Genomic DNA, 55,455 nt, shown 5'->3' on the forward strand with positions numbered 1-55,455 from the left:
AATCGCTGTACGGCCGGTGGGGTCTGGACGACGTTGATGACTGCGCGGCGGTGGCGGTTCACCTGCTGTCGACGGGGCGGGCGGTGCCGGGGCAGGTATTCATCCGGGGTGCCAGCGCCGGCGGATACACCGCGTTGCACGCGATGGCACAGGATGGCCCGTTCGCCGCTGCCACCGCCGTGTCGGCGATCGTCGATCCTGACCGGTGGGCGAAGACGGTGCCGCGGTTCCAACGGGCGCACGCGATGCGGCTGCGAGGTGGTGCCGGCCGGGTCCGTGCCGCCGCTGTCCAACGGCCGGTGCTGCTCATTCATGGCACCGCCGACGAGGTGGCCGTGGTCGAGGATGTCCGCGAACTCGCCGACGAGTTGACGTCTCTCGGCATGGCGCCCGAGGTGTTGCTCCTTCCTGATGTCGGTCACTATGTGGCGACGTCTCGTCGAGCGGGCGCGGCGCTGGAGGCGGAGCTGGCTCATTACCGCGCAGTGATGGCGGATGCGGCCAACGGTCACGGCGGTTCCACGGCCGCCAGCGGTAGTCGGTGACGCACGTACTCGCCGAACTCGCGGACCTCCGGTTCACTCCGGTAGGGCTCGAGGTCGGCCTGTACCTCGACGATGCGCTGCAGGCAGCGGTGTGAAGTCGTTCGTGCGGCGTGGTCAACTGCCTGGCGTGCGGTGGCACAGGCTTCGTCGATGCGGCCGGCAGCGGCCAGCGACGAGGCCAGCAGCGCGATGTCGATGGCGAGTCGCCGGACATGTGTGGGACTCAGCGCGGTGAGGGCGTCGCCCAAGTGCCGCTGGGTTTGCTGCGGTCGGCCCAGGTCGTGGAAGCAGTGAGCGATCTCGTCGGCGAGGTACGCCGCGTCGAAGTACCGAATCCACGCCGGCTCGTCCTCGGGCTTGCTACGGGCCAGTTCCCTCTCCGCAACGCCGAGGTGGGTCAAGCAATCGCCTTCGCGTCCAAGGCGGGCGTGCGTGCGCGCCACCACCGCGTGCAGCGCGGCTGCCACAGCCGGCGTCGCCTGGGTCTCGCTTCCTCTCACCGCCGTCAGCGCCATGCGCCGTGCCGGCTCGGAATGGCCAGTGTGCAGCGCGAGGTGGCCAATGTTCACCGCGAGTAGGTAGCTGCCGTACAGACGGTCGTCGGCGGCTTCCGTCAGACGTAGAGCGCGAAGGTAGCGGCGCTGGGCGAGGCCATGGGCTCCGGTGTCGACCGCCTGGTACCCACACAGCTCGAAGAATCCCGCCGCCAGTGTGTAAAGGCGCCGACCGACAGCTTCGGAGGTGGGGGTGTTTGCCAGTAGCCGGTTCAGTTCGCCTTCGACGTACCGCTGCACCTGGGCGTGGACTCGTCCGGCGCCGTGGGTGTGGTCCAACTGCCGGAACATCGCCAGAGCGGTCTCCGCCGAGTGAAGGTCCTCTTCGCCAACCTGCTCAGGCGAGCCGGGCCGTCCGGCTGCGGACAGCCGGGGTCCCGCCGGAGCGTTCAGCCAGTCCAGGGCGGCGCGATCGAGGACACCGGGTTGGAACGGAACCCGAGCGACCATCTCGGCCAGCCCCGACATTTCCGCCGGGCGGTTGGACAGCAAGCTGCCGACGCTGCCGTGACCGACTGGCGAGGTGGCGGTCGGCTTGCCTTCGCTGGTTCGGTTCTTGTCAAGCAGCGGTAGCAGGCGCATCAAGGAGCCGCCGGTCGCCAGCGCCTTGTCGCAGGCCTCGACGAACTCCCGGGAGGGGAACCGATCGGCTGTCTCCACGCGACGCACGAGATCGGCACTGAAACAGATCATGGCGCCCAGCCGCGCCTGCGAAAGACCGGCGCGTTCGCGCAACCGACGCAGTTCGGCGCCGAAGAAGTGGCGCTCGGACAGGGACGGCTGGAGCGCCCGCGGGGTCTGGCCCATGGCACCGCCTTTCGGGCTGCTCGCAGCCGATGGCATCGAGCAGCGTGGACATCGCGCACCTAGGGTCACTCACTGTTCAGCGCGACGCAACCAGGAACGTCGGGAATGGCGCCGCATGACGGCCGGCCATGAGGCGCATCGTATGCGGACAACCACTTCGTCCGCATGTTCAGCATTCACGACAGCGACTCTGAGGGCGAGTGTGAGGAGAAGGGGGCGCGACCACTCGTCAGATCCGCCCTGGTTCTTCACGCCTGGGAGGTGCCAGTGGAGCACGAAACAGGTCCATCCGCCCTGATCGTGACGGGGGCCGGACGGGGTATCGGGCTCGCCACCGTGCGAGCGATCATGAGCAGGGGCTTCCCCGTGTACGGGCTGGATATTCATGTGCCCGCAGACGTTCCGCGCGGAGATCGGAGCCCTTCCTGGCACGACGTTGACGTCGCGGACGAGCAACAGGTGCGGTCGTTCTTCGCCGATCACGTCAAGCCGGGATCGCTGGGTGGGCTGGTCAACTGCGCGGGAGCGGTGGAGCGCAGCTCGATAATCGATGCGGACGCCGCGGAGTGGGAGCGGATGCTCGCGGCCAATCTGAGCTCCGCTTTCCTGGTCATCCGTCAGTTCGTCGCATACGCCGCCGCTCCTGCCGCCATCGTCAACGTCAGTTCCGTCAACGCCCACTACGGGCACCCGGAGCGACTCGGGTACGCCGTCGCCAAAGGCGGCGTGGAGGCGCTCACCCGGGTGACCGCCAGGCAGTTGGCCGATCGAGGCATCCGCGTCAACACGGTCGTGCCGGGCGCGATCGCCACACAGATGACCCCCGACAAGGCCGCCGGTCACCGCTGCCTTCTCAGACGCTGTGGCGAACCGGAAGAGGTAGCGGACGCAATCACCTTCCTGCTGTCACCGAGGGCCTCGTACATCACAGGGAGCACCCTGCACGTCGACGGAGGACTGGGACTGCGATGACGACTACCCACGGCGGTATCACCGAGATCGACTACGGGGCCATGATCCGCGCGCTGAACCAGGTCCACTACGCGGGTGAGACATCGTTCTACGACACCGCACCGCTGCGTCCCTGCGAGGAGGCGCTCTACCGCCGGCTCGGCCCGGGCGCGCGGATCCTCGATGTGGGGTGCGGTGCCGGTCGCGTCACCCGGGCGATAACCGCACTGGGCGGCAACATCGTCGGCGTCGACATCAACGAGGCCGCCTTGGCCGCTGCCCGGTTCGCGTGCCCGAGCGGCACCTTCGTGCACGGCAGCATGAACGCTCTGCCGCTACCGGCGAACAGCTTCGACCAGGTGTGGTGCCTCCGCTTCTCCTTCAACGCGCTGGCCACCGAAGCCGAGCGGGTGGAGACCCTGCACGAGATGTGGCGGGTGTGCGCTCCGGGAGGCACCGTCCTGGTGGAGACGTTCAACTGGCACTACGCCGGCCGGCTCGGGCTTGTCCGTATCGCCAACTTGCTGGACATGGCCGCGCGCGCCGCGCGATGGCGGGGGCAGCGTCGCGCCGGCTCACGACCGCTGCCCGCGCGCGACATCATCTACCTCGCGAACAAGGCCAGCGGGGCGGCGCCCGGCTACGCCCACCTCACCACCGCTCACGAGCTGTACGTCCTCACGGCGGCGTGCGGCATCCGGCAGCACGCGACCGTGACGTCCGAGGACGGGGTCGTGTCGACCTCCGCGCCCCCGGTGCGCGCCAGACACCGTAGGTACTCGATGTGGCTCATCCTTCGTAAGCCCGGGGAGCGGTGATGAGTCTTCTGCGAGTCGGCAACCGCGTGCTGCAGATTCGGATTGCTGAGTCGGCACCACGATCCCTGCGGCGGTTCCTCGCCCAACTCGCTTGCGCAGAACTGCCGACTACACCGACGAGGCAGATCATGCAGGTACGTGGTGGGCACCGGACGCGGCTGACCGTCGACGTCGGCAAAGGTGAGGTCCTGCTGGAGCTGGCTGCGGACTTGGCTGGCGATCCCGCCACGCTGGAGATCGGGGTGCTCCAAGCCGCGGCACGATCCATGGCCGTCATGGGTGACGGAGAACCGGCTCTCCTGCACGGGAGTGCGGTCACCGCTGACGGCGGAAGGTCCGCCATAGCGGTGCTTGACGGCGGGCGTGGGCAGGGCAAGACATCCCTCGCGCTGGGCGTCGCCGCTCGGAAAGGCAGTCTGCTGGTCGACGAGTTCGCCTTCACCGTCTTCCCCGGCGGCCAGCCCTGTGTCGTGCCGATGCCCAACCTGCCCTGGCACGTACGTGCCGACATGGCGCCGCTGCTGGTGCCCAACGCCACCGAACGGCTCCTCTACCCGATGGATCTCCCCGCCCCGACCGTGAACAGACACCGCCCGCTGCCGCTGAGCCTCATCGTCGTTCCGGATCACAGCCTTGCGCCCGGTGAGCTGCTCCAGACGCCTGCTCTCGCAGCCCGGGATTTGCTGCGCGCCGCAGTGAACGACCACGAGGCAAAGCTACGCGACCCCGCTCGGGACCACGTCTCAATCTTCTCCTCGGCCGACGATGTCACCATCAGCAGCAGTCTTCCCGCCTTCAACCCGGGTGAGAAGACGCTCGACGCGTTAGCCGCTGTACCGGTCATCCGCGTCGGCATCGGCAAGCCAGATGATCTGACCACCAGTGTCACTTCGGTGATCCGTCGAATAGGGCAAGCATCGTGACGCGGCAGCCGGCCGCACCTCCGATGCTTCTCCTCGCTGGCACCAGCGAGGCCGGAAAGTCGAGCGCGGGCAAGTACCTGGCCGCCCTCGGTGCTCGCCGCGTCAAGATCAAGACGGTCCTCGTGCGACTCACCTCAGGACGACAGGCCTACCACGAGGGCGTAGAAACCCGGGAAGGCTTCGGGTACGACGAGTTCGTCTCAAGACTCCTCGAACTGCCCGACGGCGTTGAGGTGCCCCTGGCAGTCGAGAGCTTCATCGATGCCGCCCTGGCTACAACTGTGAAGCGAAAGTGGCCGGCGCCATGCGCAATCATCTTCATCACCGCACCAGAACTCGTCCGCGTCAGGCGCATGGCAGAGGCCCGAGGGCTGACCGCCGACGAGGCTCGACGCATCATCCGGCGCAAAGACGAGCGCAAACGCGTCCACGAACAGATCCCGGCCTGGCGTGCCATTACCGATCATTGGGTCGACAACACCGCCGACATCATCACCTTCAGGGCTCGTCTCCGCGACGCGTTCCAGACCATCCAGACATCCTCGGGAGGCATCCAGCCATGACTCGTCGATACGCCTCCGCTGGCGCCGTCGTCGCGACCGACGACCTCAACTGTCCTCACATTCTGCTCCTCGATCAGGTCCGCAAGACCGGTGAACGACAGACCGTCGCCCCGAAGGGCCGCCTGGAGCCGGGCGAGTCACCACTTCACGCAGCCAAGAGGGAGGTTGCCGAGGAGGCCGGCCTCACCGACACGCACTACAGCGCGTACCTCGGGCAGGAGGCGTACACCTTCATCGACAACGACGGCACGCCAGCGGCAAAGACTGTCGACTGGTTCCTCTTCACGACGGCCACCACCGCCACGACGCCGGCCCGAGACGAAGGCTTCGTCCAGGCTCGCTGGCTTGAGGCTCCCGCCGCCCGGCGGGCTGCCAGCCATCCGCAGTTCCAGCAGATGCTGGATCGCGCCCTCGCCGTCATCACCTGGCGTGCCGCTCGCCCTTTGCCGTTCAGCCGGAAACTCGGTCGCCTGGTCAACCAGGTGGGGGCAGAGGCTCAGGTTGCCATCGCGGGACACCTGGGTGCCGGGGTCGGGCTGTGTGGATCCGCTGCGCGGGGAGACTTCGTGGAGGGTTGGAGCGACGCCGACTTCATCGCATGGAACCTGCCCCCGACGTCGGCCGCCGCCATGACGCTTCATGAGATCGTCGGCGAAGCGGCCCAACGCCACGGTCCTCGAGCGTCACTGCACCTTGCCGACAACCACGGGGGCGCCGCCCGTCGTCTCGACCCCCTGTACGACATGAAGATGCGGACGGTGCTGCGCCGCGTGGGGCTAGACACCGCCGTGATCGCAGGTGCCGCCCCTACCTCCAGCGCCACGCCAGTACAGACCGACCTCGCTGGTGACCTTGCCATACTGCACGCGTTCGCGGTCGCCCGTCTGGCCGCACACCACCGCAAAGAATCGGAGCGCGAGGACACCGCACGCCGGGTGTTGTCGGTCCTGTCGAGCGCCGGCCGGCTGCTCGTCACAGGCCGAGCGCCAGAGGTAAGCCTGCGGCTTCTCGACGTTGTCGAGGCCCTGCGCGAATGGCCGGACAGCGAACTCAGATTGCTCCTCCGGGACTACGACGCCTACCGCCGCGCAGGCGCAAACGACATAGAGCAGGCCGAACGGCTCGCCGCCCGCGTGCCAGGTGCGCTCGTGGCCACGAGGAGCATGCTCAACGAGTCGGCATCCCTATGATCATTTTCGTCGACGGGATCGATGGCAGCGGGAAGACCACCCTCATCAGACACCTTGCCGCCGCCCTGAACAGCACTGGCACCGAAGCAGCCGTCTCCAGCCCACTGTGGCGTTACCTCCCAACGATCGCCGCTCCGGAACAATTCGCCTCCTGGGTCCTCAGCGCCACTGGTATGGAAGTTGCCGAGGCGCTCATCGGGGCAATGATCGATCGTCTCGACGATCTCCGCGGCCTGAGCTTCGGACAGAACCGCATGCACCTCGTTGATCGGGGGCCAAAGACGGTCTACGCATCCGCCCTGGCCCACGCCCGCGAACGCCATGCGGCACTCGAACTCCTCCGGAAACGTCTGGCCGTCTCGGTCCGAGCACTCACCGACGTCCAACCGTGCACGGCGATTGAACTCGGGGAGGGCGACGGGGCACTCCAGGTCACCCTGCCGCGTCTCACGTTGTCTCAAACCGTACCGCCCGGATACCTGAGGTATTTGCGATCTTTCGCCAGGGAAATGCACACCGGCGGCGACTGGCCGGGACTGCCAACGCAACGATTAGACGCTTCCAGCCCGATTGAAATCAGTTGTGCGGCGGTCATCGAATCTCTCCGCCTCCTGACAACCAGGAACAGGTTCTCGTCCGACTCGCCGAGGACAAAGCTCGATTCCCCGGTGCTGGAGTGACCCCCTGAGGCCGGACACCTCCCGACTTGGCATCCTGCCGAGGAGGACGAGACCGCTGCAGCTCAACAGAGTCAGGTACCCCGAGGAGTTTCAGCGCCAGGCCACTGCGCTGATGCCCAGCTCCGGTCGCACAATCCGTGACGTCGGCCCCTCCCGCGCGTTGATGGCCGCCCGGAATGTGCAGCCAACCCCTCACGCGTGGCATCGAGGTGTCGGTTAACTTGGACTGCCCTCACCATGGTCATCGATAGGAGACACCGTGTCGCACATCGAGCTGGTCACCGGTGAGCTGCGGGTCTTGATGACCGGTGTGGATAGAGCCCAGGGGCTGGCCGCTGCTGCCGACAACCAGGCGCAACAGGTGGCGCTGCGTGCCGCAGGCGCCGGCTTCGCCGCAGTGGCAGCGGGCATGGCCCGGGTGCGAGATGCGATCGCGTCGGTCCAGGGCGGATTGGGCGGCATTGCCAGATCAATAGGCGAGGCCACGAAGACGACTGCCGCCGTTCCCCGCGAAGCCACTCCCCAAGAGACCATCACCGTACTGATGCCGGTCCAAGCCGGTGTTGACAGCGCCCGTGACACGGCGGCTGCTGTCATCACCCAGGTCGGTGAGGCACAGCAACTCGTCAGCATAGTTCTCCAGGGCGGGCAGCCCGGTCCACTGCTGCAGTCACTGGAGAGCATCAAACAGGTCCTGGTGTCCGTGGTCCAGCGCGCTGGTTCCGCCCGCCAGGCCGTCGATACGGCCGTCGCCGAAGCGCGGCAACTGGGGTCGGGAAACTGATCGGGGCTGGCGGTCCCACACCGGCCAGCCCTACCCCGCATCCCACCGGAAGCCCGACCCCAACGGCTCCCGCCTCGAGTGACGGCACCTCCCACGGCCGCAACCCGACGGCGTGGAGCAGGCACCCCACCGGTGTTCAGGGCGGGTCGCCGACCGGACCACGTACCAAGATCCCACCCCGCGAGGACGACACGGTACGACGATCGCTGGAGCTGGAGAACGAGTGCGCCGACACCCTGGCACGCGAGGGCTACCTGGTGCACCAGAACCCGACGAGACTGGAGATCGCCGATGCACGGCTGAAGACCGGCGACGTGGGGAAGCCGGACAAGGATCCGGATTACCTGGTCGAAGGTCACGTCTTCGACTGCTACTCGCCCACTCCCGCCAAGGCAGTGCGCGGGGTGTGGACGGAGGTCTCGGGCAAGGTGACGAGCCAACAGACCCAACGCGTGGTGTTGAACCTGCAGGACTGGCGCGGCGACCTCGCCGCCCTGCAGAAGCAGTTCGACGACTGGCCGATCGAGCACCTCAAGGAACTGGCGGCGGTGACCCGAAGCGGTGCGATCATTCAGATCATCCGGCGAGACTGAGAAGGCAGGCAGCAGGTGGGTATCGAATACCGATTGACACTGGCGGGTGACATCCCGCTGGAGCAGGTCGCCTCGGTCGTCGCCCCGGAAGGCGTCGAAGAGTCGGCCCTGCCCGGCTACCCTCGGTTGCTCAGCGGCGGTCTCGGCGAGGAGCTCGGGTACACCATCACCGTCTCTGGCGGCAGCCACGGCTACTTCGACGCCGAGAACGACGACGGAACCCAATGGGAGTGGGAGCCAGACGTGTACGTCAACGTCGTCTTCCACATGCGCAAGAACGACCAGCCCGAGGCCGCGATCCCCAACATGGTGTCGGCCGTAGGCCGCGTACTCGCCAGCCAGACGGAAGACGCCGCGCTGGTACTGAACGGCAACTGGCTACTGCTCACACGAGTCGCCGGAACAGTACGTAAGCACCGACCGACGTGGTGGGACAACTACGGCATCGGCGACATGATCTTCGAGTGAGCGGACCGCTGCTCCCGACCGGTTTGCTAACCAGGGCGAGCACGGTCACCGCCGCGGATCGGCGGCCCCTCACGCGTTAAGCCACCGGAACATTACCCCGTGGCCACTCAAGCCACGCAAGGTCGAGGCGGCGGGACCTTCGCCGTTCAGGGTGACCCTTGACCAAGAGATCCCCTGCGGACCTGCCAGGCATTGACTTCTCTGCGCGACGGGCAGCGCACCAGGAGGGCCCGCGGTAGTCTTCGGCGGTTCGATTGTCGCCGAGGTAGCCCCACGCCGTGGGCAACCGATCGCCGACCCCCGCGTCTTGTCGAGTGTTCGCCCAAGGTAATCGAGTTAGGGGTACCGGTGCGAAGGCTGCTGTCATTGTGCGTCCTCGCGATGTTTGTGGCCGCTGCAGCGGGCTGCAGCGAGCCGAGCGCGCAGGCGGAGACGCCTGGTCTCGCGCCCCGGGGCACGACGATGACTACGGTGCAGCCCACCCGGCAGGACCTTGCCAACAAGGTGAGCCTGTCCGGCAAGGTGACCATCAACCCGGTGTTCGGGATCGTGGCCCCGGCCGCCGGGCAGGTGCGGTATCTCGATGTCAGGACGCCGCGGAGTACGCCGACCAGGCCGACGAGGGTGGCGAGCGTCTGGGTGTCCGGCGGCAAGGCGCACCGCATCGAGGTCCCGGCGGGTTCGGTGTTCGCCGGCCGGCTGGTGGACGACGGCTCCAAGGTGACTGCTGGCATGCCCATCGTTTCGGCGAAGAAGGTCGGCTACGGGCTCGTCGCCGACATCGACGGCGCCCAGGCGTACCAGATCTCGGATGCTCTCGCGACGGTTCAGGCCCAGATCAAGAACGGCCCCGGGCCGTTCCCGTGTAAGGTGCTCGGCACCATCGCCGCCCTGCCTGCCGGCACCATCCCGGACCCGCCGGCGGCGCGGCCGTCGGCCGCGCCGTCCGGCCAGCCGTCCGCCCCGCCAGTCGTTCAACCGCCCTCGGACCAGCAGGACAGGATCGAGCCGTCGGAGCCGACCGGGATGCGTCTGGTGTGCACCGCACCCGCGAAGGTGAAGCTGATCAACGGTGCCAGCGCCACGCTCGAGGTGGTGACCGCGAGGGCCACCAAGGTGCTGGTGCTGCCGGTCGAAGCGGTCGCCGGTGGGCAGGGCCGGGGCAAGGTGGACGTGGTCAAGCCGGACGGTAGCCGGGAGACCAAGGATGTCGTGCTCGGGCTCAGCGACGGCAAGGTCGTGGAGATCAAATCCGGTCTCACCGGCGACGAGACGGTCGCGGTCCCCGGCCCCAACCTCCCACCCGGCAAACCAGGCGTGGAGGGTGGCCCGTCCGCTCCGATGGGTGTTAGATGACGGCGTTGCTGGAGCTCCACGGCATCACGAAGACCCTCAAGGGCCAGAAGGCGACCCGCACGATCCTCGATGGCACGGACCTGACCGTCGACAGTGGTGAGAGTGTGGCCATCCTCGGCCGCTCGGGATCCGGTAAGAGCACACTGCTCAGTTTGATCGGCCTCTTCGACCGGCCGGACGGTGGACAGTATCTGCTGGATGGCCGGGACATCACTCGGCTGCCGGAGCGTAAGGCGGCAGCTCTGCGCAGCGCCGAGTTCGGCTTCGTGTTCCAGCGGTTTTTCCTGCTCAAGCACCTGACCGCTGCGCAGAACGTGGCGATGGCCCTGGTCAACGGCCAGGGCTGGCTGCCGCGCCGCAAACGCAGGGCCAGGACCCTGGAGGCCCTCGACCGGGTCGGCATCGCGCATCTCGCCAAGCAGCGGCCGGCACGCCTGTCCGGCGGCGAGCAGCAGCGGGTGGCGATCGCCCGGGCGCTCGTCCGGGAGCCGCGTCTGCTGTTGGCCGACGAGCCCACCGGCGCGCTGGACACGGAGACGGGCAACCTGGTGGTCGAGGTGATGCGCTCGGCGACCGACCGGGGCTGTGGGCTGATCCTGGTCACCCACGACTGGGACCACGCCAACAAGATGCAGCGAGTGCTGCGCCTCAGCGATGGGATGCTCCACCGGGCTACCGACACAAGGAGCGTGCCTCTGTGAGCGGGCCAGCACGGCACAGAACAGCGATCGGGCCAGGCCGCACCGATGCTGAGCGCGGCGGGGTGGCCGGGTGATCCGGCTCTCTGGGCGGTTCCGCTCTGCGCTGATCATCGGCGCTCAGGGCATCCGGGCTCGCAAGACCCGCACCCTCCTGTCGATGGTGAGCCTGTTCCTGGGGGTGCTGGCCGTCGTGGTCGTCCAGGTCGGCGCCGAGACCGCCAAGAATGCCCGGCTTGCTGATCTGGAACTGCACGTGGGCAAGGACGGCACCCGCCAGACCTATCTACCGGGCAACGCCGACACGATCCAGATCAGCCAGGACACCCTGAAAGGGCGGACGGACGCGGTCGCGGTCTCCAGCACCCAGGCGATCATCGGAGAGCCGGGTGTCCGCCCGGTCAACCCCGGCGGGGGCCCGTTCGACCAGCCGGGCGGCGGACAGTACGGGGGTCCCGGTGGCATCGAGATGTACTGCGACCCTCGCGGTTACTGCCAGCCGATGAAGGCAGCCGGTGACGGCCCGCCAGTTCCCGTGCCCGGCGCGGCGATCGAACTTAGCCTCAACGCCCTGACTGGCGACATCCGCCAGTTTCGGCCCTTCCGGTCGGTGTCCGGCCAGTGGCTGGACTTTTCCTCCGACCCGTCGTTGTCCCCGCGCATCGTCATCAACCTCGAGGCGGCCAAAGGCTTCACACGCCACCAGGTGCCCGCCGAAATGCGCATAGAGGGGGCGACCGCCAACCCGACCCCGCGCATCATCGGCGTGATCGACGACGGCAATCCGCAGCCCACCGCCTACACCCGAGCCGATGAGTTGCAGAACTGGGTGCCGCGCGCGAGCAACAGCGGCAACTACGGCCCCGGGCTGCAGGTGATGCTCGCGCCCACGGCAGGCGACCTGGAGCAGCTGCTGCGGATCCGCCTCACGGCCAGCGGGATCCCCGCGGAGCAGCTCCACTTCGAGACGATCCAGGCGCGCAAGGACATCGCCAAGGAGCTGGCGCTCATCCGCTGGATCTTCCTGGGCATGGCCGGCCTGGTCCTACTCATCGGCGTCGCCGGCATCCTCAACGTCGGGCTCGCGACCGTCGGAGAGCGGGTCGAGGAATTCGCGCTACGGCGCGCGGTCGGCACCTCACGGTCACTGCTGGCCGGCATCGTCCTCGCGGAGACACTTCTCACCGGCCTCCTCACCGCAGCCGCCGCCATCGGCGTATCCGCGCTCGCACTCACCGCAACCAGCACACTGTTCGGCGATCGCGAGCAGTTCCTCCAGGATCTCGTATTCCCCTGGCAGGCAGGGGCCGCAGGCGTCATCGCCGGCCTGGTCGCCGGACTGCTCGGCGGCCTCATCCCGGCCATCCGCGCCGCCCGCATCCCGATCGCCACCGTCATGCGCGCGTGAGGCCCGCGCAGAGGTCTGTACACCTCACCCTGTATCGGCATACAGGTGAACCGCCCAGGTAGGTACAACCGAAGCCCCCGCCCCAGGGAAGATGCCAACAACCGTCCCGCCTCGCGTCAATGGACCGCGACCTGCCGGAAGACAGCCGTCGCACCCTACCGCCACGACACACCGCAACTCGACGACACGATCCCGACGTACCGAGAGGAAGATGCGCCTCGGAAGGCGGAAGGCTCCACGGACTGCTGCCTGCCTTCCCTGGCCTCGTCTTCGTTCACCTGTGCGAATGGATGCCGTGTCACGCTGGCGCCGGCCCGCCCGCCTGCCTACCGTGTCGAGGTCCTCGCCGGCACCGGGTGAGGCGTGACCGTGAAGGAGCACCCGACGATGGCGGACCTTGGGCGAACTCGGATACCGGCACCTCGCCGGACGGCAGGCACCACGACCGAATTCGTCCTGGATGGCACGCCCGGTCGCCTCGTCATTACCGCCGCCGCTGACCGGTCTGTCCACGTCTCGCTGCACGTCGACAAGCACGGCTCCACCCTGGCCGGCCTGACCGACGCCCTGTCGACCGCGATCACCGTCGGGCTACACGCCGGGGCGCCCGTGTCCGAGTTCGTGGCGGAGCTACGGCAGACTCGCGACGCCCCCGCAGGCCGCACCGGCGACCCCGAGGTGCCGGAAGCCACGTCGCTCAGCGACTACCTCGCAAGCCGGCTCGCCCGCGCAGACGGCGACACACGAGGACGTGGGGTGCTCGCGCCCAACAACTAGCGCGCTGCGCGGTCGTTGCTGCGGCGATCCCGTGTGCGACGCCCGCCAAACCAGCCGAGCTAACGCACACGCTTCGGCGGCCGCCCGCCCGCTTCGAGGCCTACCCCAGCGCCTCGACGGCCGGGCCCGTCGCGGCCCGCTCCCGCGTGACGCGGCGGCGGGTCGGCAGCCCGAGCGTCGGGTTGGCGACACCCCAGGCGGCGCCCTTGCAGACCAGCTCCTTGTAGACGGCGGCGAGTCGTCCGGTCAGGACCGCCTGCACGGCACGGTCGTCGGCGGTGACGTACTGGATCAAGCCCTCCTTGCGGCCCAGCGAGATGCACTGGTTGAAGTAGCGCAGCGGCGTGTCCGGGAGCTTCCCGCCGGTCAGGCGCGCCGCGATCGCGTCGGCGGCCTGCCACGCCGTGGGAATGCCCGAGGCGCACGACATCCGCAGCGGCTTGTCGCCCGGTCCCATCGCGTGGGCCGCGTCGCCGACGGCGTACACGTCGGGGTGTGAGACCGAGCGCATGGTTGCGTCGACCACGATCTGGCCGGTGCCGGTGACCTTCAAAGCGGTCGCCTTCGCGATCGGATGCACCACGAAGCCGGTGGTCCACACGGTGACTGCGGCCGGGATGGTCTTGCCGTCGGCCATGGCGACGCGGTCGGCTTCGACGCCGGTGACGGCGGCGTGCTCGTACACGGTGATCCGGAGCTTGCCGAAGACCTTCCGCAGGTGCGCGCGGCCCTTCGGCGAGAGCCAGTCACCGAGGCCGCCGCGGACGGCGAGGGCCACGTCGAGGTCGGGGCGGGCCTCGGCGATCTCGGTCGCGGCCTCCAGGCCGGTGAGGCCGCCGCCGACGACCACCACGGTCTGCCCGGCGGCGAGGCGGGCCAGGCGCTCGCGCAGTCGGAGTGCTCCGGCGCGGCTGGCGATCTCATAGGCGTGCTCGGCGGTCCCGGGGACGCCCTGGGCGTTCCAGCCGCTTCCGAGGGCGTAGACGAGCGTGTCATAGGAGAGTTCTTCGGAGCCGTTCGCGTCGGTGACGGCGACGGTCCTGCGGTCGACGTCGACGCCGGTGACCTTCGCGAGCCTCAGTTCGACGCCGGTGCCCGCGAACATGTCGCTGAATGGCCGGGGCTTGAGGTCCTGGCCCACCGCCAACTGGTGCATCCGGACGCGTTCGACGAAGTCGGGCTCGGCGTTGACAAGGGTGACGGCGACGTCCTCGCGGCGGAGCCGCTTGGCGAGCCGGCCGGCGGCGACGGCTCCGGTGTACCCGGCTCCGAGAACGACGATGCGATGCTGCATTTCCCTGCTCCTGTCTTCCGCGGGTTCGCCACTTGAACCGGACGGCCCGCCGCTTCCTGACAGGAACACGATGTGAAGCACCTCACACGGCGGTCAGAAGGCGTTGAACAGGGGCTCCCCGTGGTTGGCGGCCGCCCAGCGCGCGGTCGCGCGTTCGAGCTTGTCGGGGTTGACCTGGCTGCGGAACGCGGCGATGCCCTCGGCGGTGACCTCCAGGCAGATGACGCCGATAACCCGGCCGCCCACGACCGCTACGACGGCGGGGTCACCGTTGGCGGTCCAGGCGTAGACCTCGGGCGCGCCGCCGACCAGGGCACGCTTGACCTCGCCGGGTTTGAACAGGCCCCGCAGGAACTTCGCGACCGCGACGGCGCCCTCGAACGCCTTGGCGCGGGCCGGGACCTTCCCGCCGCCGTCGCCGATCGCGATGGCGTCCGCGGTGAGCAGGCGCACGAGCGGCTCGGTCTGGCCGCTGGTGGCGGCCGCCAGGAACTCCTCGACGATCCGCCGGGCAGCGGCCTCGCCGATCTCGGTGCGCGCCTTGCCGTCCGCGACGTGCTTCTTGGCGCGGTGGAAGATCTGCTGGCTGGCGGCCTCGGTGATGTCGAGGATCTCCGCGATCTCCCGGTGCGGGTAGTCGAAGGCCTCCCGCAGCACGTACACCGCCCGCTCGTTCGGAGACAGGCGCTCCAGAAGGGTGAGGACCGCGTACGAGACGGATTCGCGCTGCTCGGCGGTGTCGGCCGGGCCGAGCATGGGGTCCCCGGCGAGTAGCGGCTCGGGAAGCCATTGACCCACATAGGTTTCGCGGCGCGCCCGTGCGGAGGTGAGCTGGTTGAGGCACAGGTTGGTGAGGACCTTCGTCAACCACGCCTCGGGCACCTCGATGCGGTCGACGTCGGCGGCCTGCCAGCGCAGGAACGTCTCCTGCACGGCGTCCTCGGCCTCCCCCGCAGATCCGAGGAGGCGGTAGGCGATGGCCTCCAGGCGCGGCCTGAAGGCCACGAACCGGTCGACATCATCCGAGGTAAGGGGCATGGTCCGAGCCTAACCAGCCACCTCGACTCCGCACCGCCGCCGCTCACGGGTCGTCAGCTCTTGTGGGTGAGGACGTTGATGACCCTGCCGTTGGGGTCACGCATGAAGAAGCGTCGGACGCCCCATGGTTCGTCGGTGAGTGGGTGCACGATCTCGGCGCCGGCGTTCCGGGCGGCCTGATACGCGGCATCGACATCATCGACCTCCACGGACACGTCGGGGATGACCGGCGCGGTGGCGTCGTGGGTCATGAGACTCAGCTGGGCTTTCGGGTTGGCACGATCGCTCAGGGTGACGATCCAGCCCATGTCCATGACGACCTCGAAGCCAAGCACCTCGACGTAGAAGGCGGTGGCCGTCGCGATGTCTTCGGTTGCGAGGTCGGGCATTACGCGCTTTATGGCCATGAGGGCCATGGTGCCAGGCGGCAGCCTCGCCGACCATGTCTGCCCCTGTCGGCGGCCGGCACGCCCAAGCGCCCATCCTCGCCGAGTCGGTGGTTCAGGGTGCGGGCGGTCCACCGCCGCCGGTTCGTTCTGGCGTACGGCGTCACGCCACCGCGCGCCCAACCCGTAGCGTGCGGCGGGTGGATGAGAAGGAGTGGTTCCGTCGCCACGGCTTGCACCCGGCCGACCTCGGCCCGGTACGCGAGTTGCTGGCCGAGCTGGGCGAGCAGGGCTGGGAAGCCGACACGCTCCTGATGCGGCTGTGCTGCGTCCAGCTCTTCAACGCCGGGCACCTCGACGACGTGTTGCGCATCTGGGACGCGAAGGAGTCGAGCTTCGACGCCCACTGCTCGATCGACGTGCAGTTGCTCTGCGGCGCCGGCCTGGCCGAGACGAAGGCTTACCTCGCGGCGCACCCGTCGCTGGAGGCCGCCGACGCGCTGGAGTGGCTGCTGGGCTGTGAGGAGACTGGCGACTTCGAAGGGTTCTCGGTCACCGGCCGGTCAGCCATGTACGCCGACTACTACCGGGACTGACCGCGGTCTCCGCCTCGGGCGCAAGAATCTGCCAGCCGGTCGCTTGAATGAGGCTGCCATGCTCTCCACGGCGGGGCCTGACGAGATCGAGGTATGGGCATGGAGCTGCGCAAGAGCCGGCGCCTGCTGGTGGCGGGCATTGTGTTCCTGGCGTTCGGCGTACTCGTCCTGCTCTGCGCAGCGGGCAGTTCGTCCCCTTCCGTCGGCGCGTGGCTCTTCGGTGGAGTCGCGGCGCTGATGGGTGGCGCGTTCGCCGTGAGCGAGCTCAAGCCGTTCAGGTTCCACATCGGGGTCGAGGGGCTGACCCTGCGGCTGGCCGGGCTCGACCGGCTCGTGCCGTGGGCGGAGATCGACTCCGTCATCCTCGACGAGCCGGTGCCGACGCCCGGTGGCAGGAAGCCGACGTCTCCGTCGCTGTTGCTGGTGCCGGCCACCGGGTCGACCATCGATCGCCCGCGCACCGGCCGGAGCCCGCTCGATGGCCGGCCTGCCTTGGTCCTCCTCGACCTCGATGACGTCCGGCAGTCGGCAGACGAGGTGGCAGCCGCCCTGGCCCGCTTCGGAGGGAGTCGTTTCACGGACGTCCGGCAGCAACGCCGGGAGCGGTTCGACTCGCCCGACTTCACCATCGGCCTGCGCGGCTACGACCCGGCGCGGGTGGACGAGCTGATCCGGCGGGGGCAGGACGCGCTGATCTCGGGCGTGACGTCGCAGCGCTACGCGGCCAAGGCCGAGCTCGACAAGGCGCGCATTGCCCCTGCCTGTCGCCATGCGCGGATTTGACATCCTCCCGGCCCTGAAGGGCCGGGATTCCCCCGGTCGCCCGTGGGGTTTCCTGCTTCATCGCCGACTGCCCGCCCGGAGATGCTCCGTTGAGGTCTTACACCAGCTCCACAGGCGTTTTACCTGTCCGCCAGCCCGGCGGCCAGGAGATTTTTCGCTGCGTTGACGTCCCGGTTATGGGTCGCACCGCATGGGCATTGCCACGTCCGGATGGTCAACGGCAGGGATTCGGTGAGCCGCCCGCAGTCCGAGCACAGCTTGGACGACGGGAACCAGCGGTCCACCGTCACCAGGGTGCGTCCGTACCAGGCGGCCTTGTACTCCAACATGCTCCGAAGGTCGGACCAGGCCGCGTCGGAGATGGCGCGGGCGAGCCGGTGGTTGCGCAGCATGTTGCGCACCGTCAGGTCTTCGATCACGACCGTTTGGTTCTCGCGGACGAGTCGAGTCGACAGTTTGTGCAGGTGGTCCCGGCGCCGGTCGGCGATCCGGGCGTGAATCCTGGCGACCTTGAGTCGAGCTTTGACCCGGTTGGCCGAGCCTTTCTCCTTGCGGGCCAGGTCCCGCTGGGCCCTGGCGAGTTTCCGCCGGTCGGCCCGCTCGTGACGGGGGTTGGTGACCTTCTCCCCGGTGGACAGGGTCACCAGGCTGGTCAGGCCTACGTCGACGCCAACCGCCGTGTCGAGGAGCGGGAGCGCCTCGACGGTCGGGTCCTCGACGAGCAGGGACACGAACCAGCGGCCGGCCGCGTCTCGGGACACGGTGACGGTGGACGGTACGGCGCCGTCGGGCAACGGACGCGACCACACAATTTCCAGCGGGGCGTCCATCTTCGCGAGAGTCAGTTTCCCGTCCCGCCAGCGGAACGCCGACCGCGTGTACTCGGCGCTGGCCCGAGACTTCCTCTTCGACTTGAAGCGGGGGTATCGGGCGCGTTTGGCGAAGAACGCTGTGTAGGCGGCGTGCAGATGCCGCAACGCTTGTTGCAGCGGAACGCTGGACACCTCGTTGAGGAACGCCAACTCCTCCGTGCGTTTCCATTCGGTCAGGGCCGCCGACGATTCCGTGTAGCTGATCGAGCGGCGTTCCCTGGCGTATGCGCGTGTCCGCATCTCGAGGGCTTTGTTGTAGACCAGACGCACGCACCCGAAGGTGCGGTGGAGTTGTTCAGCCTGCTCGGAGGTGGGATAGAAGCGGTACTTGTATCCCCGCTTCACCACCCCGCCCACATGTCACAAGCTATCAGTCCACTGTGTTACATGACCCTTGAGGGGAGGGAGCGGCGTTTCCTCCCAGCCCTGAACGGCCGGGTTTCCACGCCGCAAATCTGATGACTGCAGACAGGTCGACGCGCTGCTGGAGGAGCTTTCCGCCACGCTGGCGCGTTGGGGTGACGAGGGCGCCGAGCCTGAGTGAGTGGGTCGCGTTCGGCGGGTCCGGCCGGACGTGCGTGTCACGCCGGCGCGGCTACGTCCCCGAGCGCCTGCTTCAGGCAGGCGTCGACGTCCGTCGCGTGGTACACCCGCTCGCTGGCCTCGATCCCGTCGAGGAACATCGCGTACACCGCGGCCATCCGCAGGCCCGCCACGGGCCGCAGCAGCTCGACGGCCCGCTCCGGCTCGCACCCCGGCACGTCGGCCCGCCACCGCGCGCACCACCCCTCGAAGACCGACCGGGCGGCGGCCGCGTCGAGCCCCTCGGCCAGCCGCAGCACGTCGAACGCGGGATGCCCCACGAAGGCGTCGCCCCAGTCGATGACGACATGCCGCCCCGCACAGGCACGGATGTTGCCGGGGTGCAGGTCCCCGTGCACCAGCGTCTCCGGCAGCCCGCACCGGGCCACCTCGTCCAGCCGCGCCTCCAGCCCGGTCAGCAGGGGCTCCACCGACGAGGTGTCGTGACCGGAGAGCCGGTCGCAGATCCAGCCAGCGAGATGAGGGGCACGCAGGTCCGGCACGCCCGCCGCCACCAGTACCGCCACGTCCGCGACGGACCGCACCTGCACCGGGTGGAGGTCGGCGGCCATCGCCAGCCGCTCCTCGATGGGCGCCCCGTAGCGGTCCTCGCCCGGCACGTGGTCGAGCAGCATCCGGCCGTCGCCGTCGTCGGCGAGCAGCGTCGACGTCCTCCCCGGCACGGCCCGGCCGAGCCAGCGCAGCACGGCGGCCTCGTGCCGGAAGAACACAGGCACCTGCTTCAGCCACGCCGTCCCGCTCGGCCCGTCGAGCCGCCAGATCGCCGACAGGTTCCAGGTGCGCTGCTGGGCGACGGTCTCCGCCGGCCGGCCGAGCCGCTCCAGCTCGGCCGTCGCCCAGGCGAGGCTGCGGGCCGGGCCGCCCGGCTCGGCGTAGGGGGCGCGCAGCGGGTCCGCCGACAGGTCCACCTCCGCCGGGACCATCGGCGTGGCGGGCGGGTCGCTCACCTGTCCGAGGTACGTCACCGCGCCGCCCACCGCCCGCGGCGCGTCGCCGGTCAGCAGCCGTAGGACGGCCACCTCGACCCCGTACCGCCGGCGGGCCTCGGCCACGACGGGGCCGACGTCCTGCCACCAGGGCGACGGCACGTCGAACGGCGGCAGGGCGCCCAGCGGCGCTCCGGCGGCATCGACCAGGGCGAGGGTCACGGTGCGGGACACGCCGGCACGTTACCGCCGGACAGCGACCGCGGCGACCGGGTTTGCCGGGCACCCGGGCCCGGTTCCACCTGCGGGTGGAACGTCTGGTTGTGCTCTCCACCCGCGGGCGGAGCCGCTGGGGCTGATCTCCACCCGCCGATCAGTCTGTGGGCCGAAGACTGCGACGTGCCGCGCCTTTAGCGTCTTTCATCGTCGAGCTCCACGACGGACAGTGCCCGACTGTCAGCCGTGCCCGACAGGCACCGGGGACAGTTCCTGGCCGATCCGGGACGAAAATCCCGACTTTCCCGGGACGACAGCCAATTGATCCTGGGACATCGGGATGCGGAGACTCGATCACGCCGACGAGGTGAGGGGGGCAAAACCTGTCGGCGAAATCCACCGGCTGGGCTGGCTCAGCCGGCAGTTGAGGGCGGCGACGACCGCCCCGAACAACCATGGAGGAAACGGAATGGGCAAGTCCGTGCGTATCGACGACATCCCGGCCGACGGGGTCGAGCTCACCGAGGACGAGCTGGCCAACCTGATCGGCGGTCTCCCGCCGTCGTGGCACCGGTCGTCGAAGACCATCAACATCGACCCCGGCTACACCGACACCGACGAGGACTTCTGATCCCGTCACCGGGTCGAGTCCAGCCGGCCGGTGCCCGCAGCTGAGCAGCGAGTGCCGGCCGGCTGGCCGCTCGACACCGGTCACCGGCAGTTTCCGTCCACGACGCTCGGGCAGGGCGGGCCGCAAGGGACCGCCCCGCGCCGCCGGCAGGAGAAAACAACCGATGATTCTGATCCTGACCCAGGCCGACGACGTGCACGCCGACGCGGCCGAGGCGGAACTGGGCCGCCGCGACGCCCGGTGGCTGCGGTTCGACCCCGCGCAGGTGCCCACCAGAGCGAGCATCGCCGTCCACTTCGCCGACGGGCGCGTACGGCGGACGTTGCACCACGACGGCGGGCAGGTGGACCTCGACGAGGTCAGCGCCGTGTGGTTCCGTCGGCCCGGCCGTCCGGTGCCGCCCGCGCACCTGACCGGGTACCTGGCCGACTTCGTCGCCGGCGAGAGCGCCACCTTCGTGGGCGACGCGTGGGAGACCCTGGACGCGCTGGCCGTGCCGGCGCCCCGCCCGGTGGTCCAACGTGCCCAGTACAAGCTTCGTCAGCTGCAGCTCGCCGCCCAGCTCGGTTTCGAGTTGCCGGAGACCGTCGCGGGCAACCACCCCGACGCGGTCCTCGACCTGTTCAACGCCCACGGCGGGCACCTCATCAGCAAACAGGTCGGTCTGAACAGGCTGGGCGGCGGCCTGGTGCGCTACACCGAGCCGGTACGCCACCGGGACCTGGTGCACGTCGAGGGCATCCGGCAGTGCCCGGTCATCGTCCAGTCGTACGTGCCCAAACGCCTGGAGCTGCGCGTCACGGTGGTCGGTGAGCGGGTCTACGCGGCGGCCATCGACTCGCAGCACGCCCACCACACCCGCTACGACTGGCGTCGCTACGACGACAAGAACAGCCGGATGTGCCCCTGGGACCTGCCCGGGGACGTCGCCGCCCGGTGCGTCGAACTGACCCGGCGACTGGGCCTGCGCTACGGCGCCATCGACCTCGTGCTCACCCCCGACGACCGGTACGTGTTCCTGGAGATCAACCCCAGCGGCCAGTACCTGTGGGTCGAGGACGCCACCGGCCTGCCCATCACGGCCGCGATCGTCGACCTGCTGATGTCGGCGACGGCCACCGCGACAACCGGAGGAAACCCGTGACCAGCACCATCGATTGGACGCCCGTGGAGCAGACGGCGGCACCGGATCCGGCGATGCTCGCCGACGCGGTCGAGACGATGATCCGGCTGTCCGAGGTCGAGGGCGACGGCAGCGGCGACCGGGCCGCCTCGGCCGTGGCCGGGTTGCGTTCCCGGTGGGCCGACGCCCGGCTCGACCTGGTCCACGACCGTGCGGCGGACGGCACGGTCAGCTACGACCTGCTCATCCGCGGCGCCGCCGGCACGGTCTCCGTCGCGTTCAGTCCCGCGCCCGCCCAGCCCTGGCCGCTGCGCGGCGCCATGCACTACACGGAAGGCACCCTGCTCCGGGTCGGGACCACCCGCCTCGGTGTCGGCGAGGGCCTGGGCGCGCTGGACTACCTCTGGGGCGACGCCGAGGTGCTGGCCCGGCTGATCGACACCTGCGTCATCAAGGCGGAACTCGAGCGTGCGCCGATCCCGCTCGACGACGCCCAGATCCAGCACGCCGCTGACGCGTTCCGCCGGGCCAAGGGCCTGCTCGACGCCGAGCGGACCCGCCGGTGGCTCGACGCCGTCGGGCTCGACCAGGACGGCTTCGTCGAGTTGGTCAGGCACACGGCACAGGCCGCCGCCCTGCGGCGGCGCGTGACCGCCGGCCGGATCGGTTCGTGGCTCGCCGAACACCGCGACGAACTGGCCACCCTCTCCGTCGCCTGGATCGCCGCGCTGGAGACGAGTGGACCGGCGCCGGTCCCGGCGGACCGGGCCGCCGCGCTCGCCGCCGTCACGGAAGCGATTCAGCGCGGAGAATCCGCTGGCCTGCTGCGCCTGGCAGCCGTCGACGCTCCCGAGGAGCTGCGGTCGGCCGCCGTCGGCGAGCCCGTCACGACGTGCATCCACGGCACGCCCGCCCACGCCGTCGTCCTCGACCGCCTGCCCGCCGAACTGGACGACGAGACACGCCGGCACGCCGAGCGGGCGGTGTTCGACCAGTGGCTCGCCGACGCGCGCGTCGGCGCCGACATCGAATGGTGCTGGCTCGACGCCGAACGTACGGCCGCGGTAGGGGTCTGATGCGCCACCGCGTACCGGTGATCCTGCAGACCGCGGACTCCGACTGCGGCGTCGCGGCCCTCGCCATGATCCTGGCGGCGCACCGGCGGCCGGTACCCGTCGCGCACCTGCGGGCCGACCTCGACGTCGGCCGCGACGGCCTCAGCATGCGCGACCTGCGCGCGGCGGCCATCGACCACGGCCTGCGCTGCCGGGCCGTCGCGCTGGCCGCCCTGCGCACCCGACCGGAACGCGTCCGCGAGCTCGCCCTGCCGCTGATCGCCCACTGGCGCGGGGACCACTACGTCGTGGTGACACGGGTCCGGCGCGGCCACGTCGACGTGATCGACCCGGGCGTCGGCCGGCGGCGCCTCACCCTCGACGAGTTCGCCGCCGGAGTCACCGGCGCCGTCCTGCTGTTCGCGCCCGACGGCCCGGCGCCGGCGTCGTCGGCCCGGCCGGCCGGCGCCGTCCGCCTGCTCGCCGTGCCGCTGCTGCGCCGCCAGTGGCGACTGCTCGCCCTCCTCGCCGCCGCCTCGGTGCTCATGGCCGTCCTCGGCCTGGCCGTGCCGCTGGCCACCAAGACGATCGTCGACAGCCTCACCCGGCAGGACGCCCCGCACACCGTCTGGTTCGCGGCCGTCGCCGCCCTCGCGCTGGCCATGGGCTCGCTGTCGTTGGCCCGGGGCCTGTGCGTCGCCCTGCTCCAGCGGCGCATCGGCGCGCAGCTGGGCCGGGACGCCGTCGCGCACCTGTTCCGCGCCAGCTACCGGTTCCTGGGACGGCGCTTCGCCGGCGACCTCGTGGACCGGGTCCAGTCGTCGCTCGGGATCCGTCACCTGCTGGCGTCCCAGTTCATCGCCAGCGGGATCGACGCCCTGCTGGCGGCCGGCTACCTGGTCGTCGTGGCGGTCCTCGCCCCGGCCGTCGCCGCGATGACAGCGGTCAGCATGGTCGTGCAACTCGTGGTCGCGGCGTGGCTGTCCCACCGGATCGCCGCGCTGCAACGGGAGGAGCTGCTCGCCAGCGGGGAGCAGGCCGGTCAGCTCAGCGACGCGCTACGCGGGATCGCCACCGTCCGGGCCGTCGGCGCGGAGAATCGCGTCCTGCGACGCTGGTCGCAGGCGTTCGACCGTGGGCTGGACGCCGACCACCGCAAGAGCCGGATGGAGGCCGTGTCGGCGGCGGTGCTGTCCGCCTGGCAGGTCGCCAGCCCGGTCCTAATCCTGCTGGTCGCCGCACGCACCACCACCTCACCCGGCACCGCCGTCGGACTGGCCGCGCTCGCCGGCGCCGCGACCGCCCCGGCGGCCATGCTGGCCATGCGGCTGCCGGCGTTCGCGGTGCTCGCGCCCACCCTCGAACGGCTGGCCGACATCGCCCAGGCCCCGGCGGAGCAGCCCCGACCACGGCCGCCGGCCCCACGACTGACCGGCCGGATCACCCTAGAGGGGGTCGGCTTCCGCTACGACCGGCGCTCGCCGTACGCGCTGCGGGACGTCACGGTGACCATCGAGGCGGGCACGAAGGTGGCGGTGGTCGGCGGCTCCGGCAGTGGCAAGAGCACGGTGGTGTCCCTGTTGACCGGCCTGCACACGGCCACCGAGGGGACGGTGCGCTACGACGGGCACGACGTGGCCGAGGTCGACCTGTCGTCGTTGCGCCGCCAACTGGGAGTCGTGCTCCAGGACCCGTACGTGGGTGCGGGCACCGTCGCGGAGGCGCTCCTGCTCTCCCGCCCGGACGCCACCGCCGCGCAGATCGACCGCGCGCTCGCCCTGGCCGCCATCCGCGACGAGCTGTACGCCCTGCCGATGGGTCTCCAGACACACCTCGGCGACGGCGGCACCGGCCTCTCCGGTGGGCAGCGCCAGCGGCTCGCCCTGGCCAGGGCGCTGCTGGACGAGCCGGCCGTGCTGATCCTCGACGAGGCCACCAGCGCCCTCGACGTCGTCACCGAGGCGGCCGTCGAGCGGAACCTGCGGTCCCTGCCGATGACCCGCGTGGTCATCGCCCACCGGCTCTCCACGGTCGTCGACGCGGATCTGGTGCTCGTGCTCGACGGGGGTCGCCTGGTCGAATGCGGCCCCCCGGCGGAACTCGTCGCCGCCGGTGGCCGGTTCGCCGCCATGGTCGCCGCCTCCGGGGTGCCCGCGCCAGCGATGTCCTGACTCGTAGAGCCGTCCACGGGCAACGTCGGCGATGGACGTCGTCCAGCGCAGCAGGCCGGAAATGGTCTTGCCGGCGCGGATCGAACCCTCAGTGGGGTTGACGAACCCGTCGAGGACACGCCGGCACGCTACCGCCGGGCAGTCGACCGCAGCGACCGGATTGTCCCGACACCTGGGCGCTGGTCCGTGCCGGGCTCAGCGTGAGAGGACGGACCGCGCCCGGAAGCCGCGCGGTGCAGGGCGTCCTGTCCCGTCACGCCGTACCGGTGCGCGAGGAGCACGACCTGCACGCGGTCGCGGGCGTCGAGCTTGGCGAGGATGCTGCGCACGTGCGTCTTGACGGTCGCCAGCGACACCACCAGGCGCTCGGCGATCTCGGTGTTGGTCAGGCCGGCGCCTATCAGGCCCAGGACCTCGCGCTCGCGGGGGCTGAGGGACTGCAGGCGCGGCGGCTCGGGCGTGCTCGGGGCCGCGCGCTCAAGGTATCGGTCGATCATCCGCGCCAGCACCTGCGGCGCCATCGGTGCCTCACCGGCGACGGTCCGCTCGACGGCGCTCACCAGCTGTTGTGCTGACGCGTCCTTGAGCAGGAAACCCGCGGCGCCGGCCGTCAGTGCGTCGTACACATGCCTGTCGAGATCGAAAGTGGTCAGGATGACCACCCGGCAGGGCAGGCCGGCGTCCACGATCCGCCGGGTCGCTTCGAGACCATCGGTGCCGGGCATGCGCACATCCATGAATACGACGTCCGGCTCCAGCTCGGCAGCGAGCGCGACCGCTTCGGCCCCGTCGCCGGCCTCACCGACCACCTCGATGCCGGCCAGTTCCAGGATCAACCGGAGCCCGCTGCGAGCCAGGTCCTGGTCGTCGGCGAGCAGTACGCGTGTCACCGCTGCTCCTTCCCGGCGGCTGGTAGCCATGCGGTCACCTCGAAGCGCCCGTCAACGTGCGCCGCGTCGAGCGTGCCGCCGAGAACGCGTGCGCGCTCCGTCATGCCCGGGATGCCGTGTCCCAGGCCGACGCGGGGCTCGGCCACGGACAGGTTGCCGACCCGCACCCGCACGCCCTCGTCGCGCCATTCCAGGGTGATGTCGACCTTCTCCCCGGGGGCGTGCTTTCCGGCGTTGGTCAGGCATTCCTGCACGATGCGGTTGACCGCGAGCCAGTGTCGTGGGGCATCGACCCAGGGCTCGCCGGTGACGAGGAGGCTGTTGGCGATCCCGAGGCGTGCTGCGCGGTCGGTCAGCTCCGCCAGCCCCCGTCCGTCGGGAGCGACGGCGAGTTCCTCGTCACCGAGGAGGTCGAGGATGGCCCGGAGCTCACGGCTGGCCTTGTGAGCAGTCTCCCGTACCGCTGCGATGGGCCCGGCCGCGCGTTCGGGCGCGAGGGCCAGGGCCTGGGCAGCCGCCTCGGATTGGATCGACATGAGCGTCACCTCGTGCCCGACGACGTCGTGCAACTCGCGGACGATGCGGGCCCGTTCCTCCTCGACGGCCTCGCGGCGGGCCGCCTCCCGCTCGGCCGCGATCCGCTGCTCCGCCTCGCGGTCCTTCGTCACCATGAACCGGCCGACGGCGTAGGGGACGAGCACGATGAGCCAGAAGCCCAGGATGCCGAGCAACGTCTCGGCCCCTGGGATCCTCAGCTCCGCGGCCCGCTGCTGGACGTCGATGTCGAGGACGAGATGGATGAGTCGGTTCTCCGCATGCTCGATCGCCAGCCACCCGAACGTCCCGGTGGTGATGGCCCACGCACAGGCCAGGCAGCCCCTTCGCAGACTCGTGGCCCAGCGGCCCAGGGAGAAGAAGAGCAACACGGCGCACACGTAACCGAGGAACAGGAACGCATCCGTGGGCATCCACCACAGCGAACTGCCCACGACGGCTGCCGCCACGGGACGAGCACGTCGCCACGCCAGCGGAACGACCGAGACGACCGCGAACGCGGGACCGATCCAGGTGCTGTTCGTGAGCCAGAGGCTGCCGATGGGCTGGATCCAGAGGACCTGCACGAGACTCACCGTGAGGAGAGCACCGGTGAGCAGGGCGTCTGAGCGACGCACACCTTTCGTCAGCCCTGCACGGATCGTCACGAGGTAAGGGTAGGACTCATCGGAACCGCAGTCCTCAACCCGCGGGATGAGCCGAACTTCAGCCCCTGATGCCAGGTGGCGGTGGCTCTCGCCGACCTAGCGTCTCGGCGTACCGACCGAAAGGAACGCCATGACCACGACCATCACCGCGCCCACCCGGAACATCGCACTCGTCACCGCCCGAGTGGTCGCCGGCCTGCTCGGCAGCGTCCAGCTCGCGGGGGCCACCTACTTCTTGTTCATCGCCCCCGAGGAGGCTGTCTGGGTGAACCTCTGGCTCGATGTCCCGATCGTGGCTCTCACCCTGTCGGGCATCCTCCTGAAGCTGGGGATCGCCTTCCTGCCGGGACTGTCCGCAGCTCGGCGGATCGGAATGGGCTTCGTGGCGTTCCCGCTCGGGATCGTGCTGACGCTCGTGAAAATTACCGCCTACAGCGAGCAGGAGAGTGTCGTCTTCCTGGTCTTCGACGCTGTGCTGTTCCTGCTCCTGGCGCTCTCCTGGCGGGCCACGAGGCGCTGAAACGACACGATCCCAACAGCATCGCCGCGGCCCGCGTCCACCCGTGGATGGAGTCCTTCGGCTGTTCTGGGACGAAGGGCCGCCCCAAGCAGCGGACGGCCGGGGCGCCCGCAGGTCAACAGGTGGCGCGGCGGCGGCCCGCCTCGGCCTCCCGCCCCGGCCGCCGCTCAGCGCGACAGGATGGCGACGATCTCGGCGTACCCGCGCCGGCGGGCGTGCTCCCGCGCGTCGACGCCGTCCCGGTCGGGCACGTCCACGCGCGCCCCGGCGCCCACCAGGATCTCCGCGATCTGCTGGTACGGCCGGCTGCCGTCGCCGAGGATCACGCACTCCAGCAGCGCGGTCCAGCCGAGGTTGTTGACGTGGTTGACGTCGATGCCGGTGCGGACCACGCGCCGGACGTACTCGACGTGGCCGCGTTCGCTGGCCGGGATGACGGAGATCCCGCCGTAGCGGTTCACGATCGTCAGGTCGGGGTCGGCGGGCAGCAGCACCTCCAGCATCGCCACGCTGCCGGTCACCCCGGTCACCAGCCACGGGGTGTCGTGCTGGTCGTCGAGCGCGTCCGGGTCGGCCCCCGCCTCGACGAGGATCCGGGCGACCTCGACGTGGTCGTTCGCGGCGGCCAGCAGCAGCGGCGTACGCCGTCGGGCGTCGCGGGTCTCGATGTCGGCGCCGGCGGCCAGCGCGGCGCGTACCGCCGTGGGGTCGCCGGCGTCGGCGGCGATGAGCAGGTCCTGGTCGGCGGGGCGGGGCATGGGTTTCTCCGGGGGTGGTGTCGGGGCGGGCCGGGCGCAGCCGGCGGCCGTGGCGAGGGTGAGGGTGAGGGCGAGCAGGGCGCGGCGCTTCATCGGCGGATCAGCTTTCGCTCGACGGCGGCGTGCACCGCCGCGGTCCGCGAGTCGACGCCGAGCTTGGCGTAGATGCGGACCAGGTGGGTCTTGACGGTGGCCTCGCTGATGAAGAGTTGACGGCTGATCTCCTTGTTGGCGAGGCCGCGGGCGAGCAGCGTGAGGATCTCCACCTCGCGGGCGCTGAGCGTGGGCTGCGGGCCGCGCATCCGGCCCATCAGCCGGGCGGCGACCGGCGGGGACAGCACGGTCTGCCCGGCGGCGGCGGCGTGCACGGCGCGGAAGAGTTCGTCGGGCGGGCAGTCCTTGAGCAGGTAGCCGGTCGCGCCGGCCTCGACGGCGCGCATGATGTCCTCGTCGCTGTCGTACGTGGTCAGGATCAGCACGCGCGGCGGTTCCGGCAGGGCGAGCAGGTTGGCGGTGGCCGCGGCGCCGTCGACGCCGTCGCCGAGTTGCAGGTCCATCAGCACCACGTCGGGGCGCAGCGCCGCGGCCTGCCGGAGCGCCTCCCCGGCGGTGGCCGCCTCGGCGACCACCGTCATGTCGGGCCGGCCGCCGAGCAGGGCCCGCAGTCCGGCGCGGACCACCGGGTGGTCGTCGACCAGGATCAGCCGCAGCGGCGTGCTCATCGGGCCTCCCGCAGCGGGAGGCTGACCGCGATCGCGGTGCCCTCGCCGGGTGCGCTCTCGACGGCGACGGTGCCGCCGAGCTGCGTGATCCGCTCCCGGATGCCGGTCAGCCCGAATCCGGTGACGGCAGCGGGGTCGAAGCCGGTTCCGTCGTCGTACACGTCGAGCGTCACCTCCTGGTCGCCGAAGGTCAGTGTCACGGCGGTCCGCCGCGCGCGGGCGTGCTGGCGCACGTTGGCCAGGGCGCCCTGGGCGACCCGCAGCAGGGCCACCTCGTCGTCGACGCCGAGCGGCGCGACGGTCCCCACGACGGCGAACCGGACCGGGATGCCGGTGTCGCGCTCGGTCGCCGCGCACAACCGGCGCAGGGCGTCGGTCAGCGTGGCGCCGTCGAGCGCCGGGGACGCCAGGCCGCGGACGAAGCGGCGGGCCTCGGCCAGGTTCTCCCGGGCGGTCGCCGCGGCCTGCCGCACGTGCGCGCGGGCCTGCCCGGGCTCGGTGTCCCACTCCTGGTCGGCCGCCTGGAGCAGCAGGTTCATGCTGGACAGGCCCTGGGCGAGGGTGTCGTGGATCTCCCGGGACAGCCGGGCGCGTTCCGCCAGCGCCCCGGCCTCGCGCTGGCTGCGGTCCAGCTCGTCGCGCGCGGCCAGGAGGTCGTCGAGCGCGCGCTGCCGGGCCTGGTTCTGCCGGTCGAGTTCGAGGAAGACGACGGTGGTGATGGCGGCGACGCCCACCGGGCCGAGCACCAGGCTGGGGTCGAGCTTGTCGGCCAGCCGGATCTGCGCGACGACGACCGCGCCGGTCAGCAGCCCGACCAGCGGCCAGACCGCGCGGCGCGGTAGCTGGCGCAGGCCGACGAAGAACAGCGGGATCGCCACCAGGGCGAAGCTCGGCGCGGCGAGCACCAGCGCGAGGAAGGCGACGAGCACCGCCGCGAAGCGCGCGCCGGGCGCGCGCCGCCCCAGCTCGTTGATCGCGTACGCGGCCAGCAGCACCCCGGCCAGCGCCAGCACCACGCCGGTGTCGGCGCCCCAGCCGTGGCGCAAGCCGTAGCGGGAGGCGGCGGCGGCGAGCAGGAGCAGGAACCCCCACCGCATCGCCGGGCGCAGCCGGTCCTGCCGTCCCACCGCCCACCTCCGATCAATTGATCTTGACAACTGTCCAGCGTACGGCAGGAACGGGGTGGCCGGTTCAACCATTCGAGGTATCTCGGTTGCATCCGGCGTGCCATGACCGCGCCGCGCGCGGCGGCCAGGCTGGAGACCGTCACCTCGATCCGAAGACCTCAGGGAGCATCGTGATGATCCACAACTTCCGCCGCCGGATGGCGCTCGGCCTGGGCGCCGGCGCCGTGGCCGTGGCCGCCGTCACCGGTGTCGCCGTCACCGCCTCCGCCGCCGAGCCGGTGGCGAAGCCGCAGGCCGCGACCGCCGCGAAGAGCAACGTCGTGGCAAACCCGTCGCTCGACCTCGACGCGGCGCTGCGCGCGGCCGAGGCGACCGTGAAGGCCGCCGAGAAGGGCGGCCACCGGGTCACCGTGGTCGTCCTCGACCGGTCGGGCACCGTGCAGGTGCAGCTCAAGGGCGACGGCGCCGGCCCGCAGACGGCCGAGTCCGCGCACCGCAAGGCGTTCACGGCCGTCTCCTTCGGCCAGCCCACCTCCGCGCTGGCCGGCCGGGTGACCGGGGAGGGCGCCACCCTGCGCGACATCCCGGGGACGCTGTTCCTCGGCGGTGGCGTGCCGGTAAGCGCCGACGGACAGGTCGTCGGGGCCATCGGCGTCGGCGGCGCGCCCTCCGGCGACCTCGACGAGCAGTACGCGAACGCCGGCGCGGCCACCCTGCGCTGAGCGCGGCACCGCCGTAAGGGGGCGGGCCTCCGGGACACCGACCGGAGGCCCGCCCCCTGCGGCGTCGGACGCACGGTGCCCGGTCGGGCACCGGCTGCGGCGGCGGCACCATCCGTTCGCGTGCCGTCGACCCGGCCTGTCGTGAGCCCGCGTTACCGTGGCGACGATGCCGGTCGTCCCCTGGAGGCTCCGCGATGATCGATGAGGTCCACGACCCGGGCGACGACCCTCGGGGCCGGGTGATGGAGCAGCGGATCAGCCTGGTCACCCTCGGCGTCGCCGACGTGGCCCGCGCCCGCGCCTTCTACGAGCGGCTCGGCTGGCGCGGCCAGGAGGTCGAGGAGACCGTCTTCTTCCAGGCCGGCGGGCTGGCGCTGGTGCTGTGGGGCCGCGACAAGCTGGCCGCCGACGCCGGCGTACCCGACGGGAGTGGGTTCGGCGGGATGACGCTGGCACAGAACGTCCGGTCCCGGGGCGAGGTCGACGACCTGCTGGCGGTGGCGGCCGACGCCGGGGCGGAGGTGACCCGGCCGGCACGCGAGACCTTCTACGGCGGCTACGCCGGCTGCTTCGCCGACCCCGACGGGCACGTCTGGGAGATCGCCTGGAACCCCGGCTTCCCCCTCGCCGACGACGGCTCGCTGACCGTCCCCGACTTCGGCCGGGGCGCCGACGAGGTGGAAGCCGGCAACACCCCGGAGTGACCTGGATGGCACGGGCTGTATCGGGGCCCCAGCCTCCCGGACCTTGACCGCCTTCGATCGGGGGCACCGGCCAGATGTCGCACATTGAGAAGCTCAACGGCGAATTCCGTAACCTGCTGGCCGGCGTAGAGCGAGCGCGAGGGTTGGCAGCCGCCGCCGACAGCAGGGCACAGGAAGTCGGCCGCCGGGCCTCGGTGCCGGCTTCACCGCCGGCAGCAGGCACGGCTCGCGTGCGCGACGCGATCAGGGAACTCCAGAACGGGCTGGCAGTCTTCGCCGACTCGATCACCGCGGCGACGATGGCCACCACCGCCACCGCGCCCCACGCCGCCACACCTGAGGAAGCGGTTGCCGTTCTGGAAGCCGTACTGAGCGCGGTCGACAGGGCCCGCGACGCGGCGGTCGAGGCCATCGCCCGGATCGCACGGGCGCAGCAAGTCGTCGCCGTGATCCTTCACGGCGGGCAGCCCGGGCCGCTGCTTGACGCTCTGGAGAGCATCAAGCGGGTCCTGCTACCGGTGGCGCAGCGCACCAACACCGCCCGGCAGTCCGTCGAAACGGCGATCGTCGAAGTGCGCCAGTTCGGGGTCGCCGGAAAACTGATGGAGGTTGGCGCCCCCACACCGACCAGCCCCGTGCCTGCCGCCACCGACGACCCACCGTCGACAGCCGCGACCGGTGGAACCGCCGCCTCCGCTGGGCATGGCCCAACTCCGCCCTGGACCAGGCAGCCCACCGGCGTTGTCGGCGGATCGCCGACGGGACCACGGACCAGGATTCCCCCCCAAGGAGGATGATGAGGTACGGCGCTCACTAGAACTCGAGAACGAGTGCGCCGACACTGTCGCCGGTCGGGGTTATCGGATCCACCAGAACCCCACCAAGCCGGAGATCGCGGCAGCCAGGCTCAGCGCTGGCGACACGGGCAATCCGGAGAAGACCCCTGATTACCTCATCGAAGGCCACGTCTTCGATTGTTACGCTCCCACTCCTCCCAAGGCGGTGCGCGGCATCTGGGCCGCAGTCTCGGAGAAAGTCGAGAAAGGGCAGACTCAACGCGTAGTACTGAACCTGGAGGACTGGAACGGGGACCTCGTCGCCCTACAGAAGCAATTCGACGACTGGCCCGTGCCCGGGCTGAAGGAACTCGTAGCGGTGCAGCGGAGCGGTGTGATCGTGCAAATCGTACGGCGGAACTGAGGGAGTGACTGCGAGGATGGCTGTTGAGTTCCGGTTGACGCTGGCAGGCGAGATCCCCCTCGACGAGGTGGCTGAACTCGCCGCACCGAACGCCGTCGAGTCGCGCACCTTGTCCGGCAACCGCATGCTCACCTCCGCGCTCAACGAGGAACGCGGCTTCGTCGTCGACATCACGTCGGGCAGCCACGGCTACTACGACGCCGAGGACGACGACGGCTCGCTGTGGGTGTGGGAGCCGGAAACGTACGTCGACATCGACTTCTACATGCGCAAGGACGTCCTGGCCGACAAGGGGATCCCCAACGTGCTGGCGACCACTGCTCGGGTCCTGGATGAACGAAGCGAGGACGCGGCCCTCGTGTTCAACCACAACCTGCTGCTGCTGACCCGCGTCGCGGGGAGGTTGAGCAAACACCGGCCGACGTGGTGGAGCCACCATGAGGCGGACGATGAGATCGTCCGGCCGTAGCCGCCGCAACCGGGCGGAGGGAATGGGCCCACACCGCCGCAGGCAGCACGCGCACGGTCGCGGCCGGGTCGGCGGCAGTCAGGAGGCGGCGACCCGGCGGGGGTACGCCCCAGCCTCCCGCGCCCACTGCTCCGCCGCCACCGCGAGGGCCCCGGCGGAGACCGTGAGCGTCAGCGGGTAGACCGCGCTGAGCGGCTGCCGCCGCATCCACGGCGGCAGCGACTCGTACGAGAACTCGACGGTCAGCGCCAGCCGGCGGCGGCGCAGCACCCGCGTACGGAAGGCCAGGTTCGGCTCGGTGAAGCGCACCACCGCCAAGGGTTCCGCCGGGTCGCCGGTCGTCTCGGCCTGCTGCCGCAGCCAGCCCGCCAGCGCGTACGCCTCGGACACCGTCAGGCAGGGCGTGTAGTGCGACCACGCCTGCCCGTCGGCGGTGCGGGCGTCGGTCTCGACGAGCAGCCAGTCGTCCCAGTCCGCCGCCTCGTCCGGGTCGTCCGGCGGCTCGACTCCCGGCTGGTAGCCCACCGGCCGGATCCTCACCCGGGCGCCGTCGTCGGAGCGGATCTCCATGGCCCCATCATGGCCGAACCGGGAGCGCGGGCGGGCGGGATATTCCGCAGGTCAGGGGCATCCCCGGGTCAGCGCACCGGGTCGTGGGTGCCGCGCGGCACGTCGGGACGGCAGCGGCGCACCCGGTCGGCGGCCATCCGCCCGCCGACGGCCAGCCCGTACCGCTCCACGGCGGCCAGCCCGTACGCGCTGCACGTGGGGGTGTAGCGGCACTGCCCCGGCCAGCGGTGCGACAGCCAGCGCCGGTAGCCGAGGATCGCGGCCCGGCCGGCCCGGTCCACCAGCGGCGCTCGCCCGGGGGCAGCGGCCAGCGGCGCCCGCCCGGCGGGAGCGGCCGTGGGTGCCGGCGGCCGGCCGGGCGCGACGAGCCGGGCGAGCAGCGCGCCGAGGGTGAGCAGCGTGGAGAAGAGCCCGAAGTTGCAGCTGGGCACGTCGCAGTTGGGCACGTCGCAACTGCACCCGCCACAGTAGTCGCGCTTCTTCTTGCGGTGCCGGTCGTGCTTGTCGTTGATCACGGGGAACATCATGCGAAGGGCGCGCCACCCCCGGACCCTCGGGCGGCGCTCGGGGTGGCGGGTCGGGGGCCGACGCGGGAAGTCCCGGATGGAGCGCGGCCGGTCAGGCCGCGACGCTGGGTGGATGACTGACACCGATGCCCGGACGTCGACGAGACTCGTGCCGGCGGCCGCCGTCGGCGGCCCGGCACTCCTGCTGCTCTACGGTCTGCTCCGCCTGGTCGACGGCCTCGACGGCGACCGGGGCGACGGCTGGGCGTGGGACGTCGGCCACACCTTCTTCCTCGTCGGGATCCTGCTGTTCGGCGCGCTGGTCGTCGGGCTGCGCCGGCTGCTGCTGGCCGTCGCGCCCCGGCAACGGGTCCTCACCGAGGCGGCGGCCGTGCTGGGGCTGGTCGGGGTGGCCGCGTTCGTGTGGGTGGTCCTCGGCGACCTGTTCCCCGGGCTGGCCGATGCCGCCGCGCTGCCCGACCCGGCCATGGTGCTGGGGCCGCTGCTGTTCCAGGTCGGCATCCTCACCCTGCTGGTGCGGGCGGGAACCACGCGACCCCGGCTGCTGCCGGCGTGGGTGCCGGTGCCGGTGCTGCTCGGGTTCGTGGGGATCGCCGTGGACCTGGACCTGCTGCCCCTCGCAGCCGCGGTGATCCTCGCCGGCCTGCTCCCCCTGCAACGCCTGCGCTGAGCGGCCCTCCTCGGGCCTGCTGCCTCCTGCGGTGCCTGAGCTGAGCGGCGGGGCCGTACCGCAGGCCGCGTCACACCCGCCGCCGGGGTCAGCTCCAGACCGTGCGGCGCACCCCGTCGTGCTCGGCGCAGGCGTCGCGCCGCCCGCCGGTGAGGCTGACCGAGCCGTCGCGGCACTGCACCAGGTAGCCCCGCCCGGCCCAGAACTCGGGGACGCAGTCGAACCAGTCGCAGATGCCCACGGCCGGCTTGCGGATGCGGTTGCCGCCGCAGAAGTCGTACCCCATCGGGTTGGCGGGGGCGCCGCACCGCCGCTCCCGGGCGGGCGTCGGCGAGGGCGACGTGGTGTCGCGGCGCGGCGCGGACACCCTCGCCGCCTTCGGCGGGGCGACGGGCGGCGCGGTCTTCGGGGCGGCGGTGCCGCTGGGCGCGGGGGTGGCCGCGACGGCGACCTCGGAGCCGGTCGGGTCGGCGGGGTCGGTGTCGAGCAGCGCGGCGGGCACCAGCAGGGCGATGCCGGCGGCGACGGCCACGGTGCGCCGGCCGCCGGGCACGAACGCGAAGGGCCGGGCCTGCCCGGGGGTGGCGACCGTCGGCCGGAACGGCTTGAGCTGCGCGTGCTCGGCGATCGCCTCGTCGATCTGGTCGAGCACCGCGCCGCGCTGCTCGATGGCGTCGGCGAAGGCCAGCGCCAGCTTGAACCGGAAGTCGGCGGCGACGTCGGCGGGGAGCATCAGCCCGGAGGTGCGCCGCCGGTCCAGCACCTGCATCAGGGTGACCGGCGCGTGCGGGTCGTGGGCCAGGCCGGTCATCTTCCCGTACGCCCAGTCGCGCCGGCCGCGCCCGCCGAGCAGCACGAGCCGGCGGTTGGTGATCACCGCCATCCCGGCGTCGGCGACGCGGACGCCGTCGGGCCTGCGAGCGCGCAGCGGGGCGGTCTCCGGGGCGATTGTCAGGTCCGGCGCGGGCAGCACGGCGGTGTGCCGGACCTCCACCAGTTGCGCGGCCGGCAGCACCCAGAAGACCACCTCGTCGGGGGCCAGTTCCAGGGGCAGCCCCGCGCCCGCGGCGGTCGAGCCGTGGAACTCCTCGGCGAGGGTATGCAGGCGGCGCAGTTCGTCGTCGCGTCGTCGCCATGCCTGCTCGGCGCCGCGGAACTCGCGCCGCAGTCGTTCGTTCTGCCGGTGCGCCCACCGGTACCGCCACGTGGAACCCGTCGATTCAGTCCTTGCCACGCCGACTCCTTCGCCGCGCAGGCCACCAACCGGGGTGTCATCGGTGTCAACGGTGACAACGGCCGGCGCGGACACGACGCAACGGGGCAAAATGGCCGATCGGCGGACCAAATCGGACGATAGGCGGGTTTCGCCGGGCCGAACCGCACCCGTCGGGCGTGTCGCCGGACGGGCGCGGCCGACCCCCGACCACGCGCCCGCCGGATCCGCGTGATCCGGCGGGCGCGAGGCGCGGCGCGGGGACGGGTCAGTGGCGGCGGCCCTCCCCCACCCGATAGGTGCGCAGGTTGGGGTCGGCCTTGATCTGCGCCTCCGTGTACTTGATGGTGTCCCAGCCCTTGCCCGAGTAGAGCCGGGTCTGGTCGCCGTACCAGGGGGAGTTCGGGTTGCTCGACTGCGAGTAGGTGAGGATCTGCCGCCCCGACGGGCCGTCCCGGCCCAGCTCGACGGCCATCACGAACGACGAGCCGTGCACCACCTTGGGGTAGCCGACGCCGGGCGCCAGCGGGCTGATGATCATGTTGAAGACGCCGGCCTCGGCGCGCCCGCCGTGGATCGGGATGCGCCCGTCGCCGCGCGGCTCGGTCTGGACGTCGCCGAGGCGCGCGTCGAGCGGGATGCCGGCGAGCCTGCGGACCGCGTCGGCGAGCGCGGTGAGCACGCGCGGGTCGGCGGTGTTCAGCCGGCTCGGCGTACGCACCGGGTCGGCGGCGTCGAACGCGTCGGCGAAGCGGATGCCGCCGGACAGGGCGAACTCGGTGAACAGGTGCGCACCCCGGCTGTCCAGGTCGACGCGCAGGTCCCAGCCCTTCAGCGCCGCGCAGGCGTCGCGCAGGTCGACCGTGGTCCCGTCCGAGGCGGTCGCGGTGGGGCGCGCGGTGCACAGCGCCACCAGATCGTCGCGGACGAGTTCGCCGCCGTACGCGCGGTTGCCGAAGACGGTCTGCCAGAGCCGGGACGTGGTGTAGCCCCGTGCCGGCAGCCCGTCGGTGCCGGCGAGCCGCCCCCGCACCTGCTCCACGCCGAGCCGGGTGCGCAGGCTGCGCTCGGTGCGCTCGGTGCCGATGATGCGCGGGTAGCCCTCCAGCGGCGCCTCCGGGTTGGCCAGCCAGTGGCTGTCGTTGGAGTTGGTCACGTAGTCGGCGCGGATGCGGACCGGCAGGTTGGCCGGGCCGAGGATGCCGGGCACGGCCGCGTCGGGGTCCCGGCCGAGCGCGCAGGCCGACCGGGAGCCGTCGAGGACGGCCTGGCCGCTGGCGGCGTAGAGCGGCTGGAACGGCGCGGGGATGCAGGCGGCGGCCAGCTCGTGGGTGACGCGGGGCACCACCGAGTGGTCGGCGTAGAGCGCCTCGCCGCGGGCGTCGGCGGCGATCACGTTCACCCAGGGCAGGAACTGGTGCCGGTCGAGCACCTGCTTCAGCTCCCGCACCGTCTTCGCCCGGCCCATCTGGAGCCAGCCGTCGAACGCGCGGTTGTTGTTCGCGTTGGCGTCGGTGATCGCGTACGCGCTGCTGGCGGTCCAGTCGAACGTGCCGGGGACCACGACCACCGGGCCGAAGTGGGTGTCGTGGAAGGTGCGGCTGACCGGCACCGTCGCGCCGCCCGGGCCGGGCACCCGCACGGTGACGGTGCGGGTGGTCATCTTCCGGGGCCGACCGTCCACGTAGTACGAGGTGGGGTCGCCGGGAACCAGCGCGAGCCGGTGCCAGACGAAGCGGCGGGCGGTGGAGACGGTGTGGCTCCAGGCGAGGGTGCGGTTGTGCCCGATCTCGACGATCGGGTCGCCGACCAGCGCCGCGCCCTCCACGTCGTAGCGGCCGGGGACCTTGAGGTGCATCCGGTAGAAGCGCTCGGCGCCCTCCCACGGGAAGTGCGGGTTGGCCAGCACCATCCCGCCGCCGTGCGTGGTGGCCTGCGCGCCCAGCCCGTACGCGTTGCTGCCCACCCCGGCGGGCGCGCCGTCGGCGGAGGCGACCACCGCCGCCGCGCCCGGCGCGTCCAGGGCGGCGGCCGGGCCGGTCGCCGTCGGCGGGGCGGCGGCGGCGATCCCGTCGAGCACCGCCCGCGAGCTGGCCCGGACCATGCTGGCCCAGCTCGCGCGCCAGACGTCCAGCTCGGTCAGCGGGCGCACCCACGGCTTCGCCCGGCACGCCGGGTCGGTGAGGTTCGCCGCGCCGGTGCGGCGCAGGTAGTGGTTGTAGCCGGCGACGAAGCCGCGGATCTGGTCGCGGACCTCGTCCGACGGGGAGTGCACGCCGTCGCGCGGCCCCTGGAGCAGCCGCTCGGCGGTGCGCTCGTCGATGGCCTTGCGGAAGAACAGGTCGCTGCGCACGTTCGCGTCCGTCGGGCCGGTCGCGCCGAAGAAGCGGGACCGCTCGGCGCTGACCGTGACCATCTTCTCGGCGATGACGCAGATGTTGTCCTCGGCCTGCACGTAACCGACGCCGAAGCCGAGGGAGGCGAAGTCGCGGGCGGTGATGTGCGGGACGCCGTACGACGCCCGGCGGATCTCCGCCGAGTAGCCGCCGTCGCCGTGCTGCGCGGCGGCCGGCGGGACGCCGGTGACCACCGTGGTGAGGACCGTGGCGAGTGCGGTGAGCACCGCGCCGGCCGGCTTCAGCCTCATCCTGTTTCCTCCCCGTCGGAGTGAACGTGCAGAACATTCACGCTGATCGGCATTCTGGTGCCGCGGGGCGGCCCGGGGAAGGGCTGATCGTGGACTGCCTGTTCCCCCTGCGGGGCGTCGGGACGCTCGGTAACGTCAGCGGCAGCCGGTGTCACCGTGCGTACGGCGAGGGGGTGGAGTCGGTGAGCGAGCCGCTCCGCGCCGTCGTGGTCGGCGTCGACATCGGCACCACCAGCACCAAGGCGGTCGCGTACGACGTCGACGGCACGCAACTCCTGCACCGCTCGGTCGGCTACCCGCTCGACGAGCCGCACCCCGGCTGGGCCGAGCAGGATCCGCGCCGCATCCACACGGCGGTCCTGGAGTCGATCCACGCGGTCGTGGCGGAACTGGGCCGGCCGATCGCCGGCTTGGCGTTCAGCACGGCGATGCACAGCCTGATCGGGCTGGACGCCGACGGCAACCCGCTCACCCCGTCGCTCACCTGGGCCGACTCGCGGGCCAGCCGGCAGGCCGAGCGGCTGCGGGCGGTCCCGTCCGGGCTGGCGCTGCACCGCCGCACCGGCACCCCGGTCCACCCGATGGCGCCCCTGCCCAAGCTGCTCTGGTTGGCCGAGCAGGATCCGCAGCTGTTCGGGCGGGTGGCGTACTGGGTGGGCATCAAGGACTGGATCATGCTGCGGCTGTGCGAGGCGCTGGTGACCGACCACTCGGTCGCCTCCGCCACCGGCCTGATGGACATCCAGCAGCTCTCCTGGGACTCCGATGCGCTCGGCATCGCCGGGATCACCGAGGAGCAACTGCCCGAACTGGTGCCCACCACCACCGTGCTGCCGGGGCTCACCGCCGAGGCGGCCGCCGCGACCGGGCTGCCACCCGACACGAAGGTGGTCGTCGGCGCGGGGGACGGCCCGCTGGCCAACCTCGGGCTCGGCGCGGTGGCCCCGGGCGTCATGGCCTGCACGATCGGCACCAGCGGCGCGATGCGGGTGATGGTGGAACGCCCCGGCGTGGACCCGCTCGGCGGGGTGTTCTGCTACGCGCTGACCGAGCAGCGCTGGGTGGTCGGGGGCGCGATCAACAACGGCGGCATCGTGCTCGACTGGGCCGGCGACGCGCTCGCCCCGGAGCTGGGCGAGCACGCCGAGCAGGAGCTGCTGGCGGTGGCCGCCGAGGCCCCGGTCGGCTCCGGCGGGTTGATCATGCTGCCGTACCTGTTGAGCGAGCGGGCGCCGCACTGGAGCGCGCTGCCGCGCGGCGCGTACGTGGGGCTGACCCACGGACACCGCCGCGCGCACCTGGTGCGGGCCGGCCTGGAGGGGGTCTGCCAGCAGTTGGCGCTGGTGCTGGCCTCGGTGCGGGCCGCCGGCAACGAGGTGCGGGAGATCCGGGCCAGCGGCGGGTTCGCCCGCAGCCCGCTGTGGCGGCAGATGCTCGCCGATGTGCTCGGCATGCCGGTGCGCTTCCCCGTCGAGCGCGAGGGTTCCAGCTTCGGGGCGGCGCTGCTCGGCATGGAGGCGCTGGGGCTGGTCGCCTCCGTCGACGTCGCCGCCGACCTGGTGCACATCGAGGAGACCGTCCGCCCCGATCCGGCCGCCGCCGCCACGTACGCCGCCCTGCTGCCGCTGTTCTCCGAGCTGTACAACGCGCTGGTCCCCACGTTCACCTCGCTGCGCCGGCTCGCCCCGGGCCTGCCGCCGGAACCGCCGCCGCGGTAGCCACCGCCCGCGCCCCGGACGGGTGACACCGCTGGGCACGATGCCGGCCGCCCCGCCCGCCTTCATATCGTACAAACGTGAGGAAAACCGACAAGAGGCGCTCGTCTTCCTGGCGGGGCGCGGTGCGCGTACCGCTGGCGGTCGTCACCCTGCTGGCGCTGGCGGCGGGGCCGGCGGCGGCGGACGGCGGCGGGCCGGAGCCCGGGCCCGGGCGCGCGCCGGCCAGCACAGCGGCCTGGCTGCCCTTCCCCGGCGGGGTGTTCTCGGTGGACACCGGCACGCGCACCGTGCGCTACCGGGCCTGCGACGGCGACACCGGCCGCGCCACCGACCCGGACATGCGAGTCGTCGGCCGGTCCGCGCGCGGCACGCTGACCCTCGACGGTACGACCTACGCCTACGACGTCCCGCTCGTCGGCCGCCGGTGGGGCATCCTGGAGGTGGCCCGCCCCGGCGCCCGGCCGCAGCGGCTGGCCGGCCCGGTGGTCACCGACCCCCCGCCGCCCACCGACCCGGTCGCCGGCCGCCGGCTGCTGCCGCTGACCGACCGGCTCCGGCAGGTGGTCGACGCCACGGCCGGCACCAACCCGGCCGGCGTCGCGGTCCGCGATCTCTCCAGCCGGTACGGCGACCAGCAGGTCGCGGTGAACGGCACGTTCCGGCCGAAGGCGGCCAGCGTGATCAAGCTGTGGATCCTCGTGGAGCTGCTGCGCCGGGTCGACTGCGGCCAGGTGTCGCTGAACGAGGGCGTGCTGGTCACCCCGGCCGACGTGGTCGACGGCACGGGCGAGCTCCAGCACGAGACGTTCCCCCAGGTGGTGAGCCTGCGTCGGCTCGCCGAGTACACGATCGTCTACAGCGACAACACCGCCGCGAACGTGCTGATCGGCTACCTGCGCGGGTTCGGGCCGGTCAACGCCCTGGCGGACTCGATGAACCAGTGGCAGACCATCCTGGCCCGCAAGTTCCTCGACGAGGACGCCGCCCGGCGGGGCGAGGAGAACTACACCAGCCCGGACGACGTCGTCTCGCTGCTCGGCGCGGTCTGGGACGCGCAGATCCTCACGCCCGGCTCCCGGGACCTGCTGATCGACTTCATGCGGCGGCAGACCCTGAACACCAAGATCCCCGCCGCGCTGCCGCCCGGCGTCCCGGTCGCCCACAAGACCGGCGACCTGCCGGACGCCTCCCACGACGTGGGGTACTACCTGATCCCCGGCTCCGAGGTCGCGGTCGCGTTCCTCACCGCCGGCCCGATCGCCACCGGCGACGAGGTGGTCCGCCGCCTCGCCCGCACCGTCTACGACTACGTCGCCGATGGACGGTGAACAGCTCAGGCCGGCGGCTCCAGGGTGCTCGCCGGGGATCCGGGGCCGGCCGGGCGCGAAGGCGTCCGGCCGGCCCCGTCAGGGAGCCTCGACGCCGGAGATGCGGTATTTGTGCACCTCGGCGCCGCGGATCGCCACCGCCTGCTCCTCGGCCGGCCCCGCACCCCGGAAGGCCAGCAGCTGCGCGTCGGACTCCCAGCGCTCGTAGACGTTGATCCGGCCCGGCTCGACCAGGTCGGCGCTGATCGCGAAGTCGACGCAGCCCGGCGCGGACCGCGCCTGCCGTACGACCTCGACGCAGTCGGCGAGGTAGGCGTCCCGCTCGTCAGGGTCGACGTAGAGACTGCCGGCGACGATGAGCACGTGACCTCCAGGGAGCGGACGGACCGCACGATCAGGCGCGGCTGATCGCGTTGGCGTGGATGGCCTCGCTCAGGTACGCCGCCATCCCCGTCCTGATCCTCTCGAAGTACGCGGTGAACCGCTCGTCCGCCACGTACATGTCGGCCAGCCCCGTGTGGACCTCGTACGAGCACTCGTAGAACCAGCGGCTGATGAGCTGCCGGTGCTCCTCGGCCAGCTCCATCGCCGCCGGGCTGTCCGCCGGCGCGCCGGAGGACATCACCTCGACGAACCGCCGCCCCCAGTCCTCGTTCTCGGCCTTGTTCCGCAGCCAGTCGTCCTTGGTGTAGCGGGACACGCGCCGGTTCGACTCCCGGTACGCCTCGGTGCCGCCCCACCGCTGCTCGGCCTCCTCGGCGTGCGCTTCCGGGTCGAAGTCGCCGAAGACCTCGAACCGCTCCTGCGGGGTCAGTGCAATGTTCAACTTGCTCGCCTCCATCGCGAACTCGATCGCCGTGACCATCTCCTGGAGCCTCTTGATCCGTACGGTCAGCAGCTCGTGCTGGCGGCGCAGGTGCGTCGCCGGGTCACTCGCCGGGTCGTCGAGGATCGCGGCGATCTCCTCCAGCGGGAACCCCAGCTCCCGGTAGTAGCGGATGTGCTGCAACCGCTCCAGGTCGGCGTCGTCGTAGCGCCGGTAGCCCGTGCCGCTGCGGCCACTGGGCGAGAGCAACCCGATCTCGTCGTAGTGGTGCAGCGTCCGCACGGTCACCCCGGCCGACTTCGCAACCTGTCCCACCGTGTACGCCATGGTTTCCCTCCCTTCCGCCACCGAGGCTCCCGCCTGCCGTTACGTGAGGGTCAAGCCCGATTCTGGACCCGCGGACGACGTCCAGCCGGCGGGACCGGTCAGGCGGGTGGCGGCGGGGTCTGCCGGTAGAGGCTGACCAGCACGCCGTAGCGGTCCTCGCCCTCGCCGGCGTCCTCGGCGGTGTCGAGCAGCTCGCTGAGCGCGGCGCCGAGCCGTTCGGCCTGGGCCGCGGTGAGGCGCAGGTGGCGCAGGTGCAGCAGCGGCTCGCCCGGCGCCGCGGAGACCTCCTCGGCGACCGCCCCGAGCATCGCGGCGGTCGCGGCGGCGTGGCCGGGCGCCACGCGCATCCGTCGGGCGCTGCGCTGGTAGTACTGCTCGGTGCCGCCGCGGACCTGGCGGGTGTGGGCGACGCGGACCATGTCGGCGTCGCGCAGCACCTTGAGGTGGTGGGCCACGTTGCCCTTGGCCGCGCCGAGCGCCGCCGCGAGTTGGCTGATGGTGGCGGGGCGCTGCCCGAGCGCGAAGAGCAGCCGCTGCCGCAGTGGATGCCCGAGCGCCTTGAACTGTGCCGGGGTGGTGACCTCCAGCAGGTCGTCGAGCGGCTGCTCCGCAGGCGTCGGCGTCATGACGAAAGTGTCTACGTCTCTTGACGCTTTGTCAAAGCGCTGCTCTACTGCGCACATGACAACCCTCGACACACGGGAACAACCGGCATCACAGATCGAGATCACCGAGGTCGTCGAGCGCACCGCCTGCCTGGTCGGCGAGCACTACGTCTTCGCCGACGTCGCAGCCCGGCTCGCCGGGCTCCTGCGGACGGAGGCCGACCGGCACCGGCAGGCACAGTCCTGGTCGGCGCTCGCCGACACGCTCACCCGGACGCTCCAGTCGATCACCGGCGACCGCCACCTGGGCGTGAGGTTCCACGACCGGCCGCTGCCGGAGGACGGCGGGGATCCGCTCGCCGACGCGCTGCCCGGGATGGCCCGGGCCAGCCTGGGCGGCATCCACCGGGTGGAGCGGCTGCCCGACAACGTCGGCCTGCTGCGGATCGAGCCCGCGCTGTTCTCCCCCACCCTGGCCGGGGAGGCGATGACCGCCGCGCTGCGCCTGGTCGCCGACGCCGACGCCCTGATCCTCGACCTGCGCGAGACGATCGGCGGTGACCCGGAGATGGAGGCGCTGGTCTGCGGGCACCTCTTCGACCGCCCGACGCACCTCTACACCATGCGCCAACGCCACCTGCCCGACCGCCAGTTCTGGAGCCCCGCACCGCTGGCCGGAGCCCGCTTCGGCGGCGACCGACCGCTGGCCGTCCTGACCAGTGCGACGACCTTCTCCGGCGGCGAGTCGCTCGCCTACGCGCTCCAGCAGCACGGCCGGGCCACGGTCGTCGGCGAGCGGACCGGGGGCGGTGCCCACCCCCGGACGGGGTTCCCCGTCCATCCGCACCTGCACCTCTCGGTGCCGGTCGCCAGCCCGGTCAACCCGGTCTCCGGCACCAACTGGGAGGGCACGGGCGTCGTGCCGGACGTCGAGGTGCCCGCGGCCGAGGCGCTCGACGCCGCCCACCGGACCATCCTGCGCGCCGCCCCGCCATCACCCACCGTGACCTAGCACCCCTCGTCACGCAGCGTCACGCCGCGGCCGACGGCCGCACTACCCTGTCGCCCCTTTGCTCTGCACCCATCACCGCACCACGGGTCTTGACCTGGACATGTCCAATCGACGGGCAGTTCACGTAGTTCACGCAGCGTGCCTGGCGCGTCGGTGGGTGCAGAGCAAAGCGCGCGGAGGGGGTAGGCCCCGGCCACGCACGAAGGTAACGGAGAGTGGCGGCAAGTTCCGGCCACCTGGCGCTGGGCCGGCGGCGGGAGTCCAGCCTGGGTCCGGGCGGGTGGGAGACCGACGCGTCAGCCGGTCAGGCCCACTCCTCGTCGGGGTCGCCGTACACGTCGGCCGAAGAGACCGCCGCGACCGCGCGATCGGTGGAGCCCGAGGCGGGGTCGTGCGACCCAGGCACAAGGGCCGGGCCGGGGCCGGGCAGCGCGGGGGCCGGGCCGGGGTCCGGGGGCGCGGGCGCGGGGACCGGTGGGCCCCCGTGGGTCCACGGGGTCTCCTCGACGGCAGGGAAGGTCCCCGCCGGCATGAAGGAGTCCGACAGGGTGGTGTAGCAGAGCCGCTCCCCCACCTCGGGCACGGTGCCCGGCGGAGCCGTCAGCCCCCGGCCCATCCCGCCGGAGAGTTCCAGCACCACCTCGGTCTTGCCGTCCGCCGCCGGAGTCACGAAGACCACTTTGGCCTTCTGCGCCGGCCGGGCCGGCGAGTACAGCGTGGCGCCGACCGGCATCGGCACCGGCTCGGTGGTGACGACCTGGACGCGGGGACGCAGCACCGGCCGCTTCCCGGTGTCGTCCACCCGCTTCGGGTCGGCCAGGATCACCTCGCCCACGAACGCCTCGCCGGTCAGCCGGTGCTCCGCCATCACCAGCGGGTCGTCGTAGGCTCGCTGGACGGCGTACGAGGTCAGGGCCCGTTCCAGCCGGTGCAGCCGCTGGGCGGCGGCCACCGCCCCGTCGCGGCGGGGCTGCGGCGGGCCGCCCGCGTCGACGTGCTCGGCGTACCCGGTGAACGCGTCCTTGTCGCCGTCCCACCGGCCGGCCACCCGGGCCCCCGGCGGCAGGCCGCGCAGCAACCCCACGCCGCGCCACATCAGCTCCCAGGTGGGCGCGAGCTGGTCGCGCAGCAGCCGCTCCAGCTCCGCGTACGCCCCGGCGCGCGCCTCCGCGTCGTCCTCGGCGGCGGCGTACGCGGCGATGGCCGGGGCGAGGCGGTGGTTGTCGAAGTCGGGGTCGGTGGCCGGCCCGGCGGGCGGGCAGAGCGCCGGGTCCTCGGCCCGGGCCGCCGCCTCGGGGCCGGTGAGCCCGGCCGGCGGGTCGATCCAGCCGAGCAGCGCCGACAGGTGCAGGTCCTCCACCACGCTCTGCCCGGTGGCCCAGTGCAGGGTCAGCGCGTCGGTCATCGCCACCAGCGCCGACGAGCCGGGATGCTCGGCCCGCTCGGCGAAGAAGGTCAGCCAGCGCCCGAGCACCGGCACCGACGGATGCACCGGATACTCCCCGTCGGGGCGACGGAAGCGGGTGGAGCGGCCGAGCAGCCGCAGGAAGGTCACCCCGGCCGGGTTCGGCACCAGCAGCTGCGGGGCGTCGACGTACCGGTACCGCACGTCCCTGCCCCGGTCCACCGGCACCGCCTCGGCGACCCCCCGGAACCCGTCCAGGTACGGCAGCACGGTCGCGGCCAGCTCGGCGGCGAACCGGTACCGCTGGTCGCGGTTGCGGGGCTGCGGCACGATCAGCAGCCGCGCCGCGTCGGGCGCGTCGCCGACCAGCGCCGCCAGCGGGGCGTTCGCCTCGCCGGCCATCGCCAGCGGCACCAGCACCAGCGGGCGCTCGGCCAGATGCAGGTGCCGGACGGTCGCCACCGGCTGGGCCACCCCGGCGGCGAGCGCCTGCGCCCTCGCGAGCGCGCGGAGCGTACTCATGCGGGGGTCCCGGCGAGGGCGTCGGCGCGCAGCCGGGCGGCGGCCCGCAGCAGCGCGGCGGCCTCCTCCTGCCCCGGGTCCGGCGTGCGCTCGCCGGCGGCCAGCGCCAGCACCTCGTCGACGTCCACGATCCCGCCCAGCGCCTCCCGGACCGGCCGGCCCAGCGCCCCGCTGTGGCCGCGCGCCTCGTGCCGGCAGAAGTACGCCAGCTCGCAGGCCGCCAGGCACTCCGGCGCGTAGCGGGCCTCCACCCGGGACAGCGCGGCGAGCAGCGCCGCGGGCTCGGCGGTCAGGTCGGCGGTGAAGTCCTCGGGCACGGCGGTCAGCAGCGCGTCGAGCCTGGCCATCCGGTCGAGCTGCCGGCGCAGCACCAGCAACTGTTTGCGCACGTCGACCAGGCTGGCCACCGGCTGGTTGGCGAAGTCCCGCGGGCAGACCAGCACCACGTCGTGCGACACCAGCTCGGGATCGTGGCCGGCGGACGCGAGCAGCTCGCGCAGGGCCAGCACGTAGACGGCGGCCTGGGTCGCGGCGGCGGACACCTTGGCCGCGTCGGCCTGACCGTCGACCACCGGGAACGACTTGATCTCGACCACGTGGAACCGGCCGGCGAGCCGGGCGGCGACCAGGTCCGGCTCCAGGTGCACCCGGCGGCCGGCGACGTCCAGGCCGAGCAGGGGATGGTCGAACAGCGCGGCGGCGTCGCCCGTCCCGTCGCCGGGCATAGCCCCGGTCAGCAGCTCGGCGGAGCGCCGGTGCCGGGCTGCCGTGTCGTCCTCGACGCCGTCGCCGAGGTCCGTCCAGGTCGCCGCCGCCGGCACCGGTACGCCCAACCGCTCGGCGACCAGCCGCAGCAGCTCGGCCCCGCCGTCGGCCTTGACCTGCGCCTCGAAGGCGTTGCCGCGGGTGATGGCGAACCGGGACTGCCCGAACCGGGCGGGGAAACCGATCCGCTCGGCCAACTTCGGCTTGTCCACCCCGGCGCCGTCCAGCACGGCCCGCCGGGTGCAGCCCGGGTTGCCGGTCAGCGCGGCGATGGTGCGGGCGTTGTGCCGCCTGGGTGGCACACCGCCGCGGATCGCCGCCAGTCGCTCCTCGCTGCTCGTCACGATCCGCCACGATAGGCGGTCCCCGCCGGTCGCGCCGGGCGACGCCCCGGCGGGAAGAGCGCGGGACGCCGCCCGGTGCGCGCGTGCCCGGCCACGCGCGAGCCGGAGCCCGGTCAGGCCGAGCCGGAGAGACCGGCCAGGAGCGCGAAGCCGCCACAGCAGACCACGCCGAGCACGAGGAGGGTGACCAGCAGGATGCTGTAGTTCGACCACATCCCGAACTTCGTCACGTCGGTGCCGTGCCCGTCGTGGACGCGGTTGCGCCACCCGCCGAAGCGGAACGACAGTTGGTGCACCGCGCCGGGATGGGCGACGAGCGCGGTGGTCATCACGGGAATGCCCATGAAGTCTGTGTAGCGGACGTCGTGCGGGCCCGCCGGGACGGCCACGTGCCAGGTGCCCTCGCCGGGAATCGGCACGACCTGGCGGTCGACCTTGAATTTGCTGGTCGAGGGGGCGGGGACGAGGTACGGCCCGCGGTTGACCGAGACGACCAGCACGGCGTGGCCCGGGGGCGGCGGGATCGGGTGGGGGTACGCGACCAGCGGGGTGACCGCGCCCGGCCCCGGCGGGTACGACGGGTGAGGGGGATACGACATCGCCACATCCTGGCATGCCCCGGCACGCGGGCCGGGGCGCGCTGTCGGGCCGGCTGACGCCGGCACAGGTCACGCGGCGGTCACCGGCCAAAGGAGCGGTTCCAGGGCGAGCGGGGCAGGGCGGTGCCGGCCGTCGGGCGGCGGTCTCGGCGACGCCGGCGGCGCCCCGGGGTGCAGGGCGGCCGGGAGACGGTGTGCACGGGCGCCGGGGCGGGAGCGGCGGGTTGCCGGCCGATCAGCCAGCAGAGGAAGCGGGCCATCGGTGGGCTCAGCCGACCGCGAGGCGCTCGGCCTCGGACCTGGGGATGTCGTACTGGGCGCCGCAGAAGGTGCACTGCTGCACGTAGCGGGTGCGGATCGGGATGATCGGGACGAAGAACAGGCTGAACTTCGTCGACCGGCGGGTGATCACCTGGGCGGCGTGGTTGCCGCAGTTGCGGCAGACCTGCTGCACCACGCCCGACCGGCTGACCTTGGTGCGGAGCCCGAAGATGAAGAACATCGCCCGGCAGTACCCACTGCCGGGCCCGCAATCACCCCCAGACCGGGGTCAGGAGCGGAAATTCCCGGCGGACGGCACGGCCGACAGCCCGCGCAGGAAGGCCAGCCCCTCGACGGCGAGCGCGTCGGGGCCGGTGGCGAGCGGTCGCCACACGGACATCGGCACGGCCAGGGCCGGCGCCGTGAACGACTCGATGCTCAGCAGGCCGGAGTAGTCGATGTCCGCCAGGGCAGCCAGCATCGCCGGCCAGTCGAGGTGGTCCCCGCCGGGCGCGCCGCGGTCGTTGCCGCACACCTGTACGTGGGCGAGCCGGTCACCGGCCGTCCGGATGGCCGCCGGCAGGTCGCGTTCCTCGATGTTCAGGTGGAAGGTGTCCAGCGCGAGCCCCAGGCCGTCGATCCCGTCGACCACCTCCAACGCCTGCTCGACGGTGTTGAGCAGGCTGGTCTCGAACCGGTTGAGCGGTTCGAGGGCGATCGTCACGCCCCGCTCGGCGGCCTCGGCGGCCAGCGGCCGGAGCCGGTCCACGAGGCGCGCCGTGGTGGCGCGTCGCGCGTCCGGGTCGAGCAGCCAGGTCCGACCGGCCGGCGCGTAGAGCGGGCCGGCCACGACGGCGGCCCCCACCTGGCTCGCGGCCCGCAGGCAGTGCCGGACGAAGTCCTCGGTGAGCCGTACGACCTGCTCGTCGTCGGCGAGCAGGTCGTGGTCGGGCAGCAGGCCGGCGCAGACGGCGGGGGCCAGGTCCAGCCCGGCGAGCAGCTCCGCGGCCACCGTGGGATCCCAGTCGCCCGGGGCCTGGATGGGCAGCTCGACGGCGTCGAAGCCCCACGCCTTGATCCGTGGGGCGAGCCGGGCGAGCGCCTCGTCGGTCAGCGGCGCGACCCACGCCCACGTGTTGATGCCGATCCTCATGCCCGCCCTCTCACCCTCCATAGTCGACGGATCCGTCGACTGTAGAGGATTGTGGGGCGCCACGACCGGCCGACATCGGGGCATCCGCTCGTCGAGGACGAGCGGATGCCCCTGCCGGGCCCGTGGCCCGCCCGCCGCGACGGCAGGCTCGCACAGGCACGACGGCCGACGATGAGTACGTCGCTGTCAGGCGTCGCTCATCTGCCGGTCCCAGTCGTCGCGCTTCTGCTCGCCGGAGTCGTCGCGCTTGTCCTGGCCCCGGTCGTCACCCTTGTCCTGGCCCCACTCGTCGCGCTCCTCGTCACGGCCCCAGTCGTCACGCTTGTCGTGGCCCCGGTCGTCACCCTTGTCCTGGCCCCACTCGTCACCCTTGTCCTGGCCCCACTCGTCACCCTTGTCCTGGCCCCACTCGTCGCGCTCCTCGTCGCGACCCGAGTCGTCACCCTTGTCGTGGCCCCAGTCGTCACGCTTGTCGTGGCCCCAGTCGTCACCCTTGTCCTGGCCCCACTCGTCGCGCTCCTCGTCACGGCCCCAGTCGTCACGCTTGTCGTGGTCCCGCTCGTCGCTCTTGATCTGGCCCCGGATCTCGCCCTTCGGGTACTTCTTGGTGTGCACGTTGGCGTACGTGACGCCGGCCTCGATCGCGTCGACAAGCTCGTCGAACTCCCCGGGCTCGATGCCCTGGTCGGCGGGGCCCACCACGTCAGCGGGCCTGATGGTCCCCTCGATCCTGGCAGGGGCGGGAGGGCATGCCTGGACGCCCTGTGGCGCGCCACCCTTCGCGTCCTTGAGGTTCGAGCAGAGGAAGGCGGCGATACCGCCGCTCTGGTGTCTTCCTCCGAAGTGGATGTGCGCCTGCTCGACGTCCTTCAGGTCGTCATAGCTCAGCCGCCACTTGATCTCCTTGTTCCGTTCGTCGATGTGCGCCTCGAACCGGCCCGAACCGGGCGTGGAGATCGTGAGCGGGTCCTCCTGGTAGCCGCTGAGCTTCGCCCGGACGGTGTCCTCACCGCGCCGCGAGTCGTCCCAGTCCCACGAGTTCTGCGACTCTCGCGATTCGTGCTTGTCGCGCGAGTCGTCCCGTCCGTCACCCATGGCGGCGTTTCCGGCGGCGACCGCCGCCACCGCCGCGCCGGCCGCCACCGCAACTGCCCACAGTCGAGTACGTCCCACCATCACTGCTGCTCCTTCCTAGGCGATGCCTGGCCCAAGCTCACGGACGGCCGTCGACCGATCCGTCGGAGGCGCAGGCGGAAGGCGCCGTTCAGCCGAGAACGGAGTCACGATGCCGACGGCTCAGGCTGAGCAGGCGCCCCTATGGTGAAATTGTCCCATATTCCCCATATGCCGTCGCGGCTTCCCCGATCCGACCGTGAGAGACTTTCGCGACCTGTGGACCGCCTGCACCGGCTCTGCGGCACTTGGACAGGCAAGAGCCCCCTGCACCCCGATGGGGTGACAGGGGGCTCTTGCTCCCGAGGTCAGCTCGTCGCCTGAGCGACCTCCGGCTCCAGGCCCGGCACCTCGGCCGGGAGCCAGATGGGCTGCCAGTCCTTCATCTCGTGGAAGCGGCGCAGCTCGAACAGCCCCGAGAGCGACCCGGCCCAGGCCCCGTACGGCGGGTTCTGCTCGTCGAAGCCGGACTGCACGAAGGTCAGCTTCGTCTTCCCCTGCGACTCGGCCAGCTCCCACGTGCTGACGCCGCTCGGCCCCCAGTCGACCGACACCCTCCGGCCGGGCTCCAGGTCGACGACCTTGGCGGCGTAGCCGGTCTCGAAGCCACCCATCGCGTAACGGCCGCCGACCCAGGGCTCGATGCCGATCGGGTAGCCGAACCAGGCGCTGGCCTGCTCGGAGTCGGTCAGCGACTCGTACACCTTGGCCATCGGCGCGTCGATCAGCAGCTCGCCGCGCAGGTCGGCGGAGGTGAAGTCGACCTTCGGCAGCAGCGGGTCGCCCTCCAGGTGGGCGGCCAGGTTGGCGATGGACAGGCTCCAGAAGGTCTGCAGGACTCCGCGGATGCTGCTGCCGCTCATCGCCTCGGCGAAGTCGAAGTGGCTCTGGACCAGCGTCAGGACGGTGCTGTCGGGCCCCTCGGCGCGCAGGTCGAACTCGGTGGTGGTCTCGACCCCGTCGAGCAGCCAGGCGAAGCGCAGCGTGTTGTCGTCGACGTGCAGCAGCCGCTGGTGCGGCGCGTCGCCCTCGGGGGTGTGCCGGCCCCAGAACTCGTACCGGTGCGGCAGCTCCACCTCGGCGTGCTCGGCGAGCCAGACGCGCAACTCGCCGGGGTCGGTCAGGGCGCGGCGGACGGTGGCGACCGGCGCGGCGAGGCGGGCGGGCAGCTTCATCGGTTCACTCACGGTCTTTCCCCTTCGGATAACAGGCCACGGCGAGCTTGAAGGCGTCGCCCTCGGCGCCCCCGTAGCGCGTGAAAAGGTCCTGCAGGGTCGTCTGCAGGTCGTGCAGGAACTGCTGGCGTTGCTCCGCCGGCACCCGGATCTCGCCGGCCACCCCCACCGAGGGGAGTTCGGGGGCGGCGCGGTCCAGCCCGGCGATGTCGGCCTGGACCTCCTCCATCAGGTCCAGCAGGTAGCCGAGGCTCAGCTCGTCGCGGGCCCGGCGCAGGCCGATCCGGCCGACGAGCCGGGGCGACAGCCAGTAGGACCGGGCGGCGGCCTGGTAGATGCCCTCCGTGATGCCGCGGACCTTGCGCTCGCTGACCTGCTCGGCCAGCCCGGCGGCGACGAGCTGCTTGACGTGGTAGTAGACCCGCTGCGGCGTCTGCTCCAGCCGGGCGGCGACCTCGGTGCAGGTGCGCGGCTCGGCCAGTTGCCGCAGCACCTCGACGCGCTGCGGCTTGAGCAGGACCTCGGCCTGCTCCATCTGCTCCAGGTACAGGACATCTCTCATGGCAAAATCAGTTTGTACGTACAAAATTTGTTTGTCAATGAGTTCGACGAAAGCCGCGCCGGCCGGCCGGCGCGGCTTTCGTCCGGATCAGGGCAGCCAGTCGGGGCGCAGCGGATAGCCGCTCGCCCCCTCCGGGCCGTTGCGGGTGGCCAGCACCTGGTGCAGCTGGATGCCGTTACGCTCGAACGCCAGCCGGGAGCCGGCCATGTAGAGGCCCCACACCCGGGCCGTGCCCGGCCCCACCTCGGAGACGCAGAAGTCCCAGTGCTCCACGAGGTTGCGGCACCAGCCGGCCAGCGTCAGCGCGTAGTGCCGGCGCAGGTTCTCCTCGTGCTGCACCTCCAGCCCGACGTCGTGGATCTCGCTGATCACCCGCCCCGGGCCGGCCAACTCGCCGTCGGGGAAGACGTACCGGTCGATGAACGCGCCCGAGCGGTGCGGCGCGTGGTTGTCGGCCCGCGTGATGCAGTGGTTGAGCAGCCGCCCGTCCGGCCGCAGCCGGTCCCGCAGCGCGGCGAAGTAGGCCGGGTAGTTGCGCACCCCGATGTGCTCGGTCAGCCCGATCGAGGAGACCGCGTCGAACTGCTCGCGCGGCGCGTCCCGGTAGTCGAGGTGGCGCACCTCCGCCAGGCCGGTCAGCCCCTCCCGCTCGATCGCCGCCCGGGCCCACTCGGCCTGCGCCCGGGACAGGGTCACCCCGAGCGCCCTGACGCCGTACTCGCGGGCCGCGTGCCGGACCATGCCGCCCCACCCGCAGCCCACGTCGAGCAGGCGCATCCCGGCCTTGAGCGCGAGCTTCTGCGCCACCAGGTCGTACTTGGCCGCCTGGGCCTGCTCCAGCGTGTCGTCGGGCGAGCGGAAGACCGCGCAGGTGTACGTCATCGACGGGCCGAGCACCTTCTCGTAGAAGGCGTTGGAGACGTCGTAGTGGTGGGAGATCGCGGTGCTGTCCCTGATCCGGGAGTGCCGCAGCCCGTTCACCAGCCGCTTCCAGCGCGGCTGCGCCTCCTGCGGCGGGGGCGGCGGCGGCATCAGCCGCTCCCAGCCCAGCCCGCGCACCAGGGCCAGCGCCTCGGCCAGCGGGGGCGTACGCAGCCGCAGCTCGTCCTTGAGCACCCGCAGCGCCTCGTACGGGTCGCCCGGGTGCACGCCCTGCAACGCCAGGTCGCCGCTGACGTACGCCCGGGCCATGCCCAGGTCGCCAGGGGCGGTGAGCAGGTAGGTCAGGCCCCGCTCGGAACGGATCGACAGGGTGATCCCGGCGTCGGCCGGGCCCACCGCGCTGCCGTCGTACCCCGTGACCCGCACCGGAAGGCCCCCGGTGGTCAACGCGCGGACGACGTCCGCCACGCGCGGACCCGGGCGCCGGCCCCCCGCCGGCGGGGAGGCGGGAGCGCTCGCCGCTCCCTGGTCTCGATCGGTCAGGCTCATTCTCGTGCTACCGCCTTCTCGTACAGTCCCGTGAGCCGGTGGTCCGGGTCGTAGCGGTCCTTCACCGCGCGCCACGTCGTGCCGCCGTAGAGCCGGTCGAAGGATTCCCGGTCGTAGTACGTGTCGGAGTAGAGCGACTTGTGCCCGCCCAACTCCGACACCATTCGCTCGATCACCCGGTTGACGTCGCCGTCGGCGGCGCCGCCCGCGATGGGCACGCTCCCCCAGAAGCCGATGTTCACATAGTCCTGCCCGGGCCGGAGGGGATACAGCGGCCAGGCGCGGGCCGATTCCGGGCCGGCCGGCTCGCGCAGCCGCAGCGGGCACAGCCAGACCGGGGTCATCCCCACGGCCCGGGCGAACCAGCGCAGGAACTCCGCCGTCCGGTCCAGCGGGATCTCCACGTCCTGCACCACCCGCTCGCGCGCCGGCTGGCCGCGCAGCCGGTCGATCCGGGCGGCCACGCCGTGCCGGTGCTCCAACCGGACCAGCCGGTGGTAGACGTCGCTGCGCCGCCACCGCGCCGGCCAGATCCGCCGGACCACGGGGTGCTGCACGCCGAACGCCGCCGAGCACCAGAACCAGTCGGTGTCCCAGCGCCAGAGATAGTCGTACGTGGTCAGGGCGTCGCCTGTGCGCCGGCGCAACGACCGGTAGTAGATGTCCTGACCCGTGTAGTCGCTGACGTGCGGGGCGTCGTCGGTGAAGGCGCCCAGCACCAGGTACGCCTCGCCGGGGCTGAACATCACCCCGTCCATCGCGTCCACGGCCTCGCCCGCCCAGGAGCGGGTCGCGGTGACCTCGGCGACCGCCTCGGTGAGGGCCTCCAGCCGGGTGAACCGGACGTTGCGCAGGGCCACGAAGCGGCGTACCGGCTGCAGCTCGATGCGCAGCCGGGTGGCGTAGCCGAGGCTGCCGAGCGAGTTGGGGAAGGCCGCGAAGAGGTCGGCGTGCTCGCCCTCCGGGCGGGCCGTGACGACGTCGCCGGCCCCGGTGAGCACGTCCAGTTCCACCACCGACTCGTGCGGCAGCCCGTTGCGGAACGAGGTCGACTCGATGCCGAGCCCGGTGACCGCCCCGCCGAGGGTGATGGTGCGCAACTGCGGCACCACCAGCGGCATCAGCCCGTGCGGCAGGGTCGCGTCGACCAGGTCCTCGTAGGTGCACATGCCCTGCACGTCGGCGGTGCGGGCCACCGGGTCCACATCGAGCACGCCGGTGAGCCCGCTGACGTCCAGCCCCGGCACGCGGGGGGCGGATCGGGGGCGGAACAGGTTGGAGGTGCGTTTGGCGAGCCGGACCGGTTCGCCCGCGGGCACCGCCGCGTACGACCGTCGCAACTGGGCCACCGCGCCGTCGTGGTCGACCGGATGATGATCCACACGCACCGCGCACATGAGATCACTGTACGCTCCCACCGCTCTTCCGCGTGGGATGTCCACGGTGGCCGTTTCGCGCCGCGACCGCCGCGCCACCGCCCCGCGGGGCGGTGGATCCGG

Annotated in this window: 58 protein-coding genes (1 of these 58 cut by a window edge); 30 read left to right on the forward strand and 28 right to left on the reverse strand. The window is 71.8% G+C overall.

The window, feature by feature from the left end:
* Positions 1–545: the final stretch of a prolyl oligopeptidase family serine peptidase gene (locus tag ABZ793_RS10280; RefSeq protein ID WP_357455257.1), read on the forward strand. Its footprint begins 643 nt before the window's first position; 545 of the gene's 1,188 nt are visible here — the last part of the coding sequence; the start codon falls outside the window, past its left edge; it ends in the stop codon at positions 543–545.
* On the opposite strand, the gene ABZ793_RS10285 is transcribed toward ABZ793_RS10280, so the two are convergent.
* Positions 509–1,906, reverse strand: a complete 1,398-nt coding sequence (locus tag ABZ793_RS10285) for a helix-turn-helix transcriptional regulator (RefSeq protein WP_357454899.1) — start codon at positions 1,904–1,906, stop codon at positions 509–511. The genes ABZ793_RS10280 and ABZ793_RS10285 overlap by 37 nt on opposite strands.
* A 267-nt stretch (positions 1,907–2,173) precedes the next feature.
* On the opposite strand from ABZ793_RS10285, the gene ABZ793_RS10290 reads away from it, so the two are divergent.
* From ABZ793_RS10290 to ABZ793_RS10350, 13 genes are all read left to right on the forward strand, one after another.
* Positions 2,174–2,878 carry an SDR family oxidoreductase gene (locus ABZ793_RS10290; RefSeq protein ID WP_357454902.1) on the forward strand — a complete coding sequence of 235 codons (705 nt, stop codon included), beginning with the start codon at positions 2,174–2,176 and terminating at the stop codon, positions 2,876–2,878.
* Complete coding sequence (locus ABZ793_RS10295; RefSeq protein WP_357454905.1) at positions 2,875–3,675, forward strand: class I SAM-dependent methyltransferase; 801 nt, start codon at positions 2,875–2,877, stop codon at positions 3,673–3,675. Before ABZ793_RS10290 ends, ABZ793_RS10295 begins: the two co-directional genes overlap by 4 nt.
* On the forward strand, positions 3,675–4,598 hold the full coding sequence (locus ABZ793_RS10300) for a hypothetical protein (protein WP_357454908.1): 924 nt from the start codon (positions 3,675–3,677) through the stop codon (positions 4,596–4,598). The genes ABZ793_RS10295 and ABZ793_RS10300 overlap by 1 nt, the downstream gene beginning before the upstream one ends.
* A complete protein-coding gene (locus tag ABZ793_RS10305) occupies positions 4,595–5,161 on the forward strand; it encodes a cytidylate kinase family protein (RefSeq protein WP_357454911.1) in 567 nt (188 codons plus the stop codon). Before ABZ793_RS10300 ends, ABZ793_RS10305 begins: the two co-directional genes overlap by 4 nt.
* Positions 5,158–6,351, forward strand: coding sequence for an NUDIX domain-containing protein (locus tag ABZ793_RS10310; protein WP_357454914.1), 1,194 nt, complete (start codon positions 5,158–5,160; stop codon positions 6,349–6,351). The genes ABZ793_RS10305 and ABZ793_RS10310 overlap by 4 nt, the downstream gene beginning before the upstream one ends.
* Complete coding sequence (locus tag ABZ793_RS10315; RefSeq protein ID WP_357454917.1) at positions 6,348–7,031, forward strand: hypothetical protein; 684 nt, start codon at positions 6,348–6,350, stop codon at positions 7,029–7,031. The genes ABZ793_RS10310 and ABZ793_RS10315 overlap by 4 nt, the downstream gene beginning before the upstream one ends.
* Before the next feature lie 259 nt (positions 7,032–7,290).
* Complete coding sequence (locus ABZ793_RS10320) at positions 7,291–7,815, forward strand: DUF6244 family protein (protein WP_357454920.1); 525 nt, start codon at positions 7,291–7,293, stop codon at positions 7,813–7,815.
* 170 nt (positions 7,816–7,985) lie between these two features.
* The gene (locus ABZ793_RS10325; protein WP_357455260.1) at positions 7,986–8,408 is read left to right on the forward strand and encodes a hypothetical protein; all 423 of its coding nucleotides are present in this window, start codon (positions 7,986–7,988) and stop codon (positions 8,406–8,408) included.
* A 15-nt stretch (positions 8,409–8,423) separates the two neighbouring features.
* Positions 8,424–8,876 carry a SitI3 family protein gene (locus ABZ793_RS10330; RefSeq protein WP_357454922.1) on the forward strand — a complete coding sequence of 151 codons (453 nt, stop codon included), beginning with the start codon at positions 8,424–8,426 and terminating at the stop codon, positions 8,874–8,876.
* A gap of 348 nt (positions 8,877–9,224) precedes the next feature.
* A complete protein-coding gene (locus ABZ793_RS10335) occupies positions 9,225–10,232 on the forward strand; it encodes an efflux RND transporter periplasmic adaptor subunit (protein WP_357454925.1) in 1,008 nt (335 codons plus the stop codon).
* Positions 10,229–10,933, forward strand: coding sequence for an ABC transporter ATP-binding protein (locus ABZ793_RS10340; RefSeq protein ID WP_357454928.1), 705 nt, complete (start codon positions 10,229–10,231; stop codon positions 10,931–10,933). The genes ABZ793_RS10335 and ABZ793_RS10340 overlap by 4 nt, the downstream gene beginning before the upstream one ends.
* Positions 10,934–11,003: 70 nt before the next feature.
* Positions 11,004–12,338 (forward strand): ABC transporter permease, encoded by a 1,335-nt coding sequence (locus ABZ793_RS10345; RefSeq protein WP_357454931.1) that lies wholly within the window; start codon positions 11,004–11,006, stop codon positions 12,336–12,338.
* A 363-nt stretch (positions 12,339–12,701) separates the two neighbouring features.
* Entirely contained in the window at positions 12,702–13,115 is a 414-nt protein-coding gene (locus ABZ793_RS10350; protein ID WP_357454934.1) for a hypothetical protein, read from the forward strand.
* A 100-nt stretch (positions 13,116–13,215) separates the two neighbouring features.
* On the opposite strand, the gene ABZ793_RS10355 is transcribed toward ABZ793_RS10350, so the two are convergent.
* From ABZ793_RS10355 to ABZ793_RS10365, 3 genes are all read right to left on the reverse strand, one after another.
* A complete protein-coding gene (locus ABZ793_RS10355) occupies positions 13,216–14,409 on the reverse strand; it encodes an FAD-dependent oxidoreductase (protein WP_357455263.1) in 1,194 nt (397 codons plus the stop codon).
* 93 nt (positions 14,410–14,502) lie between these two features.
* Complete coding sequence (gene sigJ, locus ABZ793_RS10360) at positions 14,503–15,447, reverse strand: RNA polymerase sigma factor SigJ (protein ID WP_357454937.1); 945 nt, start codon at positions 15,445–15,447, stop codon at positions 14,503–14,505.
* Between the two features lie 53 nt (positions 15,448–15,500).
* A complete protein-coding gene (locus ABZ793_RS10365; protein WP_357454939.1) occupies positions 15,501–15,854 on the reverse strand; it encodes a VOC family protein in 354 nt (117 codons plus the stop codon).
* Positions 15,855–16,033: 179 nt separating this feature from the next.
* Between ABZ793_RS10365 and ABZ793_RS10370 the strand changes: the two genes are divergently transcribed.
* A complete protein-coding gene (locus ABZ793_RS10370; RefSeq protein WP_357454942.1) occupies positions 16,034–16,429 on the forward strand; it encodes a hypothetical protein in 396 nt (131 codons plus the stop codon).
* 99 nt (positions 16,430–16,528) lie between these two features.
* A complete protein-coding gene (locus tag ABZ793_RS10375; protein ID WP_357454944.1) occupies positions 16,529–17,212 on the forward strand; it encodes a hypothetical protein in 684 nt (227 codons plus the stop codon).
* Between the two features lie 119 nt (positions 17,213–17,331).
* On the opposite strand, the gene ABZ793_RS10380 is transcribed toward ABZ793_RS10375, so the two are convergent.
* Positions 17,332–18,441 carry an RNA-guided endonuclease TnpB family protein gene (locus ABZ793_RS10380; protein WP_357454947.1) on the reverse strand — a complete coding sequence of 370 codons (1,110 nt, stop codon included), beginning with the start codon at positions 18,439–18,441 and terminating at the stop codon, positions 17,332–17,334.
* Positions 18,442–18,665: 224 nt separating this feature from the next.
* A complete protein-coding gene (locus ABZ793_RS10385) occupies positions 18,666–19,847 on the reverse strand; it encodes an aminoglycoside phosphotransferase family protein (protein WP_357454950.1) in 1,182 nt (393 codons plus the stop codon).
* 451 nt (positions 19,848–20,298) lie between these two features.
* Here ABZ793_RS10385 and ABZ793_RS10390 point away from each other — a divergent pair, with 451 nt between their 5' ends.
* The 4 genes from ABZ793_RS10390 to ABZ793_RS10405 all read left to right on the forward strand — a co-directional run bounded on the left by ABZ793_RS10390 (position 20,299) and on the right by ABZ793_RS10405 (position 24,809).
* On the forward strand, positions 20,299–20,460 hold the full coding sequence (locus tag ABZ793_RS10390; protein ID WP_357454953.1) for a putative ATP-grasp target RiPP: 162 nt from the start codon (positions 20,299–20,301) through the stop codon (positions 20,458–20,460).
* Between the two features lie 163 nt (positions 20,461–20,623).
* Positions 20,624–21,604 carry an MvdC/MvdD family ATP grasp protein gene (locus ABZ793_RS10395; RefSeq protein ID WP_357454956.1) on the forward strand — a complete coding sequence of 327 codons (981 nt, stop codon included), beginning with the start codon at positions 20,624–20,626 and terminating at the stop codon, positions 21,602–21,604.
* The gene (locus ABZ793_RS10400; protein WP_357454959.1) at positions 21,601–22,659 is read left to right on the forward strand and encodes a TIGR04500 family putative peptide maturation system protein; all 1,059 of its coding nucleotides are present in this window, start codon (positions 21,601–21,603) and stop codon (positions 22,657–22,659) included. The genes ABZ793_RS10395 and ABZ793_RS10400 overlap by 4 nt, the downstream gene beginning before the upstream one ends.
* Positions 22,660–22,676: 17 nt before the next feature.
* The gene (locus ABZ793_RS10405) at positions 22,677–24,809 is read left to right on the forward strand and encodes a peptidase domain-containing ABC transporter (RefSeq protein WP_357454962.1); all 2,133 of its coding nucleotides are present in this window, start codon (positions 22,677–22,679) and stop codon (positions 24,807–24,809) included.
* Between the two features lie 128 nt (positions 24,810–24,937).
* Here ABZ793_RS10405 and ABZ793_RS10410 read toward each other — a convergent pair whose 3' ends face one another.
* Together ABZ793_RS10410 and ABZ793_RS10415 are read right to left on the reverse strand one after the other, a co-directional pair.
* Positions 24,938–25,699 (reverse strand): response regulator transcription factor, encoded by a 762-nt coding sequence (locus tag ABZ793_RS10410; protein ID WP_357454965.1) that lies wholly within the window; start codon positions 25,697–25,699, stop codon positions 24,938–24,940.
* The gene (locus ABZ793_RS10415; protein ID WP_357454968.1) at positions 25,696–26,901 is read right to left on the reverse strand and encodes a histidine kinase; all 1,206 of its coding nucleotides are present in this window, start codon (positions 26,899–26,901) and stop codon (positions 25,696–25,698) included. The genes ABZ793_RS10410 and ABZ793_RS10415 overlap by 4 nt, the downstream gene beginning before the upstream one ends.
* 130 nt (positions 26,902–27,031) lie before the next feature.
* Between ABZ793_RS10415 and ABZ793_RS10420 the strand changes: the two genes are divergently transcribed.
* Positions 27,032–27,421, forward strand: a complete 390-nt coding sequence (locus tag ABZ793_RS10420) for a hypothetical protein (RefSeq protein ID WP_357454971.1) — start codon at positions 27,032–27,034, stop codon at positions 27,419–27,421.
* 167 nt (positions 27,422–27,588) lie between these two features.
* Here ABZ793_RS10420 and ABZ793_RS10425 read toward each other — a convergent pair whose 3' ends face one another.
* The 3 genes from ABZ793_RS10425 to ABZ793_RS10435 are packed head-to-tail and all read right to left on the reverse strand — an operon-like array spanning position 27,589 to position 30,028.
* A complete protein-coding gene (locus ABZ793_RS10425; protein ID WP_357454974.1) occupies positions 27,589–28,272 on the reverse strand; it encodes an ankyrin repeat domain-containing protein in 684 nt (227 codons plus the stop codon).
* Complete coding sequence (locus ABZ793_RS10430; RefSeq protein WP_357454977.1) at positions 28,269–28,901, reverse strand: response regulator transcription factor; 633 nt, start codon at positions 28,899–28,901, stop codon at positions 28,269–28,271. The genes ABZ793_RS10425 and ABZ793_RS10430 overlap by 4 nt, the downstream gene beginning before the upstream one ends.
* Complete coding sequence (locus ABZ793_RS10435) at positions 28,898–30,028, reverse strand: sensor histidine kinase (protein ID WP_357454980.1); 1,131 nt, start codon at positions 30,026–30,028, stop codon at positions 28,898–28,900. The genes ABZ793_RS10430 and ABZ793_RS10435 overlap by 4 nt, the downstream gene beginning before the upstream one ends.
* A gap of 173 nt (positions 30,029–30,201) precedes the next feature.
* On the opposite strand from ABZ793_RS10435, the gene ABZ793_RS10440 reads away from it, so the two are divergent.
* The 5 genes from ABZ793_RS10440 to ABZ793_RS10460 all read left to right on the forward strand — a co-directional run bounded on the left by ABZ793_RS10440 (position 30,202) and on the right by ABZ793_RS10460 (position 33,123).
* Positions 30,202–30,750, forward strand: a complete 549-nt coding sequence (locus ABZ793_RS10440; protein ID WP_357454982.1) for a heme-binding protein — start codon at positions 30,202–30,204, stop codon at positions 30,748–30,750.
* A gap of 194 nt (positions 30,751–30,944) precedes the next feature.
* Positions 30,945–31,454, forward strand: coding sequence for a VOC family protein (locus ABZ793_RS10445; RefSeq protein WP_357454985.1), 510 nt, complete (start codon positions 30,945–30,947; stop codon positions 31,452–31,454).
* A gap of 74 nt (positions 31,455–31,528) precedes the next feature.
* On the forward strand, positions 31,529–32,251 hold the full coding sequence (locus ABZ793_RS10450; RefSeq protein ID WP_357454988.1) for a DUF6244 family protein: 723 nt from the start codon (positions 31,529–31,531) through the stop codon (positions 32,249–32,251).
* Complete coding sequence (locus tag ABZ793_RS10455; protein WP_357454991.1) at positions 32,196–32,654, forward strand: hypothetical protein; 459 nt, start codon at positions 32,196–32,198, stop codon at positions 32,652–32,654. The genes ABZ793_RS10450 and ABZ793_RS10455 overlap by 56 nt, the downstream gene beginning before the upstream one ends.
* Before the next feature lie 16 nt (positions 32,655–32,670).
* Entirely contained in the window at positions 32,671–33,123 is a 453-nt protein-coding gene (locus ABZ793_RS10460) for a SitI3 family protein (protein ID WP_357454994.1), read from the forward strand.
* A gap of 78 nt (positions 33,124–33,201) precedes the next feature.
* Here ABZ793_RS10460 and ABZ793_RS10465 read toward each other — a convergent pair whose 3' ends face one another.
* Positions 33,202–33,693 carry a hypothetical protein gene (locus ABZ793_RS10465; protein ID WP_357454997.1) on the reverse strand — a complete coding sequence of 164 codons (492 nt, stop codon included), beginning with the start codon at positions 33,691–33,693 and terminating at the stop codon, positions 33,202–33,204.
* Between the two features lie 68 nt (positions 33,694–33,761).
* Positions 33,762–34,217, reverse strand: coding sequence for a membrane protein insertion efficiency factor YidD (gene yidD / locus ABZ793_RS10470; RefSeq protein WP_357455000.1), 456 nt, complete (start codon positions 34,215–34,217; stop codon positions 33,762–33,764).
* Positions 34,218–34,332: 115 nt separating this feature from the next.
* On the opposite strand from yidD, the gene ABZ793_RS10475 reads away from it, so the two are divergent.
* Positions 34,333–34,890 carry a hypothetical protein gene (locus ABZ793_RS10475; RefSeq protein ID WP_357455003.1) on the forward strand — a complete coding sequence of 186 codons (558 nt, stop codon included), beginning with the start codon at positions 34,333–34,335 and terminating at the stop codon, positions 34,888–34,890.
* Between the two features lie 88 nt (positions 34,891–34,978).
* Here ABZ793_RS10475 and ABZ793_RS10480 read toward each other — a convergent pair whose 3' ends face one another.
* Both ABZ793_RS10480 and ABZ793_RS10485 read right to left on the reverse strand, forming a co-directional pair.
* Positions 34,979–36,124 (reverse strand): hypothetical protein, encoded by a 1,146-nt coding sequence (locus ABZ793_RS10480; RefSeq protein WP_357455006.1) that lies wholly within the window; start codon positions 36,122–36,124, stop codon positions 34,979–34,981.
* A gap of 247 nt (positions 36,125–36,371) precedes the next feature.
* Positions 36,372–38,750: an acylase gene (locus ABZ793_RS10485; RefSeq protein WP_357455009.1), complete on the reverse strand. Its 2,379-nt coding sequence runs from the start codon at positions 38,748–38,750 to the stop codon at positions 36,372–36,374.
* Positions 38,751–38,932: 182 nt separating this feature from the next.
* Between ABZ793_RS10485 and ABZ793_RS10490 the strand changes: the two genes are divergently transcribed.
* Together ABZ793_RS10490 and ABZ793_RS10495 are read left to right on the forward strand one after the other, a co-directional pair.
* Positions 38,933–40,468, forward strand: coding sequence for a gluconokinase (locus tag ABZ793_RS10490; protein WP_357455012.1), 1,536 nt, complete (start codon positions 38,933–38,935; stop codon positions 40,466–40,468).
* Between the two features lie 77 nt (positions 40,469–40,545).
* Positions 40,546–41,796 carry a serine hydrolase gene (locus tag ABZ793_RS10495; RefSeq protein WP_357455015.1) on the forward strand — a complete coding sequence of 417 codons (1,251 nt, stop codon included), beginning with the start codon at positions 40,546–40,548 and terminating at the stop codon, positions 41,794–41,796.
* Between the two features lie 78 nt (positions 41,797–41,874).
* Here the strand turns inward: ABZ793_RS10495 and ABZ793_RS10500 are convergent, their stop codons facing one another.
* The 3 genes from ABZ793_RS10500 to ABZ793_RS10510 form a co-directional block, all read right to left on the reverse strand.
* Positions 41,875–42,159: an antibiotic biosynthesis monooxygenase family protein gene (locus tag ABZ793_RS10500; RefSeq protein WP_357455018.1), complete on the reverse strand. Its 285-nt coding sequence runs from the start codon at positions 42,157–42,159 to the stop codon at positions 41,875–41,877.
* A gap of 31 nt (positions 42,160–42,190) precedes the next feature.
* Positions 42,191–42,949: a MerR family transcriptional regulator gene (locus tag ABZ793_RS10505; protein ID WP_357455021.1), complete on the reverse strand. Its 759-nt coding sequence runs from the start codon at positions 42,947–42,949 to the stop codon at positions 42,191–42,193.
* A gap of 98 nt (positions 42,950–43,047) precedes the next feature.
* The gene (locus ABZ793_RS10510; RefSeq protein WP_357455024.1) at positions 43,048–43,575 is read right to left on the reverse strand and encodes a winged helix-turn-helix domain-containing protein; all 528 of its coding nucleotides are present in this window, start codon (positions 43,573–43,575) and stop codon (positions 43,048–43,050) included.
* Positions 43,576–43,630: 55 nt separating this feature from the next.
* Here ABZ793_RS10510 and ABZ793_RS10515 point away from each other — a divergent pair, with 55 nt between their 5' ends.
* On the forward strand, positions 43,631–44,566 hold the full coding sequence (locus tag ABZ793_RS10515; RefSeq protein ID WP_357455027.1) for a S41 family peptidase: 936 nt from the start codon (positions 43,631–43,633) through the stop codon (positions 44,564–44,566).
* Positions 44,567–44,870: 304 nt separating this feature from the next.
* Here ABZ793_RS10515 and ABZ793_RS10520 read toward each other — a convergent pair whose 3' ends face one another.
* From ABZ793_RS10520 to ABZ793_RS10565, 10 genes are all read right to left on the reverse strand, one after another.
* Complete coding sequence (locus ABZ793_RS10520; protein WP_357455030.1) at positions 44,871–46,493, reverse strand: hypothetical protein; 1,623 nt, start codon at positions 46,491–46,493, stop codon at positions 44,871–44,873.
* Positions 46,490–47,602, reverse strand: coding sequence for a hypothetical protein (locus tag ABZ793_RS10525; RefSeq protein WP_357455033.1), 1,113 nt, complete (start codon positions 47,600–47,602; stop codon positions 46,490–46,492). The genes ABZ793_RS10520 and ABZ793_RS10525 overlap by 4 nt, the downstream gene beginning before the upstream one ends.
* Before the next feature lie 113 nt (positions 47,603–47,715).
* Positions 47,716–48,201, reverse strand: coding sequence for a hypothetical protein (locus ABZ793_RS10530; protein WP_357455035.1), 486 nt, complete (start codon positions 48,199–48,201; stop codon positions 47,716–47,718).
* A gap of 268 nt (positions 48,202–48,469) precedes the next feature.
* Positions 48,470–48,703, reverse strand: coding sequence for a zinc-ribbon domain-containing protein (locus ABZ793_RS10535; RefSeq protein WP_357455038.1), 234 nt, complete (start codon positions 48,701–48,703; stop codon positions 48,470–48,472).
* Positions 48,704–48,751: 48 nt separating this feature from the next.
* A complete protein-coding gene (locus tag ABZ793_RS10540; RefSeq protein WP_357455041.1) occupies positions 48,752–49,615 on the reverse strand; it encodes a sugar phosphate isomerase/epimerase family protein in 864 nt (287 codons plus the stop codon).
* A gap of 186 nt (positions 49,616–49,801) precedes the next feature.
* Positions 49,802–50,791, reverse strand: a complete 990-nt coding sequence (locus ABZ793_RS10545; RefSeq protein ID WP_357455044.1) for a CHRD domain-containing protein — start codon at positions 50,789–50,791, stop codon at positions 49,802–49,804.
* A 305-nt stretch (positions 50,792–51,096) separates the two neighbouring features.
* Positions 51,097–51,975 (reverse strand): SRPBCC family protein, encoded by an 879-nt coding sequence (locus ABZ793_RS10550; RefSeq protein WP_357455047.1) that lies wholly within the window; start codon positions 51,973–51,975, stop codon positions 51,097–51,099.
* Positions 51,968–52,525 (reverse strand): helix-turn-helix domain-containing protein, encoded by a 558-nt coding sequence (locus ABZ793_RS10555; protein WP_357455050.1) that lies wholly within the window; start codon positions 52,523–52,525, stop codon positions 51,968–51,970. The genes ABZ793_RS10550 and ABZ793_RS10555 overlap by 8 nt, the downstream gene beginning before the upstream one ends.
* An 87-nt stretch (positions 52,526–52,612) precedes the next feature.
* Entirely contained in the window at positions 52,613–53,956 is a 1,344-nt protein-coding gene (locus tag ABZ793_RS10560; RefSeq protein ID WP_357455053.1) for a class I SAM-dependent methyltransferase, read from the reverse strand.
* Entirely contained in the window at positions 53,953–55,353 is a 1,401-nt protein-coding gene (locus tag ABZ793_RS10565; protein WP_357455056.1) for an FAD-binding oxidoreductase, read from the reverse strand. Before ABZ793_RS10565 ends, ABZ793_RS10560 begins: the two co-directional genes overlap by 4 nt.
* Between the last annotated feature and the right edge of the window lie 102 nt (positions 55,354–55,455).

The sequence above is a fragment of the Micromonospora sp. NPDC047465 genome, from assembly GCF_040643125.1.
Classification (GTDB): Bacteria; Actinomycetota; Actinomycetes; order Mycobacteriales; family Micromonosporaceae; genus Micromonospora.

Bases quoted from the DNA above. Each gene is read 5' to 3' on its own strand.
- ABZ793_RS10355 (WP_357455263.1), bottom strand. From the start codon at position 14,409: ATGCAGCATCGCATCGTCGTTCTCGGAGCCGGGTACACCGGAGCCGTC.
- ABZ793_RS10430 (WP_357454977.1), bottom strand. From the start codon at position 28,901: ATGAGCACGCCGCTGCGGCTGATCCTGGTCGACGACCACCCGGTGGTC.
- ABZ793_RS10460 (WP_357454994.1), top strand. From the start codon at position 32,671: ATGGCTGTTGAGTTCCGGTTGACGCTGGCAGGCGAGATCCCCCTCGAC.
- ABZ793_RS10440 (WP_357454982.1), top strand. From the start codon at position 30,202: ATGATCCACAACTTCCGCCGCCGGATGGCGCTCGGCCTGGGCGCCGGC.
- ABZ793_RS10465 (WP_357454997.1), bottom strand. From the start codon at position 33,693: ATGGAGATCCGCTCCGACGACGGCGCCCGGGTGAGGATCCGGCCGGTG.
- ABZ793_RS10555 (WP_357455050.1), bottom strand. From the start codon at position 52,525: ATGAGAGATGTCCTGTACCTGGAGCAGATGGAGCAGGCCGAGGTCCTG.
- ABZ793_RS10420 (WP_357454971.1), top strand. From the start codon at position 27,032: ATGACCACGACCATCACCGCGCCCACCCGGAACATCGCACTCGTCACC.
- ABZ793_RS10560 (WP_357455053.1), bottom strand. From the start codon at position 53,956: ATGAGCCTGACCGATCGAGACCAGGGAGCGGCGAGCGCTCCCGCCTCC.
- ABZ793_RS10530 (WP_357455035.1), bottom strand. From the start codon at position 48,201: ATGTCGTATCCCCCTCACCCGTCGTACCCGCCGGGGCCGGGCGCGGTC.
- ABZ793_RS10540 (WP_357455041.1), bottom strand. From the start codon at position 49,615: ATGAGGATCGGCATCAACACGTGGGCGTGGGTCGCGCCGCTGACCGAC.
- ABZ793_RS10535 (WP_357455038.1), bottom strand. From the start codon at position 48,703: ATGTTCTTCATCTTCGGGCTCCGCACCAAGGTCAGCCGGTCGGGCGTG.
- ABZ793_RS10510 (WP_357455024.1), bottom strand. From the start codon at position 43,575: ATGACGCCGACGCCTGCGGAGCAGCCGCTCGACGACCTGCTGGAGGTC.
- ABZ793_RS10285 (WP_357454899.1), bottom strand. From the start codon at position 1,906: ATGGGCCAGACCCCGCGGGCGCTCCAGCCGTCCCTGTCCGAGCGCCAC.
- ABZ793_RS10505 (WP_357455021.1), bottom strand. From the start codon at position 42,949: ATGGCGTACACGGTGGGACAGGTTGCGAAGTCGGCCGGGGTGACCGTG.
- ABZ793_RS10295 (WP_357454905.1), top strand. From the start codon at position 2,875: ATGACGACTACCCACGGCGGTATCACCGAGATCGACTACGGGGCCATG.
- sigJ (WP_357454937.1), bottom strand. From the start codon at position 15,447: ATGCCCCTTACCTCGGATGATGTCGACCGGTTCGTGGCCTTCAGGCCG.
- ABZ793_RS10310 (WP_357454914.1), top strand. From the start codon at position 5,158: ATGACTCGTCGATACGCCTCCGCTGGCGCCGTCGTCGCGACCGACGAC.
- ABZ793_RS10395 (WP_357454956.1), top strand. From the start codon at position 20,624: ATGATTCTGATCCTGACCCAGGCCGACGACGTGCACGCCGACGCGGCC.
- ABZ793_RS10520 (WP_357455030.1), bottom strand. From the start codon at position 46,493: ATGAGTACGCTCCGCGCGCTCGCGAGGGCGCAGGCGCTCGCCGCCGGG.
- ABZ793_RS10365 (WP_357454939.1), bottom strand. From the start codon at position 15,854: ATGGCCATAAAGCGCGTAATGCCCGACCTCGCAACCGAAGACATCGCG.
- ABZ793_RS10565 (WP_357455056.1), bottom strand. From the start codon at position 55,353: ATGTGCGCGGTGCGTGTGGATCATCATCCGGTCGACCACGACGGCGCG.
- ABZ793_RS10340 (WP_357454928.1), top strand. From the start codon at position 10,229: ATGACGGCGTTGCTGGAGCTCCACGGCATCACGAAGACCCTCAAGGGC.
- ABZ793_RS10450 (WP_357454988.1), top strand. From the start codon at position 31,529: ATGTCGCACATTGAGAAGCTCAACGGCGAATTCCGTAACCTGCTGGCC.
- ABZ793_RS10445 (WP_357454985.1), top strand. From the start codon at position 30,945: ATGATCGATGAGGTCCACGACCCGGGCGACGACCCTCGGGGCCGGGTG.
- ABZ793_RS10375 (WP_357454944.1), top strand. From the start codon at position 16,529: ATGGAGCTGCGCAAGAGCCGGCGCCTGCTGGTGGCGGGCATTGTGTTC.
- ABZ793_RS10545 (WP_357455044.1), bottom strand. From the start codon at position 50,791: ATGGTGGGACGTACTCGACTGTGGGCAGTTGCGGTGGCGGCCGGCGCG.
- ABZ793_RS10300 (WP_357454908.1), top strand. From the start codon at position 3,675: ATGAGTCTTCTGCGAGTCGGCAACCGCGTGCTGCAGATTCGGATTGCT.
- ABZ793_RS10485 (WP_357455009.1), bottom strand. From the start codon at position 38,750: ATGAGGCTGAAGCCGGCCGGCGCGGTGCTCACCGCACTCGCCACGGTC.
- yidD (WP_357455000.1), bottom strand. From the start codon at position 34,217: ATGTTCCCCGTGATCAACGACAAGCACGACCGGCACCGCAAGAAGAAG.
- ABZ793_RS10475 (WP_357455003.1), top strand. From the start codon at position 34,333: ATGACTGACACCGATGCCCGGACGTCGACGAGACTCGTGCCGGCGGCC.
- ABZ793_RS10390 (WP_357454953.1), top strand. From the start codon at position 20,299: ATGGGCAAGTCCGTGCGTATCGACGACATCCCGGCCGACGGGGTCGAG.
- ABZ793_RS10515 (WP_357455027.1), top strand. From the start codon at position 43,631: ATGACAACCCTCGACACACGGGAACAACCGGCATCACAGATCGAGATC.
- ABZ793_RS10425 (WP_357454974.1), bottom strand. From the start codon at position 28,272: ATGAAGCGCCGCGCCCTGCTCGCCCTCACCCTCACCCTCGCCACGGCC.
- ABZ793_RS10315 (WP_357454917.1), top strand. From the start codon at position 6,348: ATGATCATTTTCGTCGACGGGATCGATGGCAGCGGGAAGACCACCCTC.